Here is a 54,425-nt window from a genome sequence, read left to right on the forward strand (position 1 = left end):
TGCGCGCGCTCACGGAAGCGTCGCGCGCGCTCGCGTACGTCGCGGCGTCGCACTGCGATTTCGCGCACCGCCATCCCGACGACGCGAAGCGTGCCGAACACCAGGCGATCTACGAATACCTGGTGCCGATCGTGAAGGGCTGGAGCACGGAGCTGTCGATCGACGTGGCGAGCCTCGGCGTGCAGGTGCACGGCGGCATGGGCTTCATCGAGGAAACGGGCGCGGCGCAGTACTACCGCGACGCGCGCATCCTGCCGATCTATGAGGGCACGACGGCGATCCAGGCGAACGACCTGATCGGCCGCAAGACGGTGCGCGATGGTGGTGCGGTCGCGCAAGCGCTGCTCGCCGAGATCGCGCAGACCGTCGAAGCGCTGAAGCAGCACGATGGCGCGGCGTTCGCGTCGATGCACAGGCATCTGTCGCATGGACATGATGCGTTGCAATCGGTAGTGGCCTTTGTCGTCGCAAACGTGAAGCGCGATCCGAATGCGGTGTTCGCGGGCAGCGTGCCGTATCTGAAGCTCGCGGGCATCGTATTGGGCGGCTGGCAGATGGCGCGTGCGATGCTGGTCGCGCAAGCGAAGCGTGAGGATGATCCGTCGTTCTACGGTGCGAAGATCGCCACCGCGCAGTTCTATGCGGAGCACGTGCTGCCGCAGGCGGTGGCGCTGGAAGCGTCGATCGTCAGCGCGAACGGCGCGGACGGCGTGCTGGCGCTGTCGGAAGATCAGTTCTGAGGACAGGGTACTGACAAGCCCTATCGAAGCGGGCAGCGACATCCAACGCTGCCCGTGATGTTTCACTCAATGCGTAGCGATGCGGACAAGCAACGAAACCGCAATCGCTATCCGCTCCTTCCTTCTTCACCAGCGGCCGCCACGCGGCCCTTCCATCGCGTCCCGCACCAACACATCCCGCACCAACACATCCCGCACGGCATAGCCCGTCGAGCGTCCCGACACGTGCCGCTCACCCCATCTTCCCGCTCAACCCCTTTAGCCCTTTGATCACGACGAGCAGTGCGCGGCCGTGCTCTTCCGAGCCGTCCCATGCGTCGACGATCGCATTGCGCAGCATCTCGTTGTAGCCCGCTGCCCGGCCGCTCGCGCGGCGCGGCTCCACGCCGTAGAAACTGCATAGCTTATTGAATGATGCGCTCTTGCGTACACGCTGCCCCTCCGACAGCCGAAGCCGTGACACGGTAGGCTGGCTGACTCCAGAAAGCCTCGCGATTTCGCTGGACGAACGCGTATCCGCCAGCAAGCGGCGCATCAGGTCCTGCACGGGAAAATCGCTCTTCGGGGCTTCCATTCGACGCATTATATCTATACATTAACGCTTATTGAATTGGCCGATCAATTTTGACGAATGGCCGCCTCCCGAGGAAGTGAATGACACTGAAGCACCTACCGCCCACGTTCTGCTGGACCAAGACAGGCCACGAGTCCAGTGAAGATCTGCCTGTCGTCGTCCTTCAAAAGGAATGGGAGCGCAGGCTGGGCGGCGGGCGTTTTCTGTGGGGCGTCGGGCAGTCGCTGGGCAACAGCGCGCAAGTCGCGGCGCATCGCACGGGCTCGCTGCTCGCGCTTTTTTCGCCGGCATCGAGCAAGCCCAGACCCGTCGGCCGCAAAAAGGAAGACATGCTGCTGTGGAACGCGTGGATCGACAGCACGGGGCAGGTGCGGCAGCTTCCGCCTCACGCGTTCATCGTCAGCCGCGCGACGCTGCCTTCCGGGCAGCGCAGGGAACAGCATTACGCGCTGGTGTGCTCTTCGCCGACGGAACTGAGCATGGGCACGCGTTTGCGCGTGTACCCGGAACATCTGCGCGGCATGAGCACGGGCAAAGCGCTCGGCGCCGCGCATGGCACGGCCGTGGTCGACTGCATCGCGCGCGCGGGCAATCTGATTGGCGAGACCGGCAAGACCGGCAAGAGCTATCCGATTGCGCTCGCTATCGAACTCGAAGCGCCGTATTTCGTGCGGCTCACGCAACCCGGCGTGCTCAAGGCGCGCGATTTCGCGGAGATCAACAAGGCCACCCGCGACGGCGATCTCGCAACGTTCATCGATATGGTCGGGCGTTTGCGCAGCCGGCCGCCGCAAGAGCGCGTGCGCGGCTTCACGCGCGATCTGTTCGATATGCCGCCCATCGAAGCCATGGCTGCGTTCAGCAACGTGGCACATGCGCAACCGGGTTTCGCGACATGACTGACGTGGACGGTCAGCGAGTGTTTATATTGCATGGAACCTGGGAACACTGAATTTCCAGTGCTCGCGTTAAAAAAGCGCGTGTTGTTGTATTCCCGCCCTGGCGCTCCGCCGCGAGCGGAGAGAAAATCGGCGTGTCGCGCAATGCGTTGCAACCGCTATCCGTTCAAGTCGCTGGCTCGACCTCGTAGCTATTGCTGCACCGTAAGCTTGCGCAAGTGAAGTACACGAACCTGAAACGAAACGGAGGAATGCCTATGTCGGCGATCACACATTCGCGGCAGGCTCAAGCCGCGCAGCGCTTTGTCCAGGCGACACGAAATGTCGATCTTGCGTTTCGCGCCGTGCGCGGCGATCCGGACGACGGCACATCGAATGTCGAGTATGCAGCCGCCGTCGCGCAACTGGACCGCGCGCTCGACGAGCTTGCGCGTGCTCAGGCGCTGTTCGACTCGGCGGTTCGCCATGACGCGCGGCGGCGCAATTGAGTTCGTCACGCATGGCTACGCCCGTACGAATGGATCGTTGAACCCATCACCTTTCGAATCGCGCGAGCAATGTCTACATCAATCGCAAAACTCGACGGCCAGGCCAGAGAGCGCCTGATCGCGTGGATACGGCACAAGATGACCGAGTTCGGCATCACCGTCGACGCGATCGAGCGGTCGCTTGCCGAAGACCAAAAGTCGGCGCGCGCGATACGCTATCAGGACGCGCTCGGGCATGTCTGGGACGGCCAGGGTGACTTGCCCGACTGGCTGCGCCGCGCTGTAGCATCGGGCCAAAGCATCGACTTTTTCCGCTGCGAGCAGGGCTAGACGGAACGATTCACTGATCCCGACGCGCGCAGGCTGCGCAGCGTCAGCAGAACGAGCACGCCCATCACGAGGGCCGTGAACAGATAGAGGCCGGCAGGGCCCGCGATGGCCATCATCGCGGATGCGAGCGTCGGGCCGCCGCTCGCGCCGAACGAAAAGATCAGCAGCAGGGCGGCGCTCACGGCGATCCGCTCGTCGGCGGGAATGCAGTCGTTCACATACGACGCGACGACGCCATACATCGAAAACGCGACGGCAACGTGCAGATAACCGAGTGCCTCGATCAGCACGCCGTCGCGCAGCACGAACAGCAGGACGCTCAACGTTCCGGCGCTCACGGCGAGACTGAGCAGGACCTTGCGCCGGTCGAACCGATCGGCGATACGCGCGACGGGCCATTGCGGCACGAGCGCCGCGAGCAGCGCAAAGCCCATGAAGTGCGATACGTCCGGCACGGAATAGCCGACGCGCCGCATGAACACCGGCTGCATCGTATAGAACGCGCTGTTCAGCAGCCCGGCCGCAAGACATGCGACCACGCCGAGCGGCGCCCAGCGATAGATCGTCCGCAGCCCCGACAGGCCGCGCGCGAGACGCGAGCCGTAGGGCGCGCCGTGAGCATCGTGAGCGATGGCGGGCGCGGGCGCCGTGCCCGCGAGCGCGACTGGAATCAGCGATGCCGCAAACAGGGCGCTGACGGCGCTGAAGAGTTCGAAGCCCGCCGGGTCGGCGAGGCCGATCAGAAACTGGCCCGTGCCGACGCCGAGATAGTTCGTGATCAGATACGCGGAGAACACACGTCCGCGCTGCGCGTTGCTCGCAACCTGATGCAGCCAGCTTTCTATCACCGTGAAGATGCCGACCAGACAGAAGCCCGTGATGAAGCGCAGCGCGGCCCAGGTCGCGGCGCTGCTCCACACGGCATAGCCGAGCGCGCAGCACGCCGATGCCGCGGCGAACGTGACGAACGCGCGATGATGGCCGACGCGCCCGATCAGCGAGCCGCCATACACGGCGCCCAGCATGAAGCCGACGTAGTACGCGGACTGCACGACACCGACGACGATCGACGGTGCCTGTTGCTGGATGAGCCGCAGCGAGATCAGCGTGCCGAGCAGGCCATTGCCTGTGATCAGGATCGCGTAGCCGAGCAGCAGGATCGCGGTGGAGCGCAGGCTGCTGACGGGAGGCAGCGGCGCGGGGACGGGTGCAGGAATCGGTTCGTGCGCGGGCTCATGCGCGGGCTCATGAACGGGCGCAACCCGCGCGTTCGACGAAGGACCGCTTTCGATGAAATCGGCGCGCGGCTGCGCATCCGGCAGAGAGAATGCGCCGCACGGCTGGCTGGCCGCCGATTCGTGTGCCTGTTTCATCGTGCTCAATCTCGTTCGTCTTTCGCGGCACCCGGATCGCGACGTTTTACGGGCTTTTTACGGCTTTCTCTCGTCGAATGTAGCGGGCGCGTGCGTCGCCGGCATGGCACGAATCCGACATCGGTTTGCGGTAAAACGACTTCTCTTTCGCGTTGGTCTTTCACGAGGCGCATGCGTGCGGCCGTCAGCGCATTTCGCGCGGCGGCGCTACCATGAACGCTCGCTGCGTTGTCGCCGTCAGCGCTTGATGCGGAGCCGCCGATCATGCTGAAGCACGTGAACACCGAACTGCTGGACATCGCCTATGAAGAAACGGGCGATTCGCAAGGCTGGCCTGTCGTGCTGTCGCACGGTTTCCCGTACGACATCTGTGCGTACGACGAGGTCGCGCCGCTGCTGGCCGCGCAGGGCGCGCGCGTGATCGTGCCGTATCTGCGAGGCTACGGGCCCACGCGCTTTCTTTCCGCCGACACGCCGCGCTCCGGCCAGCAGGCCGCGCTCGCCGCCGATCTGCTCGCACTGCTCGACGCGCTGCATATCGAGCGCGCGCTGCTCGGCGGCTACGACTGGGGCGGCCGCGCCGGCTGCATCGTCGCGGCGCTGTATCCGCAGCGCGTGCAGGGGCTCGTGACCGTCAACGGCTACAACATCCAGGACATCGCGGCGTCGGGCAAGCCCGCGCCGCCCGAGAACGAGCAGCGCCACTGGTATCAATACTACTTTCACGGCGAGCGCGGCCGCGCGGGGCTCGCCGAAAACCGGCGCGCGCTGTGCCGCCTGCTGTGGACGCTCTGGTCGCCCACATGGCGTTTCGACGATGCATGCTACGAACGCACGGCTGCATCGTTCGATCACGCCGATTTCGTCGATGTCGTGATTCATTCGTACCGCCATCGCTATGCGCTCGTCGAAGGCGACCCGCGTTACGACGACATCGAGCGGCGGCTCGCCGCGCAACCGCCCATCAGCGTGCCGTCGATTTCACTCGACGGCAGCGTCGACGGCGTGATGCCCATCGGCGGCACCGCGCATCATGCGCCGCATTTCACGGGGCCTTACGAATATCGCGTGATCGGGAATGCCGGACACAACTTGCCGCAGGAAGCGCCCGCCGCATTCGCCGACGCGCTGCTCGACGTACGCACGCGCACCTGATTAGAAGCGTCTTTGCATGTTCGACGACGATCCGTCCTTGCACGCCATGTGGTAACTTTTGACGGTTCAAATCCATTCAAAAGAGCGTTGCTTATGAAAGTTGCGGTAATGGGCGCGGGCGCAGTGGGCTGCTATTACGGCGGGATGCTGGCGCGCGCGGGACATGAAGTGGTATTGATCGGACGCCCTCAGCATGTCGACGCGATTGCGCGTCGCGGCCTTCGGCTCGAAACGCAGGCATTCGACGAGCACATCCCTCTCGCCGCCAGTACGAACGCGAGTGCCGTGCAGGGCGCGAAGCTCGTGCTGTTCTGCGTGAAGTCCACCGACACCCATAGCGCCGCTGTCGCAATCAAGCCCTTTCTCGCGCCCGATACGCTGGTTCTCTCGCTGCAAAACGGCGTCGAGAATGCCGACGAAGTGCGCAGCGTCGTGCCGCAGGAAGTGGCCGCGGCTGTCGTCTATGTCGCGACTGAAATGGCGGGACCGGGGCATGCCCGTCATCATGGGCGCGGCGAGCTGGTGATCGAGCCGTCGCAGGCAGGCGCGGAAGTCGTGCAGGCGCTGATCGCGGCGGGCGTGCCGACGGAGATCTCCGACAACGTGCGCGGCGCGCTATGGGCAAAGCTGATTCTGAACTGCGCGTACAACGCGCTGTCGGCGATCACGCAGTTGCCTTATGGCCAGCTCGTGCAGGGCGAGGGCGTGAAGGCCGTGATGCGCGACATCGTCGACGAATGTCTTGCCGTTGCGAAGGCGGACGGTATCACCGTTCCCGGTGACGTCGACGCGGCCGTGCGCATGATCGCGGAGACGATGCCAAGGCAATATTCGTCGACGGCGCAGGACCTGTCGCGCGGCAAGCGCAGCGAGATCGACCATCTGAACGGGCTGATCGTGCGGCGCGGCGAAGCGCTCGGCGTGGCCACGCCGTCGAACCGGCTGTTGCATACGCTCGTCAAGCTGATCGAGAGCAAGTAGCGTGGCGTTCAGCGTTCACGATGCCTGCGCGCGTGGGGGCGTTCATGTGTTAGCGATGCGCAAGAATGTTCACGAGCTTGCCGAACGGATCGCGCACATAAAAGCGCCGCACGCCCCAAGGCTCGTCGACGGGACCGTATTCGATTGCGAAGCCTGCTGCCTTCATCGCGCTGAATGCCGCGTCCACGTCATCGACTTCGATTGAAATATCGGGCACGGGCGTGCCCGAACCGCCTTCCTGCGCGAAGCTGATTTGCACGGTCATCGACTGGTCCGAACCGTAGGTGCGAATCCAGCCGAGATCCATCAGCAAGTCGAGGCCGAGAATGTCGTGATAGAAGCGCTGCGCCTGGGCCGTGTTCTTGACCTCGACGTTCGAGACGATCCGGTTGACTTTCATCGCTCAAGCCTCACGTGGCCCGCTATTGCTGGGCCTGTTCTTCACGAAACAACGCCATCTCTTCCGATAGCGCTCTCGCTACGTGCGGGCGCGAGACGATGCGCTGGAAATACGCATCGACAGCCGGCCATTGCGCGAGATCGACGCCGCAATACTTCGCCCAGTTCAGTACGGTCGTCAGATACGCATCGGCGACGCTGAAACGATCGACCAGGTACTCGTGTGCCGCGAGATGCGTCTGCAACAGATCGAAACGCCGCTCGAGCTTCTGCCGCGCGTATTCCGCTGCTTCAGGCGGCGCGGCGGGATCGAGCACCGGCACGAAGACACCCTTGTGCAATTCCGTGCTGATAAAGCCGAGCCATTGCTGCAGTTGCGCGCGCTCGGGTGTGCCAGGTGAAGGTGCGAGCCCTGCGGCGGGATACCGGTCGGCGACGTAGGGCAGGATAGCCGTGTTTTCCGTCAACAGCCAGCCTTCGTCGGTGCGCAATACGGGCACCTGGCCGAGTGCATTGATCGCATAGAAATCGGAACCGTCGCGCAGCTTCTTCTTTTTCGTGTCGACCTGAATGAACCCGGCTGGTGCGCCGGCTTCGTAAAACGTGATGCGCGTAGCCATCGAGCACGCGAGCGGAGAAAAATACAGATCCATGGCGACGTCTCCTGATCGTTGGATTGTTTTTGTACTATAGTGAACAAAAATCGACGGTGTCAAATATTTCTATGCGAGACAGTACAAAAAACGAAAAACGCACGCGCGGCCGGCCACGCGCTTACGACGCAGACGAAGCGCTGAGCAATGCCACGGACGCGTTCTGGCTGAACGGCTATTCGGGCACGTCGCTCGACGCGCTGAGCGAGGCGACGGGCATGAACCGCCCGAGCCTTTATGGTGCGTTCGGGGACAAGCATGCGCTCTACCTGAGCACGCTGGACCGCTATGTCGAAGCGGGTGTGCAGGCAATGGAAGCTGCATTGAGCGACGACATTCCGTTGGCGCGAGCATTGCTACGCGTCTATGACGGAGCGCTCGCGCTTTACTTGCCAGCGGGCGGCGCGCCGCGTGGCTGCTTTCTGATCGGCACGGCGGTTGTCGAATCGAAAGTCGATGAAGAAGTGCGCACCCGATTGACGCAAGGACTCAAATCGTTTGATCGTGCATTCGAAAAGCGCATACGGCGCGCGCAAGCTGACGGAGAACTTTCTGCCAATGCGGATGCGGTCGTTTTGGCGCGCGTCGCGTCAGCGATCATGCATAGCCTCGCGTTGCGTTCGCGCGCTGGCGATTCGCGGGCCTCGCTGCGCGCAACGGCGGCAGAAGGAGTCGCGTTGATTTGCGGCGCGTGTAACGAGAGCACGCCGAAATCTTCCAAAGGCGTATCTGTTACGCGCACGGTAAAGTCCGCAAGGAAATAGACGATGCGCGTCGATTAGCGCGTTTCATGCTCCTTTCATCGCGTCCAACTGGTACAGGGTTTGCGCAACAACACTTGTACTAGCTACGCGATGGAGGGAGTCATGAAACTCGTCAAGCATGTCGCTATTCTTGCAGCCGTGACAGGTATTTCCGCTGCGGCTTACGCGCAAACAGCCGTCCAGCAGAATCAGCCGCTTACTCGCGGCGAAGTGAAACAGGACCTGAGAGACGTCGAAAGCGAGGGCTATCGTCCGGGCGATGGCGACCGCACCGACTATCCGCAAAACGCGCAGGCAGCCGAACGCCGTCTGTCGAAACAGCAGGGCCAGACGGAAGGCTATGGCGGCGTGATGAATGGCACGACAGCGTCGGGCATGGCGCTGCAGCTGATGGACCACCGTAACAACGACGGTACGAAGGGCGTCTATTTCGGCCAGTAAGGGCAACGTTGGTTGAGCAACTAAAGAAAGACCATTGCGCATCAGCAAGAACGGCCCGCGTGAAAATGCAACTCCGCTCTTCTGTATTGCCGCTTTGGCGTATGCATCAGTTCGCGGGAATCGTCACGATGGGCGCCTTGCTGCTCGTTTCCGCTTCGGCGAGCGCCATCAGGTTCTGGACGACCGTGAACGCGTATTTCGAATCGAAATCAGAGCGGTCGACCCAATACGTCGACGGGCCGTAGCGCACGACGGCGTATGCATCGGCGGGCGGCTTGTCGCCGTTCTGCACGATGATCGTCGGCCGCGTTTCGCCGCCGACTAGCGTGACAGTGGGCTTTGTCGAACCATCTTCGATCTTCTGATCGGGCACGTGTACCTGCGCGCCGAGATCGGTCAGGATGCCGAGCACCGAGCGCGTCAGCATTGCAATCTGATTGCCGCCGCGCGACGACTGCCCGTAAACGATTTCATAGTCGCCCGTTTTCGCATTGAGATGCAGGAGCTTGCGCACCAGTTGCAGATCGGGCGCGGCTCTTTGGGCGTCCGTCGTCGTTGCCGTGCCCAGTATCAGGTAGACGTGCTGCTCGTTCTTCACGGTACGCGACTCGACATTCAGTTCGCCTGCCATTTGCAGGCGGCGCAATGCCTGGATCAATTGAAAGAACTGCGGCGACCCTGCACTGTTTTCTCCACCGAGCGCACTACCGTTTTGCAGACCGCCGATCGATTGCGCCGAAACGCGCAGCAACAGATCGATCGGTATGCCGCCTTCGGCGAGCGGAAGGACGAGCGTCGGCGCGAGCGGGCGGATATACGCCTGCGCATAGGCTTCGCCTGTCGTCGGCGTGAATGTGAATGTCGGGTGGTTCGAGTACGACACCGTTCCCGTCACGGACGCATAGTTCGGTACGGCGCCCGAACCGGCATTGAGCGTGGACGAAGCGGATGCGTCGACGTTATAGGCCGCGATGATCTGGCTGACGGTCAGAAACGAGGGCGCGTCGGCGAAGCGCAAAGCGATGATGGCCGCGAGTATTTCCCGCTTCTTTGCTTCACCGAGTGCGCGCGAATAGTCGACCTGATCGGCCTTTAGCTGCGTCGGGCCGACGCTGCTGCATGCCGCGAGCAGGCTGGCTGCGCAGCAGACGAGTAGACCTGGAAGTCTTTTCATCGGTGTAGAAATATTTGCGTGGGTGGCATGGGCGGACGGCATGTGCCGGTAAAAGACGTCCGTGGCGAGATAGCACGTCGCGTGCCTCGCTCTCGATATGCATGATCAGCGGGAGATGTACAGCGGGGGATGTGCGACTGCGGGACGAAAAAAAGCCCGCTTGAAAGCGGGCCGCAAAATGCGCCTGACGCGGGGAATCGCGCCCGGTTTCCTACTCCATTTTGCCGCGAGCCTCTCTATTCAGGCCGCGTGCGAGATGTTTTTCGCGCTGCGCGTCACCACGTTCAGATTGCTCTCCGCGGTTTCGACCGCCTGCCGCGCCGTCTTCCAGATGCTCTCGTAAAACTCGTTCGCCGCCGCAATGGCGGTGTTCATCGCCGTCATGGCGACCTCGGCGCCCGCCGGCGCGCGCTGCGCGGCGTCGTCCAGATCGGCCTTGACCACGCCGATCTGCGATTCGTACTGCGCGGTCGCATGCTTCATGATGGCCGCCTGCGTACCCGCGATGATGTCGTACACCCGCTGGTTGTAGAGCGCGGTGCGCTCGACGACGGACAGATCGCCGGCCTTGATTGCGCTGGCGCCGGGCATCTCGCCGTTCGCCAGCGCATTCATCGCGCGCTGCGTGCCGTCGCGCAATACCTGGAAATTCAATCGAACGAGCTTCTCAAAGCCATTCACCGCTTCATTCGCGATGTCGTAGAACGTCTGAACCCGGGCTTTCTGTGCGGCAGTCACTTCGTCGATGGAGATGAACATCGCAGGGCCTCGCAAGGTTGAATGCGCGAAAGATTCACTGGCACCGATCGCTGGACGATCGATGCCAACCGGTTGCATGGGATTTGCCGTAACTCGTTATCCGTACGGCGACGGCGCGTATTCGCGTCGCGTGACGTCATGGCTGCGCAGCGCCGAGCCGCGCGAGCAGCGCATGTCCGCGGTCAGTGACGCACGGAACAATGCAGGGCGCGTCAGGCAGGCCGATGATGATCAGATCGCGATCGGCCAGCGCGATCAGGTCAGCATGATCGAGGTCCGACTGATGTTTCGCGTCCTTGATAAGCATGAGCGTCGCAAATTCGTGTGGGCTGAGCACGTGTGTCTCCTGAAAGGCGCATCGCGCCCGCTCGCATGCATAAGTGACCTTTGAATGCATTTGCGAGCGGTAAATATTGATTCGATGTTTTCCGTCCGAAGATGCTGCAACATCGACGGGGTACTCATACTAATGCGGCAATTGTCAAATTTCAATCGGAATTAGCGGTATATTTGCGACCGGTTTTGTCGCGGGAATGCGCGGCAATTATTGCCTGCGCAAACCGCAATTAACAGGAAAATGTACCGGTGTCTTTTCTGTTAACTGGCAATCGTTTGCCTGCGTCTCGCGCCTGAGATCCTGCGCGCCTCACAAGCATTATGTGGAACATGACATCAAATAGTCACACTTTTAAGTATCGATACGCGATCCAAACATCTCTGTTTGCGGGGATTAACTCGCAATCATTTTTGCGGATTTGCTTAAAACTGGCGGTGCTGGATTTGAATCATAGATAAAGCGTCGCTTTAAGAGTGAATATTCACTTTTCCGTGGGAAGGAAATTATATTAGTCATAATCGGGCTATGGTCCGATGCGCGAGGGCTTAAAAATCGGCGCTATTTTTAAGGCCGTTTAAAACCGGCTGTGAGCGATTCACCGTTCGCGGCTAAAGCCCCGTTGTTCGCGCCCCTTCTCGCGCATGGCGATTTTCTCCATGTTATTTTTGCGTCAGCCAGGCTGCGTGCAAAACGCAGACGGGCAGCCGGACCGACGGCACGTCGAACCCTCCGACATGGCAGAACTCGCCACGCCGGATGTTTTCGCCGCCAAACAATGACAGGGCACAGGAAATGGACCGCTTCGAGGCAATGGAGATCTTCACGCGCGTGGTAGATGCGAACAGCTTTTCAAAGGTATCTGAAATGCTCGATTTGCCGCGCGCAAAAGTGAGCAGAACGATTCAGGCGCTGGAAGAGCACGTAGGCGTGCGTCTGCTGAATCGTTCGACGCGTCAGGTCAGCGTCACGGAAGACGGCGCGCTGTTTTACGAGCGATGCGTGCGCATTCTCGCCGAAGTGGCGGACGCCGAATCGTCGTTGTCGAACAAGCGCGAGAGTCCGACGGGCACGGTACGCGTCGATACATCGGGCACGCTTGCGCGCGCGTTGCTACTGCCTTCGCTGGAAGACTTCTATCAACGCTATCCGCAAATCGACGTGCGCCTGGGTCTCGCCGACCGCAATATCGATCTGATCCAGGACGGCGTGGATTGCGTGATCCGCATGGGCATGCTCGAAGAGTCGAGTCTCGTTGCGAAGCGCATCGGCAATGCACGCATCGTCACGTGCGCGTCGCCTGCCTATCTGGAACGGCATGGCACGCCGAAGACCCTCGAAGAACTCAGCCATCATCAGGCGGTGAATTACGTGTCGGCGCGCTCGGGAAGAACCTTTCCATTCGAGTACAGCGTCGGCGGAGAAGTGGTGAGGGTGCAGATGAAGAGCGTGCTGGCCGTCAATGACGGCTCGGTCTATATCAATGCGGGTGCGTTGGGGCACGGCATCATCCAGCCGTCGCGCTTCATGGTTGCCGATCTCATCAGGCAGGGCGCGCTGCGGGAAATTCTGAGCGAATACAACATTCCGTCGACGCCGCTTTCGGTTGTCTATCCACATCGCCGCAATCTCAGTTCGCGACTGCGCGCGTTTGTCGATTGGGTATCGGAAATCGCGCAGAAGAACCCCGATCTGCGCATCACGCAAGAGTGACGCTCGCGCTTGCCTGCTGCGCAATCCGACGCAACGCAAAATGCAACGCAACGCAATGCTACGCAGCAGGCAACGCCGCTCAGACGTAGTTCAAGGGCTCGGCGGGATGCGGCGCATTTTCATATGCGCCCCACACCGTCTGATCGAAGTTGACGATCGAGCCCGTCATCAAGCCCGATTCGTCGCTTGCGAGAAACGCGACGGCGCGCGCGGCCTCCGCTGGATCGATCAGTCTGCCGAACGGCTGTGCGGCGGACGCCTGTTGCAGCCAGTCGTCGGTTGCGCCGTGAAACTCGCGTTGAATGCGGTCTTCGCCGGCTGAAGCCATCCACCCCAGGTTCAGCCCGTTCACGCGAATACGATTGCGCAATAGCGCATACGCGGTGTTCTGCGTGAGCGTCGCGAGCGCGCCCTTGGATGCGCAATACGCGGAAATAAACGGCTGCCCCGCCTTCGCGGACATCGAGCCGATATTCACGATCGTCCCTTCGATACGCTCGCGCAGCATCACGCGAATCGTGTCCTGCATCAGAAAGAACGGCGCGCGTACATTGGTCGCGAAGATGCGGTCGAAGAGCGCGGGATCGGTATCGAGGATCGTGCCGCGATCGGTCAGTGCCGCCGCATTCACCAGTACGTCGATGCGCCCGAATTGTTGATCCGCAGTGGCGACGACGTTATTGCAGTCATCCACATTCGCGAGGTCGGCCTGCACGAACACGACCTTTGCGCCACGCGCTTCGCCGAGCTGGCTCAGTTCGCGTGCTTTCGCTTCGCCTTTCTCTTTCGCGCGGCCGCAAATGACGATGCCGCGCGCGCCGCGTTCGACGAATAGCGCGGCAATGGCGGCGCCTAGCCCTTGCGATCCGCCCGTAACAATGGCGATCTTCGAATCGAATTGGCTCATGTGTTGTCTCCTGTCATTCGTTCAATGGTGAGAGCAAGGTACTGCTATGAATAGCGGAATAACGCGGCTTGCTGCGCGCGCGGCGTCGATGCGATCATTGTGCTATTCCGATCACAACGAATCCGATCATGACCGAGTCCCGCCGCCGCAAAACGAGCATGAGTGACATCGCGCGCGCGGCGGGTGTCAGCGAGGCGACAGTCGATCGGGTATTGAACGGGCGCGGCGGCGTATCGCGCGACAAGGAAACGCGCGTGCTCGAATGGGCGCGCAAGCTGAAAATCGATCGCGCGCTGGAATCCGTGTCGGTGCGCTGGCTGCGCATCGCGATCCTGTTGCAGCAGCCCGTCGCGCAGTACTACGTGCATCTGAAGCAGGGTTTCGAGCTCGCGCAAAAGACGTTCGAAACGCAGCGCGTGATTTGCGCGGTCACGTACTTCGACAGCCTCGAACCGCATGCCGTCGTCGAAGCAATTGAGCGGGCGACGCGCAAGGCCGATGCACTCGTGATCGTCGCGTATGAGCATCCGGATATCACGGCGGCACTGCGCCATGTGAGCCACCGAATGCCCGTCGTCACGCTTGCAAGCGATCTGCCGGGCACGGGCCGGCTCGCGTATGTGGGCATCGACAACCGTTGCGCGGGGCGCGTCGCCGGCGAGCTGATGGGCCGTTTTCTCGGCGATGCGGGCGGCAAGGTGCTCGTGATGACAGGCATGCATGATTTTCTCGGCCATGAAGAGCGCGAAAGCGGTTTTCGGTCCGTGCTGCGGCGACGCTTTCCAGCTTGCGACATCGTCGAGACAGTCGAGAGCCGCGAGCAGTCGTCGATCACCGAAAGCCTGACGCGCGACGCGTTTCGCCGCTATCCGGACCTGCGCGGCATCTACAACATCTCGGTCGGCGACGAAGGCATCGGCAACGCGTTGCGCGCAATCGACTGCGTGCACAAGACCGTGCTGATCGGACACGAACTCAACGACACATCGCGACGCCTTCTGATCGAAGGCGTGCTCGATGCCGTGCTCGATCAAAACCCGATCGGAGAAGCGCTGCATTCGATTGAAATCATCCTGCGTCACTATCATCGCGATCCGGGCGTCACGTTGGCGCAGCAGATTCCCGTGTCGGTGTTGTTGCGCGAGAACCTGCCGCTTACCGATTGATCGCGAGCGCGGGCGCTTCGTCCCGCTTCGCTTCGTCCCGCGTCACGTCATTCCAAAGATCGCGTATCCAGTCGCGCATCAGCAGCGATTCGGCCCAGCGGTCGGTCGTATCGTTGCCGTCGCGCCCGATGATCGCGTAGGGCTTCGGTCCGAGTTCGCAGGTGAACACGAGCGTGTCGTCCGGGCCTGCGCGTTTGCGCCATGAAACGAAACCGTCGCGCCACCAGCGCAGAAACAGATCGACCCACATCCGGTGAGGCTCGAATGAAATCTCGATCTGCACCTGCTCGCGGCTCGCGACGCGCCCATGAAACGCCCACGAATGATCGATGATCCGTTGCATCGCCGCTTCGTTTTCTTCGTTCACGGGCCACGCGAATTCGCGGCCGACGAGGTAATGCGAAAGATCGCCGAGCAGACGCAGATCCGGCCTTTCATCGAGCAGATCGAGCGTGAAGTGCAGATCGGTCGTCATGCGGTCGCGATGCGTTTCGATGTAGACGGGAATGTCCACCTGTTCCGCGAGCCGCTGCCAGCCGTCGATCAGAGCGAGCGCATCGGCGAGGCGACGCGGCCTCACATCCGGTTGCAGGTCGATATGATGCGCGCCGAACGCGACAGCGTGTTCGAGGATCGGGCAGAGGTCGTCGACCGTGCGCGGAAAGCATTGCGCTTCCGCTTGCAGTCCGTATGGCGCGAGGACTTGCGCGAGGCGCCGCACATCGTCGCGCGATCCATACGACGTACTCACGCCTTCGAAGCCCGCTTGCGCGATCATCGCGACGTTTTCTTCGAGCGAGCGCTCGAAGCCATCCGTATGACGGCGCTCCATGGCCCACAGCGATTGATAGACGGCAAGCCGTTGCGTCATACCGCCTCCGCGGCGACGAGCCCCTTCAGCTTGACGGCGGGATCTTCGAGCTTTGCAGGCTCGATGCGTGCACGTTGTGCGATCAGCGCTTGCGCAACGCGCACATCGCGCGCGATCTCGGCGAGCTTGCCGACGCCGCTTGCGCCGACCAGCACGCCGTCGCGATCGAGCGCGAAGAAAATGCGCGACGTCGCGCCCGTTTCGCGCACGACGGTTTGCACGCCGAATGCGGGCATGCCGGCAATCTGGATCGCCATGTCGTATTGATTCGACCAGAACCACGGCACTTCCGAATACGTTTCGCCACGCTCCAGCATGTTGCGCGCGACGATGCGCGCGTGGTCCTCGGCGTTTTTCCAGCATTCGAGCCGCATGCGCCGCCTGAACAGACGATGCGGAAATGAACACACGTCGCCTGCTGCGAAGATATGCGGGTCGTTCGTGCGCAACGTATCGTCGACGGCGATGCCATCCGCGACGTCGATGCCCGCGGCTTCCGCCAATTCCGTGCGCGGCTTCACGCCAATGCCGACGACCACGCAATCGCACGCGATCTGCGTGCCGTCCTTGAGCTTGACGCCCGTCACGCTCGTCGTGCCCATCAGCCGTTCGATCTGCGCGGCGAAATGAATCTTCACGCCCATCTCGCGATGCCTGTCGATCAGATAGCCCGCGACGACTTCCGGCACCGCGCGCATCAGCGCCCGCGCGCCCGCTTCGATGACGACCACTTCGCAGCCGCGCGCAACGGCCGACGCCGCGACTTCGAGGCCGATGAAGCCCGCGCCGACAATCGCGATGCGCCGCGAAGGCTGCAATGCTTCGGCGAGCGCATTGGCGTCGTCTGCCGTGCGCAGCAGATACACGCCTTCGAGATTCGCGCCCGGTAATTCGAGCCGCCTCGGCTCGGCACCCGTCGCGATCAGCAGGCGCTGATAGTCGATGCTGCGTCCATCCTTCAGGATGACCTTGCGCGCGCCGCGATCGATCTGCTGCACGCATGCATCGACACGCAGATCGATGCGTTGATCGCGATAGAACGCTTCGTCGTAGAACGCGCATTGCGCTGTGCTTCGCTCGCCGAGCAGCACGGCTTTCGACAGCGGCGGCCGGTCGTAAGGGGCCGTGCATTCGTTGCCGAGCAGCGTGATCTCGCCATCCCAGCCGTTTTCACGCAGCGCATGAGCGGTGCGCGCGCCGCATTGGCCTGCGCCGATGATCACCATCGCGGGACGTGTACTCATGACGCCTCCTGCGCGGGAAGGCCAAGTAGTACTTTGCCGTTTTCGACACGCACGGGGTACGTCTTCAGATGCACGCACACGGGCGCGCTCATCGCCTTGCCGCTGGGAATGTCGAAACGACCCTGGTGCAGCGGACATTCGATTTCGCCATTTACGACGAAGCCATCGGCGAGATGCGCCTGCTCATGCGTGCACCAGCCGTCCGACGCATAAAAGCCGTCCGCGATCCGATAGACCGCGTAGCTCGCACCATCGTGATCGAAGCGCATGACGTCTTCTTCGTCGATATTGTCGGGCGCGCACGCCGCAATCCAGTGGATCTTTGCATTCGTTTCGACGCTCATGGTGCTCTCCTTTCCTCCAGAGTTCTTCTACGTCAGGCAGCGGGAAGATTTCGTTCGATCACATGCGTGGGGTCCGTGCGCTGCTTCCACAACGCGGGCACCATTTCGCGGTACGCCGCATACACACTCGGATACGCGGGCGGCAACTGGTCCTTGATCGCTTCGTGAAGACGCGGCAGCGCATGGAACGGCACCATCGGCAGCAGATGATGCTCGAGGTGATAGTTCATGTTCAGATAAAGAAAGCGGAACACGAAGTTGGTATGCACGGTACGCGTATTCAGCCGATGATCTTTCACGTTGACGGCAAGCCCCGCATGCTGCGTGAGGCCCAGCAGTTGATGCAGCCAGCCGCCATAAAAGCGCGGCGTCCACACGAACATCAGCGGGAGAAAGCTGCGCATTGCAATCGCCAGTGCGATCGTGCCGATGACGATGGCCAGATAAGTGCGGCACGACCATATCATCTTGGGTTTTTCGCTTGCGGGCAGAAAGGCGTCGGTGGCGGCGTCGACGCGGCCAAATGCGTGGCGCACGATCTTCTTGATTTCGAGCGAGCTGCCGACCAGTCCGACGAAATCGAGGATGATCGGCAGTACTTTCGTTGGTCGCGTGACCTGAATTTCCGGGTCGCGCGTCTGGAAGTACGTATGCGTGTGATGGCGCGCATGACTCCAGCGCCACCAGTAGCCTTCGCGGATCGTCATGAACGACGACAGGTGGTAGAGCGCGTCGTTGATCCAGCGTGTCTTGAACGGCGTGCCATGCGACAGCTCATGCCAGCGCGCGTCGCTCGACGAATAGATCGTGCCGTAGACGAAGAACGCGGGCACCGCCCACCACGTGCCCCACGCAAAGGCCGCCACCGCGCCCGACGCGACGAGCAGCGCGAGCCACGGAATAAAATTGCGCAGGCCCGCGGCATCGTCGCGCTTCATCAGCTCCTTGAGTACCGCGCGCGGAATGCGCGGCTGATACCACTGCTGCGCAATGCGCGCGTCGAAGGACGAGTCGTCTGTCTGGGGCGCCGTCGCGCGGCCATCGACGGCTGAAGTCGAGGACATGAGTTGTCTCCTTACTCTGGTCCCATGCAAGTTTGTTGTTGCATGCTTTGCGTTTGCGGGTTTTCCGTCAGCGGGCGGCTTCAGGACTTATTCCGTTTGCACAAAGATAGTAGAAGGAGAGCTTGGCCTCACGCCGAAAAATGATGGATTTCCATCATGTCGCGCGGACGACTTATGGATGGCGCAGTAAAGCGGGGCATGGGAGGCTCAGGGGCGCAACAGATCGAATCCGCCGAACACGATCACACCGCTCAATACGATGAGCGAAACCGAGTGCTGGCCGAAATAGAGGAGTGCTGCGGCGGACCACGTCGTCAGGCAAAAGGCGGCAATGCGCTTCATGCGGGTACTGCTCGAACAGAGCAACTGCGAATTAAGGGTTTTCCCTGTATATCATAGTTCTTCCCGGCAGGTGTTTTTGCGCGGCTGAAATGAAAAGCGGGCGACATGGCCTTTCGAAAACCATGACGCCCGCTTTCCAAGCTCGCGCGCGTTACCGAACGCGCGTGACTGCCATCATCAGAAGATGTTGCGGATGCCGATCGAGACGCCCGTCTGGTTCGATGTGCCGGGAAGTTCGACCGTCGCTGCGCCTGTGACCTTGTTGAAGTCGACAGTGCCATACACTTCCGTGCGCCTGGACAGCGCGTATTCCGCCACGGCCACGCCTGTGTAGCGGTTGCCGCTGCCGAGCGCGCCGCCGCCGATTGCCGCGTTCTTCATGTGGTCATAGTAGAACGCGCCCGTCAGCAGTAGAGCGGGTGTTGCTTGCCACGTCACGCCTGCGAACGGACCGTCGTCCTTGCGGCCGGAGCCCTTCAGGATGTCGACGCCGAGCGTCAGATCTCGCTGCGAAAGTGTGCTGTCGACGAAGCCCGTGTCATCCTTCGAATGCAGATAGCCGACATAGATCTTCGCGGTGCTGAACGCATAGACGGCATTCGCGTTGAAGATCGTCTGCTTGTGATTCGAGTTGTCGCTGTTCTGTTGCACGCCTGCTGCGACGCTCAGCGAGCCGAGCGTATACGACGCCGTGAAACCGTACATGTTGCCCGCGCCGAGGTGGCCCGGAATCTGGCCGGAGAAGCCATTTGCACCCGTCGACGTCGAGTCCGTGCCGAACGAGTACATCGCCTTGACGTTCAGACCGCCGAACTTGCCGTCGTATTTCACTGCGTTGTCCGCGTAGAGGCCGGCGCCCAATGCAACGGGCAGCCACGCGTTTTCGAAGTAGTTGCCGACGGTGAGAGGATCGTACGTATCGCCGAGCAGATCGAACAGCGGCGTCTTTTGACGGCCAAGCGTCAGCGTGCCGTAGTTGCTCGACAGGCCGACATAGGCCGCGCGATTGAAGAGGCGCTTGCTATCCGACTGCGCGCCGCTTTGCAGATCGATGCCGCTCTCCAGCTGGAAGATCGCCTTCAGGCCGTTGCCCAGATCTTCGGAACCCTTCAGGCCGAAACGGCTGTTCGTAATCGCGCCGTTGGTCATGAAGAGGCGCCCGTCGTTGTTCGCGTTGGAGTGCGTCAGATAGCGAATGCCGACGTCCGCGACGCCATACAGCGTGACCGAGCTTTGCGCGAATGCGGACTGGCAGGCGAGGGCGATCGCCGATGCGCCCAATGCCGCGGCGGCTCGTTTGAGTTGTTTGTTCATGGTTGTCTTTTCATCTGTTGAGAACCCTGCGTGAGCTTTTTGTTTTACGCGCGACGAGTGAGCCGATCTGCATTTGCGTCGCCAATGCGTGAGTTGCGAATCGCGCATTGCAAACCGTCAGGCTGATTGCGAGAGTCTCCCGGCCCGTACGCGCCTCGCTCGATGCAGGCAGGCGGACTTTTATCACAACAATTTCGGCGACGCCGCGAGCGTGACAATAGTGTTGCGCCGATGCCTCAATTGCGGCGAGTTGCTCTCCGTTGCGAGTCCAGTAACGAAAAAGGGCGGCCAGTGGCCGCCCTGCTTGACAACTCGCAAAGTGTACTTAGACGCGATCGATCGAGTACTTGCCCGGACCCGTCACGAACAACAGCAGCAGTCCGCCGATGATGCTGATGTTCTTGTAGAAGTTGATCATATTGACGAAATGCTCCATGCCCGTTTGCGTCCAGAAGTGGTGGCCGATAAACGCAGTGGCAAGCGTATAGACGGCAAGCAGCAGCGCGAGCGGGCGCGTCTTGAAGCCGATGGCAATCACGATGCCGACCGCCAGTTCCATCACGACGGCAATGATGGCGGCCACGGCGGGCACGGGCGCACCCGTTGCCGCCATGTACTGCTCGGTGCCCGAGAAGCCGGTGAGCTTGCTCCAGCCAAACAGCACGAAAAGCACGACCAAAAGCACACGTCCGATGAGCAGTAGTGCGTCCTTGCGTTGTTCGATAAAAGCGTTCATGTTCAATGCCTCTTTCAAGTTAATTGTGCCGCCAGCGTCTGCCGCTTACGACCACAGTTCCGATACTTCGTTATTGCGCAGGTCGAATACGAGTACTTCCGCGTCCTGCCCATCCGTCACTTCGAGTCGGCGTTCGTTGCGAATGCGCGCGCCGTCGCCTTCTTTCAGTTCGACGCCGTTCACCTTCACGCTGCCGCGTGCGACATGCACATACGCGTAGCGGTCAGCGGCGATATCGACGCCCGCCGTTTCGCTGCCGTCGAGGAGACCGGCATACACGCGCGCGTCCTGGCGCAATTCGAGCGACCCGTTCTCGCCATCGGGCGACAGCACGAGGCGCAGCGTGCCGCGCTTGTCCTGCGCAGAAAAATTCTGCTGCTGATAGCGCGGCGTCGCGCCCTTCACCGACGGCGCGATCCAGATCTGCAGGAAGTGCACCGGTTCGCTTGCCGAATGGTTGAACTCGCTATGCGCGACACCCGTACCCGCGCTCATCAACTGCACGTCGCCGGGGACGATCACCGATCCCGTGCCCATCGAGTCCTTGTGTTCGAGCGCGCCTTCCAGCACGTACGAGAAGATCTCCATGTCGCGATGCGGGTGCTTGCCGAAGCCGCGGGCCGGAGCCACGCGGTCGTCGTTGATCACGAGCAGGTCGGAGAAGCCGATCTGCTTCGGGTCGTAGTAGTTCGCGAACGAGAAGGTATGGCGCGAACTGAGCCAGCCGTGTTCAGCGCGCCCGCGGTCATTTGCGTGTCTGATGTCGATCATTTCCCACCTCCGTTTATCGATTGCCTTTGCTTCTCATGACAGTGACGGTGTCGTTGTCTGAAGCGGTGAAAGAAGTGTAGGTCAATCTGGATGACTGTAATCGACGTAAAATGGGAATCACTGTCGCGTTTTTGTGGACAAAAGAGGCGTAACCCAATGCAGCTAGACGATCTGAGAATCTTCGTCGCCACCGTCGACGCGCGCAATTTCACGGCCGCCGCGAGCCGCCTGCAGCTGTCGAAGCAGTTCGTCAGCCGGCGCGTGATGGCGCTCGAAGCGAGCCTCGGCGTGCGCCTGCTCGTGCGCAACACGCGCAAGCTCGCCGTGACCGATCTGGGTTACGAGTTCTATCAGCGCGCGACACGCATCCTCGCGGACGTGGAAGACGCCGAGCAGGCGATGTCGTCGGGGCGCTCGGACCCGCGCGGGCTGCTGCGGGTCAGCGCGCCGATGTCGTTCGGCATGATTCATCTGTCGCCGCTCGTGGCCGCATTCCTGCGCGCGAACCCCGATGTGCGCATCGACATGGATCTGAGCGACCGCGTCGTCGACGTGGTGGGCGAGGGCTTCGACATGGCGCTGCGTATCGGCACGCTGGCCGACTCGACCCTGATCGCGCAGAAGCTCGCGGAAATGCGCATGGTGTCGTGCTGCAGTCCCGCTTATCGCAAGGCGCGCCGCCCGCCCGCGACGCCCGACGATCTCGCGCGCCACGCGTGCCTGCTATATGGGCAGGAAGGGCGCACCGGCTGGGAGTACATCGTCGATGGCGCGAGCAAGACGATCGAAGTGCACGGTCCGCTGCGCGTGAACAATGGCGAAGTGATCCGCGACGCAGCGATCGCAGGGCTGGGCATTGCGCGCCTGCCGGAATTCATCGTGGCCGATGCACTGGCAAGCGGCAGGCTCGTCGAAGTGCTCGACACATTCGTCTCGCCGCCGTTGACGCTCTATGCCGTGTACCCGCAGCACAGGCAGGCTTCCGTAACGATCCGCGCGTTCACGCAGTTCCTGCGCGACCGTTTTGCCAAGGCATTGCGCAAATAACCTGCAACCCATTTGCACGCAGTGAGGCCGGTCAATCTTCCGAGAGACCCTAGGACCGGTAGCCCCGCCAGCACTTTTGAAAGTTTTCGCAGATAATGCGCGTACCTTTGCGGGCGCCGGCCGAAATATGCACATGCGCGCATATTGACGTGGCGCTCCAGCAAGGCTGAATCAATCAGATAGACCAAAGAGGGACAATCGTGGAACCTACCGAACCGGCCGGCCGCTCGTGGCTATGGCTTATCTTGCTGATCCCCTATATCGCGTTGTTGTGGCTGCCGTTTTATAACGACACGCGCCCTTCGTTCGCGGGCTTTCCTTTCTTCTACTGGTATCAGTTCCTGTGGGTTCCGCTCACGTCGATGCTGATCTACGTTGTTTACCGGGGTATTAAATGAGCGAACTCAACCCCGTGAACCCGGTTGCGATGGCCGTATTCATCGCATTCTTTCTTCTCGTTACGGTACTCGGCTTCATTGCCGCGCGATGGAAGGCAGGTGACCTCACGCAATTGCACGAGTGGGGCCTCGGCGGACGCCAGTTCGGTACGATCATTTCGTGGTTCCTCGTCGGCGGCGATTTCTATACGGCCTATACGGTGATCGCCGTGCCCGCGCTGGTCTATTCGGTCGGCGCGTATGGCTTTTTTGCGCTGCCTTATACGATCATCGTTTATCCGTTCGTGTTTGCGGTAATGCCGAAACTGTGGAAGATCGCGCATGCGAAGAACCACATCACGGCTGCCGACTACGTGCACGGCGAGTACGGCGGCAAATGGTTTCCCGCTGCCGTCGCGCTGACGGGCATCGTCGCGACGATGCCGTATATCGCGCTGCAACTGGTCGGCATGCAGGTCGTGATCAAGGGGCTCGGCGTGACGGGCGAGGCGCCTCTCGTCATCGCGTTCGTGATCCTCGCGCTCTATACGTACACGAGCGGCCTGCGCGCACCGGCGATGATCGCGTTCGTCAAGGACATCATGATCTATATCGTCGTGATCGCGGCGGTGTGGCTGATTCCGGTGAAGCTCGGCGGCTATGGTCATGTGTTCGATGCGGCGGACCAGTACTTCCAGGCGAAGGGCGGCGCGACGGGCATCGTCCTCAAGCCTTCGCAGTTCACCGCGTTTGCATCGCTGGCGCTCGGCTCGGCGCTCGCGGCCTTCATGTATCCGCATACGATGACAGCCGTGCTGTCGTCCTCGTCGATGCAGACGGTGCGCAAGAACGCGATCTTCCTGCCTGCGTACACGCTGCTGCTCGGCCTGATCGCGTTGCTCGGCTATATGGCGATTGCGGCCGGCGTGCACGTGAAGTCGCCGTCCGACGTCGTGCCGACGCTCATTGGCACGCTGTTCCCCTCGTGGTTCGTGGGCTTCGCGGCGGCGGCGATTGCGATCAGCGCGCTGGTGCCCGCCGCGATCATGTCGATCGGCGCGGCGAATCTGTTCACGCGCAACCTGTGGCGTCCCATCGTGTCGCCGAACATGGGGTCGGCCGAGGAAGCCTCCACCGCGAAGATCGTGTCGCTTGTCGTGAAGTTCGGCGCGCTGCTCTTCATCGTGTTCCTGCCGACGCAATACGCGATCGACCTGCAACTGCTCGGCGGCGTGTGGATTCTGCAGATCTTCCCGGCCATTGTGTTCACACTGTACACGCGCCGCCTGAATACACCGGGGCTGTTTCTCGGCTGGCTGGTCGGCATCGTCGTCGGCACGGGGCTCGCGATTTCGCAAGGTCTCAAACCCGTGTTCGCGCTGCATATCGGCGATTCGACATGGCCGATCTATATCGGTCTGATCGCGCTCGTCGTGAATATCGTCGTGACGTTCGTCGTTTCGATGATCACGCCAAAGCGCGCGCACGCCTGATAACGCTTTAGCACTGTGCTCCGGCCGAACCCGTCTGCGAAAGCGGCGCGGGTTCGGCCGTTGTCTTTTAGCGCATTGCATCGGCGGGTCGACGATTCTTGCAAAACGGCTGTACTTTCCCGCTCTTTTGGTAGGATGCACGCTTTTCTGCCGATTGGTGCGTTAGCGTGGGACGGTCGATACTGTCGTTTCTCCAGGAAATCTTCTTCAGGGCGTGGGCTCATCTGAAGCCGTACGTAATGAGCGCGTTGCAACGTTTGCGCCATCCGACATGGCGCGGCGTGGCGTTGTCGATTGCGGCCATTCCTGCGCTCGTGCTGCTTTACGTGCTGATCCTGATTCCGTTTACTCCGGGTATCGGGGACATTCGCAAGGCGAAGATCGAGCAGCCCGCGCAAATCTATTCGGCCGACGGCAAGCTGCTCGCCGAATTCAAGCCGACCAACCGCGTGTGGGTAAAGCTTTCCGATATTTCCCCGCACGTCATAGAAGCATTGATTTCGACGGAAGATCACCGCTTCTACGAGCATCACGGCATCGACTTTCGCCGCACGGCGGGCGCCGCGCTGCACACGTTTTCGGGCGACCGCCAGGGCGGATCGACGATCACACAGCAGCTTGCGCGCAATCTCTATCCCGACGACATCGGCCGCGCGCCGACGCTCACGCGCAAGCTCAAGGAAGCGATCACGGCATTCAAGATCGAAGCCGTCTATACGAAGAGCGAGATTCTCGAAACCTATCTGAACACGGTGCCGTTTCTCTATAACGCGTACGGCATCGAAATGGCGGCGCGCACCTATTTCGACAAGTCCGCCCACGATCTCACCGTGCTCGAAAGCGCGACGCTGATCGGCATGCTGAAGGGCAACAGCTACTACAACCCGGTGATCAATCCCGAGCGCGCGCTGGACAGACGCAATATCGTGCTCGGACAGATGGTGAAATACAGCCGTCTTTCGGTGGTGCAATTCAATTCGCTCAAGGGCAGACCGCTGCGTGTCGATTTCGAACGGCAAACCGAGCCGCCCGGTCCCGCGCCGCATTTCGCACAACAGTTGAAAAAATGGCTGATCGCATGGGCCGATGCGAACGACTACAACATCTATTCGGATGGCCTCGTCGTGCGCACGACGATCGACGCGCGTCTTCAGACGATGGCGACGCAGGCGCTGACATGGCAAGGCAATCAGCTGCAATCGATTGCGAATGCGGCCTGGAATGCACACGGCGCATGCTCCGGCCATCAGGATCTGTTCGACGCGTTCATTCGCGAGACGCCCGAATATCGCGGCGCCAAAGACTCGGGCACGAGCGATGAAGATGCGCTCAAGCATCTGTCGGCCGATCGCGCGTTCATGAAGTCGCTGTGCGAAAGCAAGACGCGCGTGCAGGCCGCATTCATCGCAATGGATCCGCGTGACGGGCAGATCAAGGCGTGGGTGGGCAGCCGAGACTTCACGCAGGATCAGTACGATCACGTTTCGCAGGCGCGGCGTCAGCCGGGTTCGACGTTCAAGCCTTTCGTGTACGGCGCGGCCTTCGAGCAGGGCGCGAAACCCGACGATACGTTCCCCGATCAGGCCGTCGAAATTCCGCTCGCGGGCGGCGAGGTCTGGCGGCCGAGCGACGAAGACGCGCCGAGCGGCCGTCCGATCACGTTGCGCGACGGCCTTGCGTATTCGCGCAATCGCATCACCGCGCAACTGATGGAGACGGTCGGCCCTGCAAAGGTCGCGCGGCTTGCGCGTGCGATGGGCGTGCGTGAAAGCCCGCTCGAAGCGGTGCCTTCGCTGGCTCTCGGCACGAGCCCTGTGACGCTGAAGGAGATGGTGTCGTCGTACAGCACGATTGCGAATGAAGGCGCGTGGCTCGCGCCGATGATCGTCACGCGTATCGAAGACCGCAAGGGCGAAGTGCTCGCCGAATTTCAGCCGTCGCGCGCCGATCAGGTGATGCCTGTCGAGAGCGCACTGACCTTGATCGACACGATGCGCGCGGTCGTCAACAAGGGAACGGGCTCGGCGATTCGCACGCGCTTCGGCATTCGCGCCGATGTCGCGGGCAAGACGGGAACGACGCAGGACAACGCGGACGGCTGGTTCATCCTGATGCATCCGCAGCTCGTTGCGGGCGCATGGGTCGGCTTCAACGACAGCCGTGTCACGTTGCGCAGCGATTACTGGGGGCAGGGCGCGCATAGCGCGTTGCCGATCGTCGGCGACTTCTTCCAGCGGGCGCTGCGCTCGCGTCTGGTCGATTCGCACGTGAAGTTTGAACAAGAGCCGCCGCCGGGCATGTTCGAGACGTTCCGCGAGAAGTTACGCGCGTGGATGCAGCATCTGTTCCCATCGTCGGGCAAGAGCGAAACGCCTGCGCCCGCTCCGCGCGCGAAGCCGCGTCCGGTTCCTGCCGCGCCTGCAGCGCCCGTCGTGGAGAATGCGCAGCCTGCTTCAGAAGCGTCCGCGCCGACGGATGTCGAGCCGCCGCAGATCATCTCGCCTGCCGCATCGCAGCCGCCGATTCTCCCAACGCCTGGCCAGGCGAGCGCGACGGCATCGGCGAGCGCGGTCGCTGCGGGCGCTGGCGAATCACAGGCGCCCGTGCTCGCGCCGACGCCTGCTCCGCCGTCCGACAGTGCACCCGCTTCACAGCCCTGATCTGGCGCTCATCGCTTCGCCTTGCGCTTAGGCACAGGCGACGACGAAGGCGCATCGGGCGCCGATGGCTCGACGATCGGATACGTATGCGGCGTGAAGTATCGGCCTATCGGTTCTCTGCCGTTGAATTTCTCGAAGTACTCGTGCCAGTAGTTAGCAGCGGCCCAGATCGCTTCGGGGCATGACGCTCTCGATTCGAGCCCGGGCGTCAGGTCGAAATTGGCGGCCGCGCAGACCGTTTCGATCATGCACGTCGACGGCAAGCCATAGTTGTCATGCAGCGGATTCGGCGTGCGCGCGGCGCCCCACGCATACGCGAGCCAGCGCAACACGTGTTCCAGCGCATCGAGCGTCGCGCGCGACTGCTGAAAGCTCTGCACCTTGCCGACCACTTTCTCTTGCTCGACGGGCAATGCAATGACGGCGATGTTCGGAAAGCGCTGTGTGTCGTCGAAATCCGTGAGCGGACGCGCGACGACGCCATTCACGCGCGCCGCAAACGCAGGTCCTTCGGGCTGATGCAAAGGCACATGCAGCGCTTGAGCGTTGGCGAGCGACGCGTCGGCGAGCTTGACGAGTATCGATTCGGACCAGAACGACGGCAACATGTCGTGCCGCAAATGCGATTGCGCGACGCGCACGCGAAACGCCAGCGTATCGCTGCCGCCGAGCAGTACCACATAGGTCCACTCGTCGGGACCGCCCGCTTTCATGTCGAGCACGGCGCGCTCGCCCCATGCCGTATTGCTCTCGCCATCCTTGCGGTCGAATGAAACGAACTGCGGATTCGATTGCGTCGTGGTCGATCGTACGATCTTGAGCATGGCCTCGCCTCATTTCCTGTTAGCGCGCGCGCAGTTCGAAGCGCGTCGTGGATACCGATTGGGAAATCGCCTTATCGCTGGAAATGCCGTAGTACATGACCTGCATATCGACGCCGCTGCCGACGCGCGTGAACGACACGATCGCCACCTGATCGCCGCGCTGCCCGTATTCCTGCTTGAGCGCGAAGCGATGATTGAGGCCGAAGCGGTCGGGCACCGGCTCGGGATCGGAATGGCGCGGCCACGGAGCTTTCGCGCCAAAAATGCCTTTGATCGAATTGGCGGCTTCTTTTGCCGTGTCGAGAAACGGCACGCGAATGAGCCGCGACGGCGATGCAATCACTTCGTACAGCGCCGTGTTCGTCGGCAGATCGTGGCCCGATGCAACGCGCCCCCAGTGCACGTCGCCCGTCATGTAGACGACGGGAATGCCGTTATCCGCAAGCCGGCCGAGCGTCGATTGCAATTTGCTGAACTGCTGGTAATTCGGCATTTCCGCATCGAAGGTTTTCATGCTCCAGTCGCTTTGCGGCGGATCGATAAAGAGCGCCTGGCCCGACGCGAGCAGACCGACGACGGGCTTGCCCTCTGCATGCGCATCGATCAGATCTTTTTCCCACGCATTCATTGCGGCGACGGCCGTGGGGCCCATCAGCGACGTGAGCGTACTGTCGCGATCGCAGCGCATATCGACGAAGAGCATCTTCAGCGGCTCGACGTCGAGCCGTATTGCGCCGCCCGCGCTACCTGGCGGCCCGCCGATCTGGTAGTCCTCGTATAGCGCGCGCGCCGTATCGCCGAGCAGTTGACGCGACGCATCCGTCCACGTGTCGGGCAATTGCTTTTGCGCGAACGGGTAGTTGTTCCAGAACTCGTGATCGTCGGGAATGCACACGACGGGTGCACGCTCCAATACCGATTGCAGGCCCGGCACGCGCAGCGCGCCGGAGAGCCAGTTGAGGTAGTACTTGTTGGCAAGCAGATGCGCGCGGTCCGGGTTCTGATCGGGCACATGCTGCGTGAGCGGCAGATCGAGATACACCTGATCGCCCGCGAGCACCGTCAGATGCGGTTGCACCTTGATCTGCGAGACGATCGTGCCGAGCAGTCCATCGAGATCTTCCGGCTGCGAGTAGCACGACGACAGCAGGATATTGAAGCTGCCGTTCATCAGCGTCGGCACTGCTTGAGGCAGCGAAGTACTCGCGAATTCAAACGATTCGCCGTCGGCGTCGATTCGAATCTGGCGCGGTCTCGATTCGTCGGACACCTTGAAGCGCATCACGCATTGGTGATTGATCGGCTGGCCGGCGTCGTCGGTGCTGAAATCGCGGATCGGAAAGAACTGTGCAGGCGCGAGTGGAACGGCCGCCTGCCGGTCGATGAAAACCTGTGGCGCGGGCGGCACGGCCACGCCGAATATGCCGACCCATAGTTGCAGCATGCCCGGCTCGCTGGCCTGTACATAGCCGGTCAATAGCATCGATACACCCAGGCGTCGTTATTCATGAGCATCGCGCTTTGCCTTATTCGTCTTATGAAAGCTGTTTGTAATTGCTTTGAATAAGACGAGGCTAGTCGATGCAGACTGAATTGCAACCGCGAAAGTAGTGCAACGAATGTCACGCGCGAATGCGCGGCTCGCCAAAGACTATTCAGTGGTAATGCAATGGGTTACGCGAAGCGCTCTTGCTGAAGGATGCGAATCATCGAATGTGCATTGCGCTGCGCGGAGTCTTCAAAGCAGTTGTTGAAAACCACATGCGTGCGTCCCGCGCTTTTGGCAATCTCGCGCACGGGCAGCGCGATCTCCTCCAGTTCGCGCTCGGAGTAGTCATAGTTGAAGCGGCCGGATGCCGTCGTGCTGCCGCTCCACGTTTCTGCATTGCGGCCATGCATGCGCACGATCACCAGTTCCGGCGACGTCGCTTCCCACACGGTATGCGCGCGATTCGTGACGCTCTCGGGTGCATCCATCACGACATGCACGAGGCCACGCTCGCGTTCGAAGGCGAGCGTCGATTCCCGGTGCCGCTCGTCGAACCAGCTTGCGTTGCGAAACTCGAAGGCCGTCAGATAGTGTTCCATTCGGTCCGCGCAGTGCGTGACGTGCGCCTTGTCGCGCGGCGCGGTGGAGAGCCACGGCGCGAACTGGAACAGGATCGCGCCGAGCTTGCCTGCTGCGCGCAAGGGTTCGAGCGCCTCGAAGAAACGACGCCACATCTCGTCGATGATGTCGGGTGGCGCGTCGCGGTAATAGAGGTTCCGCTTGTCGTTCTGCGGCAGCAGCGGCTGGATGTCCGGCGGAAAGAACTTGCGCTCCGTCTGGTGTCCCGTGAAAAGCCGGAATGCCTTGACGTTGAACGTGAAGTGCTCGGGCGTGCGCTCGGCCCATTGCGCGCTGTTCGCCGCGCTGGGCATCGCGTAGTACGACGCGTCGACTTCGACCATCGGAAACTGGCTCGAATAGAAACGCAGGCGCGCTTCCGCGCTCGTGCAGCCCTTCGGATAGAAGCGGCCGGATTTGATCAGCGTGGCGTCGGTCCACGACGCCGTCCCGACTTCGATCGACATGGCAGACCTTGTGTGCGGTCAGTGTGGCCATCGTACTGCATGTTGCATCGATGCATGCCGGGACGATCTTCTGCGCCGTATTGGGGCAAACCCGGGTTCAATCCGATTTGCGCACGACCGTTATACAAATTGGAAGCCATTCGAAGCAGCAGTCAATTCCGTGCACAGCGGCTGTCACGCGGCGGTCGGCGTCGCAGAGTACATCCGGACAATGGCCGTGCAGGGAAGTGCTCGCCTTCGAATGGGTCCATCGGTATGCGGCCCGCGGGCCGCGTCCGTCTTCTCCCCGTCTTCTTCTCTACCACCGCGCATCGCGCGAGTGCTTTCGCGTCACTTCTGCGCCGCTCCAAAAGTACCGACTACGCCGGTTCGCTTCGTCTAACCAGACATAAGTGCTACGATCTCTCCAGACGACGATGGAGGTGGAAATGGCAACCTATGCTATCGATGCCGTACGCATTAACCCTATGACGGACCGCGTCACCCACGTCCGGTGGGCCCTCGTCAATCCAAAAACGAATGAATGGCTCTCGCCGCATGAAATTGTCGAAGTCTCGGACGTCGTGACGGCGATTCATTCCGGCAATGCCGTCTGGTCCCTCTTCACGCTCGGCGGCATGAACCTGTTGGGCCCCAAGATCAAAACGGTTTCGCACGCCGACGGCATCGACGGGATCGACACCGACGTGCCGGACGGCCACGTCGAGAAGTTCATCGACGATCTGCCACGTGTCTGATTGCGCGTTTAGTGCGCGTTTGAGCCGGTGATTTAATAAAAGGTATTGCGCGGTATTGCGTTTCTCGCGTGCGACGCGCGCATGATTCGCACGCCGCGCGTTGGCTTCACGCGATTTCGCTTTGCGCGGTCCGTCACGTTCCGGCACCAGATGCTTTTGCGACGCTTCTACCCGGTAATCGGCGCTGGTCATTACAGCGCTGGTCGGTGGTCATTAAGCACGCGCGATGGTATGTCGATTCGACGTGCTTTTCGGCTGCTGCATGCATCGGGCGCCGCTGCCATGCTCCGCATAACGACTTCACGTGATTGACGGAGCCGCACGCTCCGCAGGAGACACAGCCATGACGCACATGTTCGACGCGGGCCTCGAGCGCCGCGAGGCCAACTATGTTCCGCTGACGCCGATCGACTTCATCGCGCGAGCCGCCGACGTCTATGGCGACCGTCTCGCCGTCGTGCATGGCCACATGCGCCGCACGTGGCGTGAGACGTACGAGCGCGCGCGTCGACTCGCGAGCGCGCTGCAACGCGCGGGCGTCGGCCGTCGCGATACCGTCGCGGCGCTGCTGCCCAATATTCCGCCGATGATCGAAGCGCATTTCGGCGTGCCGATGGCGGGCGCCGTGCTGAACACGCTCAACACGCGGCTCGATATTCCGTCGATCCTTTACATGCTGCGTCATGGCGAAGCGAAAGTGCTGATCGTCGATACGGAATTCGGCGAGCTTGCGCAGCGCGCCGCGCAGGAGTGCGCGCAATTGCGCATCATCAGCGTGAGCGACGCGATGCCCGCGCGCGCACAACACTTCGCGGGCGCGACCGACTACGAAGCGTTCCTGCAAGACGGCGATCCGCAATTCGCGTGGACACCGCCCGCCGACGAATGGGACGCCATCGCGCTCAACTACACATCGGGCACGACGGGCGAGCCGAAGGGCGTTGTCTATCACCATCGCGGCGCTTATCTGAACGCGCTCAGCAACATCCTCGAATGGGACATGCCGAAGCACGCGGTGTATCTGTGGACGCTTCCGCTCTTCCACTGCAACGGCTGGTGTTTTCCGTGGACGGTCGCGGCGCGCGCGGGCGTCAACGTCTGTCTGCGAAGGTTCGATCCGAAGCTCGTGTTCGAACTGATCCGGCGCGAGCGCGTCACGCACTATTGCGGCGCGCCCATCGTGCAAAGCGCGCTCGCGAATGCGCCCGCAGAATGGCGCGAGGGCATCGCGCATCGCGTATCGACGATGGTCGCGGGCGCGGCGCCGTCGCCTGCCGTGATCGCGCGCATGAAGGCGATCGGTTTCGATCTGACGCACGTGTACGGCCTCACGGAAGTGTATGGGCCGGCCTCCGTGTGCGCGAAGCAGGACGCGTGGGAAGCGCTCGCCGACGACGAGCGCGCGCGGCTCAATGCGCGTCAGGGCGTGCGTTACCACCGGCAGGCGGCGATCGACGTGCGCTATCCAGATACGCTCGAGCCCGTGCCGCGCGACGGCGAGACGATCGGCGAGCTGATGTTTCGCGGCAATATCTGCATGAAGGGCTATCTGAAGAACGAGAGCGCGACGGATGCCGCCTTTCGCGGCGGCTGGTTCCATACGGGCGATCTTGGCGTGATCACGGAAGACGGCTACGCGCGCATCAAGGACCGCAGCAAGGACATCATCATTTCGGGCGGCGAGAACATTTCCAGCATCGAGATCGAAGATGCGCTGTACCGGCATCCCGCCGTATCGGTTGCCGCCGTCGTCGCGATGCCGGACCCGAAATGGGGCGAAGTACCGTGCGCATTCGTCGAACTGAAAGAGGGCATGGACGCAAGCGCCGAAGAAATCATCGCGCACTGCCGGCAATTCCTTGCAGGGTTCAAATTGCCGAAAGCCGTAGTGTTTGGCGAATTACCGAAAACGTCTACCGGCAAGATTCAAAAGTTCGAATTGCGCGCGCGCGTGAAGTCGTCGAGTGCAATCGACCAGACGCGCGGGGATGCCTAGCACGCCATTCGCGCAACGTCCGGAAAGCGAGAGCCCGCGCCGCTTTTCGCGGCGCGCGTATCATGGGGAAAGCGGCGCGAACGCGGGAATGAATGCTAGAATTGGGTTCTATTCAGGGAACCGGCCTTGGCTCTTCAAGGTCCGTCGATGAGATCCGGTACTCACCGTGCGGGTTTTCACGACCATTCAATCGGCCGGAAATCAGTTAGCCAGGGCCGATTATCTGCGGGCCGCAAATATTGGCAGAGTCGTATTAAGGCTTCGCTGCAAGCGCGAGGCCTTTAATCTATTTGACGCGAGCTTATAGGCCGCGTCGTTCTAAACGTAATCGGCACGTTATGAAAGAGCGAGAGGAACAACGGACGCTCGACCTCGACGGTCAAGCGCGTGAACGGTTGATCTTGTGGATTCGGCGCCGCATGGACGAATTCGGCATTACGCTCGAAGCGCTCGAAGCGGCACTGATCGCAGATGCCGCCATACCCAAATACCGTGATGCTTTTGGACACGAATGGGACGGCACGGGCGAGCGCCCCGATTGGCTCACGCGCGCGATCAACGCAGGGCAGGACATCGAGCACTTCCGCGTCTGAGCGTGGCCCGTCACACTGTGGAGCCGAAACGAGCCAAAACGAAAAAAAGCCCGCAATGCAGCGGGCTTCGAAAATACTGCTCGGAGTTTCGTTGCGCGATTTGACTCGCGCAACGCATCCTAACGCTCATTTGTGAATACGCGATGAACCTTGCATGGAATGCATGCAAGGCTCGCGTGATGTCGATTCGGCGTGCGCCGCATTACAGGTCACAGGTCGAAGAACACCGTTTCGTTCGGGCCTTGCATGTGAATGTCGAAGCGATACACGACCTTGCCGCCGCGCTCTTCGCGCTTTGCGATCAGCGTCGCGCGGCGCTCTGCGGGAACGCTCGCGAGCACAGGGTCCTTGTCGTTCGCCGCGGCTTCGTCGTCGAAATAGACGCGCGTGAACGTGTGCAGCAGCATGCCGCGCATCGTCAGGATCACGCTCAGCTGCGGCGCGTCTTCGGGCGATGCGCGACCGGGCTTCACCGTCTCGATGATGAAGCGCTTGTGCGGGTCCGTGCCCGTGCCGAAGCGCGCAAAGCCACGAAAGCCTGTCTTTGCTACTTCCTCGCGCGATTGCGGGTAGCGTCCTTCGCTGTCCACTTGCGACACCTCGAGCATCGCATCGCCGATCACCTCGCCGTTACCGTCGAATATCTGGCCGACGAGCGTGATGTGCTCGCCCGCTGCTTCGCGCTCGGCCAACGTTCCCGTGAAGAGGCTCTTCAGATCGAAATTGTATTGCTGCGGGCACAGGCCGTATGCGAAGTACGGTCCGACCGTTTGCGAAGGGGTTTCTTTAAGCGTCGTCATGATTTAGCGCTCCATCGGGGTTTCGTTCGGGCCGCGCAGCACGATGTCGAATTCGTAGCCGAGCGCGAAGCCTTCCTGCGTCACGTCGAGCGTGAAGCGCGAGATCAACCGGTCGCGGGCCTGTTCCGGCGTGCCCTGGAAGATCGGGTCGTACGCGAGCAGCGGATCGCCGGGGAAGTACATCTGCGTGACGAGTCGCGAGCCGAAGTAGTCGCCGAACAGCGAGAAGTGGATGTGATTCGGGCGCCATGCGTTCGGGTGATTGCCCCACGGATACGCACCGGGCTTGATCGTCAGGAAGCGGTAGCGGCCTTCGTTATCGGTCAGGCAGCGGCCCGCGCCGAGGAAGTTCGGATCGAGCGGCGCATCGTGCTGGTCGTTCTTGTGCACGTAACGGCCGGCGGCATTCGCTTGCCACACTTCGACGAGCGTATTGCGCACGGGACGGCCGCCTTCGTCGAGCACGCGTCCCGTCACGATGATGCGCTCGCCGAGCGGCTCGCCGTTCTTCATCGCATTGCGCGTGAGGTCGTGATCGAGCGCGCCGAGATCTTCCGCGCCATAGACGGGCACGCGCTGGTCGCGCAACCGCTCCTTCAGCGGAATCAGCGGACGCGTCGGGCCGCGTTTGACTGACGAACCATACGATGAATGGACATAGGCGGGATGCGAAGCGAAGTCGCGCGGACTCAGACTGGAATCGTCCATCAGATGTCTCCTTGGGGATTCGATTATGGGTAGTGGATGACGTGACTTTATAGGAGCGAAGAAGTTATGCAAAATGACGTTTTTTCCCGTCTCGTATAACGATCCGTTATGCAACGCAGCCTCGCCGATAGCCGCGTCAAGTTCCGTCATCTGCAGTGCTTTCTGGCCGTCGCGCAGTTCGGCGGTGTGCAGAAGGCGGCCGAGAGCCTGTCGATCACACAGCCTGCCGTATCGAAGACGGTCGCCGAACTCGAAGACATTCTCGGCGTGCGCCTTTTCGAGCGCGGCCGCCACGGCGCCGTGCCGACGCGCGAAGGGCTGCTTTTCATGCCGCACGCGAGCGCCTGTGTGAGCGCGCTGCGCCAGGGCGTCGATCTGCTCGCGCGCGCGGAAGGCGAGGCGGCCGCGACGCTCGACATCGGCGTGCTGCCGACCGTGGCCACGTCGCTCGTGCCGCCCGTGATGCGGCTTTTCGCGGAGCAGTGGCCCAATGCGATCGTGCGGCTCAAGACGGCTTCGAACACCGAGCTGCTCGAGCGTCTGAAGGCGGGCACGATCGAGTTCGCTGTCGGCAGGCTCGCCGATCCGGAGCGGATGGTGGGCCTCACGTTCGAGCAGCTGTTTAGCGAACCGCTCGTCGCCGTCGTGCGCGCGGGGCATGCGATGGCTTCGGGCGCCGCATCGCCGGCGACGCAATTGCATCGCTATCCTGTCGTCGTGCCGCCGTATGGCACGCTGATCCGGCAGTCGGCGGAAAGCCTGCTGCGCGCGTGGGCCGTGCCGCCGCTGTCGTCGTTCGTCGAGGTGCTGTCGGTGTCGGTGGGGCGCGCGCTAGCGCTAGAGAACGATGCCGTGTGGTTCGTGCCCCGCAGCGCGATCGAATACGAACTGGCGCATGGTTTGCTCGTTCCGTTGCCGTTGCCCGTTGCGGGCACGGAGGAACCCGTCGGGCTGATCCTGCGCTCGGACACGCAGCCCACGCCCGTAGGCCGCGCGCTGATCGACGCGGTGCGCAAGGTCGCGCGCGAGCGTCTCGCGCGTAATCGCAATGCGGGCAATGCGGGCACTGCGCGCTCGCAGGAGCGGCTCGGCAAGGCGGCGAGGAAGAGCGCGAAGCCGCAGCGCAGCGCAAAGAATGCAAAAGCGCCGCGCTAGAGATGCATCTTTGAACCAATTAGTACAAAATCGAGCTTGCGGGAGGGATGGCGCGCGGTGTAAAACACGGGGCGCGGCAACCTGATCCGTTTGTCTGTCGAGTTGAACCAGCACGAGCCATGGAGACGCACATGCCCAGCGACCTGCCGACCCCCACCGACGCGCTCAAGGCCGTCGCGGACCCGGAGCACAATCCGCTCGGCACGGCCGGTATCGAGTTTGTCGAATTCGCCGCGCGCCATCCGCAGGTGCTGGCCGATACTTTCGTGAAGCTCGGCTTCAAGCCGATCGCGCGTCACATCAGCAAGGACGTGACGCTGTTCCGCCAGGCCGACATGAATTTCCTGCTGAACGCCGAGCCGGATTCGTTCGCCGAACGCTATGCAGAGGAATACGGCGTGGGCATTTGCGCAATCGGCATTCGCGTCGCCGATGCGCAGCGCGCTTACGATCGTGCGATCGAACTGGGCGCGTGGGCATTCGAAGGCGAGCGGGTCGGCAAGGGCGAGCTCGTCATCCCGGCCATTCAGGGCATCGGCAATTCGCACATTTATTTCGTCGATCGCTGGCGCGGACGTGGCGGGCAGAAGGGCGGCCTCGGCGACATCTCGATCTTCGACATCGATTTTCGTCCGATCGAAGTCGCCACTGCCCAAGCCGATCTGAGCCACGCGGGCACGGGCCTCGTCGCCGTCGATCATCTGACGCAAACCGTCGGCGCGGGCCGCATGCAGGAATGGCTCGACTTCTATCGCGATCTGCTCAACTTCCGCGAGATTCACGAACTGCACGCGAACTGGCATGTGTCGGCGGAATCGCGCGTGATGGTGTCGCCGTGCGGCGCGATCCGCATTCCGCTCTACGAGGAAGGCACGCCGCGCACGAGCCTGATGCACGAGTATCTGCCCGATCATCCGGGCGAAGGTGTGCAGCACATCGCGCTCGCCACCGACGATATCTTCGCGTGCGTCGACCGGCTGCTCGCGAAGGGCATTGAACTGGTCGAGCCGCCGCCGCGCTACTACGATCAGATCGATGCACGCTTGCCGGGGCATGGGCTCGACATCGAACGGCTCAAGCGAGGCCGGATTCTCGTCGATGGCGAGATCGGCGTGGATGGCGTGCCGCAACTGTTCTTCCAGACTTTCGTGCTGCGGCGCGAAGGGGAAATCTTCTTCGAAATCGTGCAGCGCAAAGGCCATCACGGTTTCGGCGAGGGCAATCTCAGCGCGCTTGCGCAGGCGCGCGCCGCTTCATGAGCGGCCTGTTTCCGGCGATTGCCGCGCGTTACTTCTTCGACGTATTGCCTTTGCCCGCATGCGGCAGATCGGCGTTCGTCGCCATCCACAGCACTTCGGCGTCTTCTTCGCTCGTCGAGACGGCCGCGTGGCCCGTGCGGCTGTCGAAATAGAGGCTGTCGCCCGCGTTCAGATGCGTCGGCGCGTACAGCTCCGAATACAGGCATACGCTACCGCTGATCACGTACAGAAACTCCTCGCCTTCGTGGCGGCCCCAGTCGTCGAAGGCGTCGAGCGTGTGTGCCGTAATGCGGATGCGAAACGGCAGCATCGCCTTGTGCGCCAGGTCCGTCGCCAGCAGCTCCATCTGATAGCCGCGATACGCGTGACGCTGGCCCGCGTCCTTGCGCGTGAGCGCGCGCCGGCCGCTCGCGTTGACCTTCGGCGTCGAGCCGAACAGTTCGCCGAGATCGATCTTCAGGCCCACGACGATTTTTTGCAGCACGTCGAATGTGGGCGACATCAGGCCGTTTTCGATTTTCGACAACGTCGATCGCGACACGCCGCATAAGCGGCTGGCCGTTTCGAGCGTCAGGTCGTGTGCGAGCCGCGCGGCACGCACACGACGGCCGAGGTCCGATGTCGAGGTTTCGGGCGACTTGGTAAGTGAGGTGTCCATGAGCGTGAATGACAATGCGGCGTGGCGCTTTCGGGGCATTTCGGGGCTGTTTCCGATCATAACATCCGCGTGCCCGCATACCCTCGCGCGGGCGGCCGCGACTGTCATAGCACAGATGAATTTCCGATCTGAAACGAACCCGGACAGTGTGCACGAGTGCCGTTCATGCTGAGAAGCACCCGGCGCAAAAAGCCGGGAAAACCCTCATATTTCGCTTGTTTTTCGAACGAACGGAATCTCGCAAGAACGTGTCGCAACGCCGCTTGCCGCCAGAAATCGCGGCGTGTATAGTTTCCGAACCTACTTTTGTTTCGTATCGGAAATCAAAGGAATCCAGATGAACGCATCGAGCATCCTTGCCGATCTCGGCATTGCAAACGCAGCGCAAGCAGGCGATATCGCCGTCCATTCCCCCATCACGGGCGAACTCATCGGCCGCGTGGCGAGCCGCACAGCGGCGGAAGTCGATACGGTGCTGGCCAACGCGAAGCAGGCATTCGAGCAGTGGCGCAACGTTCCCGCGCCCCGCCGCGGCGAGCTCGTGCGCATCCTCGGCCAGAAGCTGCGCGAGAAGAAGCAGGCGCTCGGCAGCATCATCACGCTGGAGACGGGCAAGATCCTCCAGGAAGGGCTCGGCGAAGCGCAGGAGATGATCGACATCTGCGACTTCGCCGTCGGCCTGTCGCGCCAGCTGTACGGCCTCACGATCGCTTCGGAGCGCCCCGGTCACCGGATGGCCGAAACGTGGCATCCGATGGGCACTTGCGTCGTCATTTCGGCGTTCAATTTCCCGGCGGCCGTGTGGTCGTGGAATGCGGCGCTCGCGCTCGTGTGCGGCAACGCCGTGGTCTGGAAGCCGTCGGAGAAGACGCCGCTGACGGCGCTCGCCGTCAACCACATCCTCGACGAAGCGCTGAAGGAGTTCGGCGATGCGCCCGCGGGCCTCACGACCGTCGTCATTGGCGGGCGCGATGTAGGCACGAAGCTGGTGGCTGACCCGCGCGCGTCGATCGTCAGTGCGACGGGCAGCACGGAAATGGGCCGCACGGTCGGCGTCGAAGTGGCGAAACGCTTCGGCCGCTCGCTGCTCGAACTCGGCGGCAACAATGCGGGCATCGTCACGCAGACGGCGGATCAGGAACTCGCGCTGCGCGGCATCTTGTTCTCGGCGGTCGGCACGGCGGGCCAGCGCTGCACGTCGCTGCGGCGCCTGTTCGTGCACGAGAGCGTGTATGAGCAAACCGTCGAGCGGCTGAAGCAGCTCTATGCGAAGGTGCCGATCGGCAATCCGCTCGAAAAGGGCACGCTGATGGGGCCGCTGATCGACAAGCAGGCGTTCGCGCGCATGCAGGAAGCGCTGCAACAGGCGGCGGCCGAGGGCGGCAAGGTGTTCGGCGGCGAGCGCGTCGAAGTGAAAGGCTATGAGGGCGGCTATTACGTGCGTCCCGCGCTCGTCGAAATGCCGTCGCAAACCGCCGTCGTGCTCAAGGAGACTTTCGCGCCGATTCTCTACGTGCTGCGCTACAAGGACTTCGACGATGCGATCGCGGCGAACAATGCGGCGCATCACGGGCTGTCGTCGTGTGTGTTCACGACCGACTTGCGCGAAGCCGAGCGCTTCACGTCGGACTCGGGCAGCGATTGCGGCATTGCGAACGTGAACATCGGACCGAGCGGCGCTGAAATCGGCGGCGCGTTCGGCGGCGAGAAGGAGACGGGCGGCGGACGCGAATCGGGCTCGGATGCGTGGAAGGCCTACATGCGGCGCGCGACGAACACCGTCAACTATTCATCGGCACTGCCGCTTGCTCAAGGCATCGATTTCAATCTCGGCTGATCGTGAAGGGCGGCGCGCGTTTTTCATACTGCGCGCCGCTTTCTCATCCCTAAATCGCTGCCTCGCATTCTTCAATCTGTCGCGGACTTGCGCATTCGATGTCCGCTGACCCGCTTCGTCTGGAGTGGCATGTGAGTTCGAAAGTCGTCATTGTCGGTGGAGGTGTGATCGGCAGTTCGATCGCGTATTTCTTGCGGTTGTCGGACCCGACGGTCAGCGTCACGGTGATCGAGCGCGATCCCGCTTATACGCGGGCGTCGTCGGCGCTGTCGGCGGCATCGATCCGGCAGCAGTTCTCGACCCCGCTGTCGATCCAGATGTCGCTGTACGGCATCGAGTTCCTGCGATCGATCGGAGAGCGGCTGGAGGTCGACGGCGCGCAGCCATCGATCGATTTGCACGAAGGCGGCTATCTGTTTCTCGCGACGCCCTCAGGCGAGGCGACGTTGCGTGAGAACCATGCGTTGCAAAAGAGCCTCGGCGCCGATATCACGCTGCTCGACAAGCCTTCGCTCGGCGCGCGCTTTCCGTGGCTCAACACGGATGATCTGAGCGCGGGTGCATTCGGCGAAACGGGCGAGGGCTGGTTCGACGGCTACGGTCTCGTCCAGGCGCTGCGCAAGAAGGCGCAAGCGCTCGGCGCGCGCTACATCGCCGACGATGTGACCGCATTGAATCGCGAAGGCCGCCGCATCACGGGCGTCGTGACTTCACGCGGCGAGACGTATGCGTGCGATGTTGTCGTGAACGCAGCGGGCGCGTGGGCGCGGCGCGTGGCATCAATGGCGGGCATCGACATTCCTGTGTTCGCGCGGCGCCGCAGTATCTTCAACGTGAGTTCGCCGGCGAAGCTCGAACGCTGTCCGCTGCTGATCGACCCGACGGGCGTGTACTTTCGTCCCGAGGGGACGACGTTCATTTGTGGGACTTCACCTTCGCCCGACAACGACCCCGATGATCTGCCGCTCGATGAAGTCGATCACGCGCTATTCGACGACGTGATCTGGCCGACGCTCGCGCATCGTGTGCCGCAGTTCGAAGCGTTGCGCGTCGAGCACTGCTGGTCCGGGTACTACGAGTACAACGTGTTCGATCAGAACGCGATCATCGGACATCATCCCGATGTCGACAATTGCATCTTTGCCAATGGGTTCAGTGGGCACGGATTGCAGCAGGGACCGGCTACGGGACGCGGCATCAGCGAGCTCATTTTGCGCGGGCGCTATGTGACGCTCGATCTGTCGGCGCTTGGCTTTGATCGTGTGCTGGAGAACCGGCCGATCGTGGAGAAGAATGTCGTTTGACGGTAGTGTTGGTGATGATGGTGGTGTCCGCGGTAGCAGGCTAGAACAGATGCTTTAGCAAGCCCAACGGCCCACCGCCTTGCACCCATACACGAGACACCACGAACCAGGCCCCTGCCCAGGACGCGGCGACAACAATCAGATCGCAATGCCCGCTATTCCACAGATTCAGCGAATGACGCCTGAGAAGCCAGGGCACGCCCAGAGGATTCGGCCAGTCAGCTAGCAGATGCATCACGCCGCCGCAAGCAAATCCAAACGCGACGGCAGCAGCAGGATGATGTGGCATCGCATGCCACGAAAAGAAGAGCATCGCGATCCAGCCGATACCCCAATGCGTCGCCGTGCGATGCGTGATCCACAGACGCCGCTTGCGTGACCACCACGCCACTTCGAGCCAGTCGGGCGCCGTCGCGCCGGCGAGACCCGCTGCAAACGCCAGCCAGATCCACACGTGAAAAGGGCCACGGTATCCGTAGCGCGCAGCCAGTGCAGCGGATATCGCTCCAGCCGCCCAACCGGTCGCGTGATGTGCGTTGCTCGATGCCATTGATGTCGCGCGCCGATGCACGACGCGGTAAAACACGGGCGGCCATCTTCGCAGAAGCATGCGCAAAAAAATAGCCCGCGACTTTCGCGGGCTCATGCGTGGGGCTTGCTGTTACGAAGACTTACACATCACGTCGTGCAGCGCGCGATTGCAAAGCGCAGTTCTTCTTCAGGCGGATCGTCGCCCGTGCCGCGCACGACCTTGATGACCGAGCCGTGACCCGAAGGCGTCAATGAAATGAAATACGAACTGTTCGACGAAGAGCCGATGGTCAGATCGGTCACGCCATTGTTCTTCGAAACATGCACGCGCGACAGGCGGCTGTCGAGGCACCGCGCGATTTCGGATGCGGGCCGCGCCGACGACGCATACACCATCGGTTCGGCTGAAGCGCTGGATTCAGGGCCGCGCGACGATCCGCATGCAGCGAGAACGGCCAGGGGTGCGAGAAGAATAAGTCGTTTCATGATGGTGCCGTCGGCGTCTCCATGCTACGTGATCGTAGGGCGCAAGCGGGATGCAATGCGTCGCGACGAGACCGCCTGCGTCGTCACAACATTCATTCAACGTCCATTCATCGAACGATCCTTCGACGATTGCAAACGGCTCACGTCGGAGTATAGCCACGCGAGCCGCGTGCAATTGCCACATCGTGTTAGAAATTGAATCGAAGCGCAACGTCGCCCACCGTCTAGAAGCGATTGAAGTACGCAACGCCAACCATCGTGCCGCCCGCATTGCGGCTGTAGGTGATCGCCCAGTTGCCCAGCAGCGCGCCCGTCAATGCGCCCAGTGCATCCGCCGTCAGGTCCTTGTATGAAAAGCCGGAGGTGCGGCACGTGCCGTCGACGATCTCTTTCAGCAAGCCCGGCGCCGTGCCGATCAAACTTCCGTAGACAACCGGGTGCTGCGTGTCGCGCGCGAGGTACGCGCCCAGTGCGCCAAACGGCGCCGATACCGCGAAGTGCGCGAGTTTGTCCGAACCCGTCCAGCTATCCGATGTTTGCACACGCCAGCCGCCGTGTGAGCCGCTGCAATCGAAACCCGCCTCGGCCGCCGAACTGGCGGCCAGCATCAGGGCAAGCGCGGTTGCCCGCTTCAATGTCGTCGTCATACGCTCTCCGATGTTGTTTTGAGTCGCGCGGGTCTTCTGTCAGAGATTTCCTGCGCTTGTACGCATTTAACGACAATCGAAGGGGATTTATTAGCAAGCCGAAGGAAATGTGTTAAACAATGTGTCGATCAGCGGCGAGTATGGGCGAAAGGTGCCGCGTAAAAGATAAAACGCGCGCGTCGGACTGCACGCGCGCGTTTGTCGTCGAGGACGGAGCCGGTACATCTTTGCGCCTCTGTCCTCGCGAATGCCTGCTTAGAAGCGGTGACGCAGACCCACTGCCACGGCGGTCTGGTTTTGCGTCGACGACGGCGTCAGCGTGTTGATCGCTGCGACGTTCTCGCCGAAGTTGCCGAGGTTGCCCGAAGCGTGCTGGTAGACGCCTTCCAGGTACACGTCGGTGCGCTTGCTCAGCGAGTAGTCGCCTTGCAGCGAAACCGTGTGCCACTTCGGCGAACCCGAGCCGTTCGAACCCGACACCTTGCCGTCCGTGAACGTGTACGCAGCGGCGAGCGCGAGAGCCGGCGTCAGTTCGTAGCGGCCGTTCAGTTCGTAGTTGTCCATGTGCAGGTTCGTGCCCGCCAGACCGTTGATAAACGTGCCGCCGACGTTCGCGCTCTGCAGGTTGTCCAATTGCGTGTGCGTCCACAGCAGGCCCACGGTTGCGGGACCATACGTGTAGTTCGCGCCGACGCCATACGAGCGCTGCGTCTGTGCTGCCAGTTGCGCTGCGCCGCCCTGGCCTGCCGAGATCGCGCCGTTGGTATTGTTGCTGCCCGCATTGTTCAGTTGCAGGTAAGCAGCCGCGATGTTCAAGGGACCGTTCTTGTACGAAGCGCCTGCGCTCCATGCCCGGTTGTCCGCGAAGCCGTTGGCTTCGTTCGAGAAGCCATACAGGCCGCCGAATTGCAGGCCAGCGTAGTTCGCGCTCGTGTACTTGACTGCGTTCTTGATCGAGAACGAGTTGTCGAGGTTGTCGTTGTCGAACGGGTGGCCGGCCAGGTTGTTGCCGAAGCCCGACCCTGCTGCCGACAGCGGCGCCAGGTAGTCGACCATCGAGTCGTACTGGCGGCCGAGGGTCAGCGTGCCGAACTGGTTGCTCTGCAGGCCGACGTAAGCCTGACGGTTGAACAGTGTGTTGTTTTCCTTCAGGCCGCCGTTGTTCAGGTTGAAGCCGTTCTCCAACGTGAAGATTGCATGCAGGCCGTTACCCAGGTCTTCGCTGCCGCGCAGGCCGAAGTACGTATCCGAGACCGTGCCGCTGCCTTGCTGCCAGTTGCTGTGGCCAGCCTGGTTGTTCGTGTAGACGAGGCCGGCGTCCAGCGTGCCGTACAGCGTCACGCTGCTTTGCGCGTTGGCCGTTGCTGCAAATGCGCCGAGAATGCCCGCGACGATAAGGGTTTTTTTCATGCTTTATTACTCCGAGACTTTGCGTGGAGATCGCAATGCAGAACACGTGCTGCGATGCGTGCTGTCGATCCGGAGCGAAGTGTATTACCGATATGCATGCGCTTATTTCCATCCTGCGCAACAATACTTTCCAGAATCGGGAATAGACGAATTAATGCCGCTAAGTATTTTTATTTAAAAGAATTTTTTGAAGTCGATGAGCATCGGACTGGGTGTTGTCAATCGATCGATTGTTGCGCTGGCGCGACGACGAAGGTTAGATCTGCTCGGGTTAACCCAGTTGTAAACCGTTTTCAGCGACATCTGCAAGCATCGATTCATGCGATTTCCGGAAAGGTACTGTTCCAGCGAATGGGCTCGAACCGGCGAGGCGCAGCTTATAGAATTCGTTTTACCCCTTCGACCAAGGGTTGTCTTTTTCATCTGTTTTTATGCGGCCTTCGGGCCGCTTTTTTTTGCACGATTCAAATAGGAGCTATGGTCATTTGAACAAACGGGAATAGACTATTTCGCAAATCGATAGCAAGTTCGATTGAACTTTTTGCGCCGCGAATCAGGTGTCGTTTTCTTGTCCTGTCGTTATAGGCATGGCCCTTGGCCGGATTTGCGACGGCACGCGCGGGTAGAATGCGTGCTTTCGCGCCGAAATCCCTCGATGGCGCCCGACGAAACGCGAGCATCCCCGTAATGACCGATACGCTTCTTCCCGAATCCGACGCTGGCAACACATCCGAAGCCGTGCACGAAGACCGTCTGTGGTGCGACAACGGCTGGACCGCGCGCGTCATCAAGAACGAAGACGACGACGGCTGGGCCGTCGAGATGATCAAGGACGGCGAGGCGGAGCCTGCGCTGGTGGGCCCATGGACGATGGGCCGCGACAAGAAGAATCCCAAGCCACTCGACGTCGGCGCTTTCAATACGCTGGTGAAGACGGCATCGGAAGTGCTGCGCCGGCACGAACAGCAACTGCACGCGCAATTGCACAAGCGGCTGACGGTGGAGTCGGGCGACGGGAGCGTCGAAGTCACGCTCGACATCGTCCCCGACGAGGACGACCCTTATGCACTGCTCACCGCGTTCGACGCACTCGGCGAGCAGATGGCGCAGGTCAAAGTCGCGCCGAACTTCAAGCTCAGCAGGGCGAGTGCGGCGTCGTGGGTCGAGAACGAATTTCGCCGACCGGGCTGACGCCGCTTTATATCGTTGCGAGTTGCGCTCAGACGGACGCGCTCTTGCACAGCTCCGTTCTGATGCGCTCGGCAAGCGCGCGCAATTCATCGAGGTCGGCGCGTTCGGCTGCGTGAATCTTGAGCGGGATGCCGTCATGGCGCGGAATCACGTGGAAGTGCACATGAGGCACGGTCTGTCCGGAAGCGGCGCCGTTCAGTTGCGCGATCATCATGCCAGGCGGATTGAGCGCGGCCTTCAAGGCGATGGCCACCTTGCGCGTGGTGCGGATCGCGGCGGCGGTTGCGTCCTCGGACAGTTCGAAGAGCTCGGCGGCAGGCTCTTTCGGCAGAACCAGTACGTGACCTTCGGCCTGCGGCATGATGTCCATGAACGCGACGGTGTGTTCGTCTTCATAGATGCGGATCGACGGCAGTTCATCGCGCAGGATGCGGGCAAACGGGTTCTGTTGATCGTAGGGCATGAGAGTCTCCGGTAGTCGGGCGCATCGGCTGTGGGTCGAAGGCCGTGCATGAATGGTCCCGGGATTTTAGCCGACGAGATCGGGCGTATCGTATCCCGTGGCGCATCGCATCCCGTGGCGCATCGACCCGTTGCATCGATCCGCAACGCGCATCGATTTCTCTTTCGCGCCCGGTACTTGCGCGGCGTGTGCTCAGGTTGTCCACATCGTTACCCACGATTTCTGTGGACAACGCATGTGCTACGGTTCGGCACGAGCGAGGGTTTATCAAAGATGTGGCGGCGCGTGCATCGTGCACAATTCGAGTCGCATCAATGACTTGCCTGGGTCTTGCGCAGGTTACTCACAGCCTTTTGAACAGAAAGTGTGGACAACCTCACTGCCGATACACGCTGCGCCGCCCCGTCGATACATGACTAAAGCGCAAACGCATGCAGTCCACACATTCCGAGCCGCATCAACGACTTGCCGCGTTCGTGCGCAGGATATTCACAGCCTTACCCACGAAAAGTGTTGATAACCGGTGTGTTCTGCATGAACGAAGAAAACGGAACCGCAAGCGCCTCAACTTAACTTAACTTAACTTAACTGCGCTTGCAGAAAATCGCCGTCACGTGCGGCGCAACATGATGGACGATCGCCGTGCTGCCCGCTGCGGTGACGGCAGCGGGCACTTTCTCGTCGCTGCCCCAGACGACGGCGCCATAAGCCGACTTCGCCAGCGGCTCGCCGCTGCCGACGCGAAAGATCGGATCGTCCTGTTCATATCCGACGACGGCGAACACACTGAAGCCATACGCGTCCAGGTTTGCGCCGCGCACGGGACTAAACGCGTTGATCGAGTTGCTCTCGACGCGCATCGGCTTTGGATCGATCAACTGCTGGGCGGCGAGGTCGGCGATGAACTTGTGCGCTGATTCGTTGCAAGCGAGCGCGGCATCGAGCGACGCGGCGCGCGCGGCGAACGGCAGCGCCGACAACATTAGCGCAAACAGAACAGGGCGGACAGAAAAGCGTTTCATGGTATCGACAAAACGTCGGCGCAACGGCTCGCGCGCGGACAACTTCAAATGAAAGAGCAACGGGAAAATCAACGGCGATTCACGCCAGGCGAATCAAAGTAACGGGTACATAAGGGGCAAAAGCGCGGGCAAGCACACGAGCAAACACGCGAACAAGCAGCGGGCAAAAACACGAGCAAAAGCGCGCTACGCGGTAAAACCCGGTAACTACTGCGCGACAGACGCGCACTCTACCTGCGTTCGATAATTCGTGCTGTCAGGTCAACCACGGGTAGGTCATTGAAAAGCAACATGATTGTGAGTGACCGAGGCAAGAAATCGCGATCCCGTATATATTTCCGGGTTATGACTTCGCAATCCAATCCTCCTCGGCATGTCCCGCCGCCCAAAATGTGGGATGCCCGGCTCGCCCGGCGGCTCATCATGCCGCTCGTCGATACACCCGTTACGCCCAACCATCTGACGACCGTACGCCTGCTGATCGGTCTCGCAGGCGGCCTTGCATTGGCGCGCGGCGGTTTTGCGTGGACCAACGTCGGCGCGTTTCTGATCGTGCTGTCCAACTTCGTCGATCATACGGACGGCGAACTTGCGCGCGTCAGCGGCAAGTCGAGCCGCATCGGTCATTTTTACGACCTCGCCTGCGATGCGCTCGTCACCGTGCTGCTGTTCGCCGGCATGGGGTACGGGATGACGTCTTCGCAAGTCGGCGATCTGATCGGCCTTGCCGTGCCGCCGTTTCTGCTCGGCACCATCGCGGGCATCGCGGTTGCGCTGATCTTTTTCCTGCGCATGCGCATCGAAGAGATGGCGGGCAAGGCGGGCACGAAGCAGGCATCCGTCGGCGGCTTCGAGACGGAAGACATTCTGTATCTGCTGCCCCTCGTCACGCTGATGAGCGGCGTCGCGCCGTTTCTCGTGGCCGCGTCGATCGGCGCGCCGCTCTTTGCTGTGTATGTCGTGATCGACCACCGTCGCGTCGTGCGCCGATCGCGCTCGGCGCAAGAAACCAGTCAGGCATGGGTGAGCCGATGAGCACGCCCGCAGAAGAACACGTGACCACATCCAACTCGTTGAACAATGCCGGCCTCGCGCCGGCTTCTGCTGTTTCCGGGGCTGCATCCTCGTCCTCTTCCGCGAATGCCGCGCCCGATGCAGATCGCGCCGTCGCGAGCCGCGTCCGCACGTTCGATAACGCGCAACTGCGCAAGGATTTCGACGACCAGAGCGCGTTTCTGTACCTCGAAGATTTCCTCTCGCCGGAAGTGACGGCGCAACTGATCGCAGCGGCGCGCGCGCTCCTGCCCGAAGTGAACCGTAACTATCTGCCGGGGCACAAGCAGGGCGGCAGCGTCAGCCGCCATACGATCGACCGTCTCGCGCCGTTCATCGCGCAGCTTTATCGCTCGAAGGAGCTGATCGGCTGGCTCGAGCATCTGACGGGCGACAAGCTGCTGCTGTCGCCGCCCGACGATCCGCACGCGTACGCGCTCTACTACTACACGAAGCCTGGCGACCATATCGGCTGGCACTACGACACGTCGTACTACGACGGCCGCCGCTATACGCTGCTGCTCGGCGTGATCGACGAATCGTCGTGCCGTCTCGACTACGAGCTGCACACACGCAACCCTGACAAAGCCGATGTGCCCGGCTCGGTGCAGATTCCGCCGGGCGGTCTCGTGTTCTTCGATGGCGACAAGCTGCGTCACCGCATCACGCCCGCGCTCGACAACGAAATGCGCGTATCGCTGACGTTCGAATACGTGACCGACCCGAACATGCGCCCGTGGCGCCGCGTGATTTCGAATCTGAAGGACGCAATCGCATACTTCGGCTTCCGCCAGGTGTTCAGCCAGCTGTCGCGTCGCAACGCCAGGGGAGAAGGCGTGTGACGCGCGCAGCGATGATCCTGCTGACGATCGGTGGTGCGCTGTTCGTCGCATTGCTCGCGTGGCAGGGTTTCGGCCCCGTCGTGTCGACGCTGATGGCGGCCGGTTGGGGCCTCGCGCTCGTCGCCGCGTTCCATCTGCTGCCGCTCGTGCTCGACGCGGGCGCGATTTCCGTGATGTTCGACAGGCACGCAAAGCACGTCACCGGGCGCGACGCGGTGTTTGCGCGCTGGATCGGTGAATCGGTGAACAGCCTGTTGCCCGCCGGTCAGATCGGCGGCCCGGTGATGATGGTGCGCCAACTGTCGCAGCGCGGCCTGCGCATGCGCGACGCCGCCGCGGCGATCACCGTCAGCACGACATTGCAGGCGCTCGCGCAGATCGTCTTCGCGATGCTCGGCTTGCTGCTGTTCGGCGAATCGGCGGCGCACGGCGCGATGCACGACCTGCAGACGGCCGCGCTGATCGCAACGGGCGTGCTCGGCGCGCTGATCGCCGGCTTCTATATGGCGCAGCGGCGCGGCCTGTTCGGCAAGGCGCTGCGCGTACTGTCGAAGGTGTTCGGCAAGCGCGACTGGTCATCGCTGACGACGCGCGCCGATGCCGTCGATGTCGCCGTGCGCGAACTTTACGGCCGGCGCGGCACGGTCGCCGCGAGCTTTGCATTCAGTCTCGCGGGCTGGATCGTCGGCACGGCGGAAGTGTGGCTTGCGCTGCGCTTTCTCGGCCATCCCGTCGGCTGGGTCGACGCGCTGCTGCTCGAAAGCCTCGGCCAGGCGATCCGCGGCGCGGCCTTCGCGATTCCCGGCTCGCTCGGCATCCAGGAAGGCGGCTATCTGCTGCTCGCGCCGCTCGTCGGCCTGCCGCCCGAAGCGGCGCTGGCGCTGTCGCTGGTGAAGCGCGCGCGCGAGTTGCTGCTCGGCTTGCCAGGCCTGCTCTATCTGCATTTCAGCGAACGTAGCTGGCAGCGGCGGCGCGCAACGCGTCTGCCCGCTGTCGATTGATATCTTTGGAAAGGACCGCGAATGCGCGCCATCATTCTTGCTGCAGGTCTTGGCCTGCGTCTCCAGCAACCCGCCGGAGAACAGTTTCCCAAATGCCTGCTGCGTTTCGACGGCGTGACCCTGCTCGAGCGCCATCTGCAGATGCTCGACGCGGCGGGCGTCGATGAAGTCGTGCTCGCGCTCGGCTTCCAGCCGGAACTGGTCGAAGCCGAATTGAAGCGGATCGAATGGCCTCACAAGGTCGAGATCAAGCTGAACCCGCGCTTCGATCTCGGCAGCGTGCTCACGGTGCACACCGTCGCCGATGCGCTGACGCGGGGCGGCGACGTGCTGCTGATGGACGCCGACGTGCTGTACGACGAGCGCATCCTGAGCGCGCTGGTGGCGGGCCAGCACACGAACCGCCTGCTCATCGACCGCGATTTCGAAACGGGCGACGAACCCGTCAAGCTGTGCCTGAAAAACGGCGTGCCCGTCGAGCTGCGCAAGCAACTGGCCGTTGGTCTCGACTACGACACGATCGGCGAATCGGTCGGCTTCTTCCGTCTGCGCGAAGAAACGGCGAAGCGCTTTGCCGAGATCGTCGCGGGCTATGTCGACAGCGGCCGCGCGAACATGCCTCACGAAGAAGCCGTGCGCGATCTGCTGCTGGAACGCAGTCATGTGTTCGACACGGCGGACGTGACGGGCGCGCCGTGGATCGAAATCGACTTCCAGAACGATGTCGAGCGTGCAGCGGCGGAGATTTTGCCGATGCTGCAACCGCTGGTCGGAGCGGCGCGCTAGGCCTGCATCATAGACAACGCTGTAAAAAATCGCGTGCACGGGCAAGCGGCACGCGATTTCTTTTGCTGCAAGCGTCGCAACATCGTTCGTTGAGCCGATGCGATAATTGCGGCTTTACGCTGACGGTCGCCCCGCTGTCGCCTCCTCAACCATGCCCCTGGCAATAGGCGCATTCATCGTTCCGTTGATCGTCGCATGCGCGATGTTCATGGAAAACGTCGATTCGACGGTACTCGTCACATCCCTGCCGGTTCTCGCCCGCGATCTCGGGCACGATCCCATCACACTGAAGCTCGCGATCACCAGCTACGTGATCGGCCTGGGCGTCTTCATTCCCGTATGCGGCTGGGTCGCCGACCGCTACGGCCCGCGTTCCGTGTTTCGCACGGCGATCGGCATCTTCATGGCGGGCTCGCTGATGGCAGCCGCCTCGACAAACTTGCCGCTCTTCGTCGCCGCGCGTTTCGTGCAAGGCATCGGCGGCGCGATGATGGTGCCCGTCGGACGCATCATCATCTTCCGTTCCGTGCCGAAGTCGGACTTCATCCGCGCGGTCAACTATCTGACCGTGCCGGCGCTGCTCGGGCCCGTGATCGGACCGCCGCTCGGCGGCTTTATCACGACGTATCTGCACTGGCGGCTGATCTTCATCGTCAACATTCCGATCGGCCTCTTCGGCATCTGGCTCGCGAACCGGCACATCGCGAACATGCGCGAAGCGCATCCCGGGCCCCTCGACTGGACGGGCTTTTCCTTGTCGGCGAGCGGCGCGTCGCTCTTCATGCTGGGGCTGTCGCTGGTGGGCGGAGAACTGGTGTCGAACAGCGTATCCGTGACGATGTGCTTGCTCGGCGCCGCATTGTTGTTGATTTATTGGCGCTATGCGAGCCGCGTCGAGCGGCCCGTGCTCGATCTGAAGCTGCTGCGCATTCCGAGCTTTCATGCAAGCGTGGTCGGCGGCTCGCTCTTTCGCATCGGTCTTGGCGCCGTGCCGTTTCTGCTGCCGCTGAAGTTGCAGGAAGGGCTCGGCATGACGCCGTTCGTCGCGGGGACGATCACGTGCGCGTCGGCGTTCGGCTCGATCTTCATGAAGACGATTGCTTCGTCGGTGCTCGCGCGCTTCGGCTTTCGACGCGTGCTGATGTTCAACGCGCTGCTCGCCGGCTGCGCGATCGCAAGCTATGCACTGTTCACGCCGGATACGCCGCACATGCTGATCTGGTGTGTCGTGCTGTTCGGCGGCGTGTTTCCTTCGTTGCAGTTCACGTCGCTGAACTCGCTCGCGTATGCGGACATTCCGAGCAGCGACGTGGGACGCGCGACGAGTGTCGCGAGCGTCGTCCAGCAGATTTCGCTGGGCCTCGGCGTGACGATTGCGGGGATCGTGCTGCAGATATCGCACGAACTGCAAGGCCATCCGACTATCGTGTGGACCGACTTCTGGCCCGCGTTTCTCGCGATCGGCCTGTTCTCGCTTGCGTCGATCCCCGTAACGGCGAAGCTGCCGCATAACAGCGGCGAAGAACTCGCGCGCGGCGGCAGAGGGCAGGCTTGACGCGCGCGCTCTGCTTGAGCCTTCATGAACGCCGCGTCGAAGCCTGCGATCGAGGCATCAAACGGCCTCACGCACCGCACGCAGGAACTGCTGCGTGCGTTCATGCTGCGGCGACGTGAAGAACTGCTGCGGCGGCCCTTGCTCGATGATCTTGCCTTGCGAGAAGAAGCACACGCGGTCTGCGAATTCACGTGCGAAGCCCATCTGGTGCGTGACCATCAGCATCGTCAGATTGTGTTCTTCGCCGAGCCGGCGAATCACGTTGAGCACTTCGCCGCATAGCTCGGGGTCGAGCGCGGACGTCACTTCGTCGAACAGCATCACTTTCGGACGCATCGCGAGCGCCCGCGCAATCGCGACGCGCTGCTGCTGACCGCCCGACAGTTGCGACGGATAGTGATTGCACTTGTCCTCGAGCCCGACCATCGACAGCAGTTCGCGCGATCGGTCCGTCGCTTCCTTGCGCGACAGCCCGAGCACCTGCATCGGCGCTTCGATCGTGTTCGCGAGCGCGGTCATATGCGGGAACAGGTTGAAGCTCTGAAACACCATGCCGATCTTGCTGCGCACGCGCCGCAGATGCGCGGGCGATGCGGGCACGAGCCCGCCGTTCTTGCGCATGTGGGTCAACGGCTCGCCGTCTACTTCGATCATGCCGCCCGTCAACGGATCGAGCGTCATCAGCACGCGCAGCAGCGTCGACTTGCCCGAGCCGCTCGGCCCGATGATGGCGACTTTCTCGTTGGGTGCAATGTCCAGATCGAGTTCGTCGAGCACGGTGAGCGCGCCGTAGCGCTTCGTCACGCCGGCGAACCGCACCATCGGCTGCTGGCCGTTGGCGTTCGGCGCATCCTTGAGCGCGGAAACGGGGTCTCGCTTCATCTTTTTCTCCATCACGGGGGACTCGGAGTGCAAGTGGGTATCGATGTCGGTGCGCGACTTCATGGCAGCCTCAAACGGAATTCGAGCCGCCGCACGAGTTGTGCGAACGTAATGCTGATGACGAGAAAGAACAGGCCTGCAAGCGTGATCGGCTCCAGATAGCGGAACGTTTCCGAGCCGACGTTCTTCGCCTGCTGCATCAGTTCGACCACGGTGATGGCCGACAGCACGGGCGTGTCCTTGAACATTGCGACGAGGTAGTTGCCGAGCGCGGGAATGACGGGCCGCACCGCTTGCGGCAGAATCACGCCGGCATACGTGCGCCACGGCGACAGCGACAACGCGCACGCCGCTTCCCACTGTCCGCGCGCGACGCCGTTCAGGCCCGCGCGATACACCTCGGACGTGTAGCACGCATAGTGCAGGGCAATGCCGATCGTGCCTGCCATCAGCGCGGACATCGTGATGCCGTAGAGCGGCAGCACATAGTAGAGCACGTACACCTGGATCAGCAGCGGCGTGCTGCGGATGAACTCGACGATGAACGCCACCGTGCGCGACACGGACTTGATGTGGCTGCGCCGCAGGATCGCGAGCACGAGGCCAAGCACGAGCGCAATCGCGAAGCCGACGAGCGTGATCAGTATCGTGTACACCGACGCGCGCGCAAGTTGAGGCAGGATGTGCGCGGCGTACTGCAAATCGAAGAATTGATTCATGACGCCGCCTTTGGCACGGTGGTTCGAACGATGATGCCGTGGCTTACGCGCCGCTCGAAGTAGCGCATCAGCGTGGCCAGCAATTGCGCGAGCACGAAGTAGATGACGAGCGTGAGGCAGAAGATCTCGGCCGTCTTGAACGTCGCTTCGTCGAGCTGGCGCGCGCGGAACGTGAGGTCGGACAGCGTGATCAGCGACACGAGCGATGTGCCCTTGAGCAATTCGATCATCAGATTGGTTGCGGGCGGCAGCGCGTTGATCATCGCTTGCGGCAGGATG

Annotated in this window: 58 protein-coding genes (1 of these 58 running past the window's edge); 28 read left to right on the top strand and 30 right to left on the bottom strand. The window is 61.9% G+C overall.

Annotated features, from left to right (window positions below):
• Positions 1-740: acyl-CoA dehydrogenase (locus tag GCT13_RS32395; protein ID WP_193727808.1), on the top strand; the 740-nt coding region annotated here is incomplete at its 5' end.
• A gap of 232 nt (positions 741-972) precedes the next feature.
• Here GCT13_RS32395 and GCT13_RS32400 read toward each other — a convergent pair.
• On the bottom strand, positions 973-1,314 hold the full coding sequence (locus GCT13_RS32400) for a helix-turn-helix domain-containing protein (protein WP_152765165.1): 342 nt from the start codon (positions 1,312-1,314) through the stop codon (positions 973-975).
• 80 nt (positions 1,315-1,394) lie between these two features.
• Between GCT13_RS32400 and GCT13_RS32405 the strand changes: the two genes are divergently transcribed.
• The 3 genes from GCT13_RS32405 to GCT13_RS32415 all read left to right on the top strand — a co-directional run bounded on the left by GCT13_RS32405 (position 1,395) and on the right by GCT13_RS32415 (position 3,031).
• Positions 1,395-2,213 carry a hypothetical protein gene (locus GCT13_RS32405; RefSeq protein WP_152765167.1) on the top strand — a complete coding sequence of 273 codons (819 nt, stop codon included), beginning with the start codon at positions 1,395-1,397 and terminating at the stop codon, positions 2,211-2,213.
• A 257-nt stretch (positions 2,214-2,470) separates the two neighbouring features.
• The gene (locus GCT13_RS32410; RefSeq protein WP_152765169.1) at positions 2,471-2,701 is read left to right on the top strand and encodes a hypothetical protein; all 231 of its coding nucleotides are present in this window, start codon (positions 2,471-2,473) and stop codon (positions 2,699-2,701) included.
• 69 nt (positions 2,702-2,770) lie between these two features.
• Positions 2,771-3,031: an H-NS family nucleoid-associated regulatory protein gene (locus tag GCT13_RS32415; protein ID WP_152765171.1), complete on the top strand. Its 261-nt coding sequence runs from the start codon at positions 2,771-2,773 to the stop codon at positions 3,029-3,031.
• On the opposite strand, the gene GCT13_RS32420 is transcribed toward GCT13_RS32415, so the two are convergent.
• The gene (locus GCT13_RS32420) at positions 3,028-4,404 is read right to left on the bottom strand and encodes an MFS transporter (RefSeq protein ID WP_152765173.1); all 1,377 of its coding nucleotides are present in this window, start codon (positions 4,402-4,404) and stop codon (positions 3,028-3,030) included. The genes GCT13_RS32415 and GCT13_RS32420 overlap by 4 nt on opposite strands.
• A gap of 264 nt (positions 4,405-4,668) precedes the next feature.
• Here GCT13_RS32420 and GCT13_RS32425 point away from each other — a divergent pair, with 264 nt between their 5' ends.
• On the top strand, positions 4,669-5,559 hold the full coding sequence (locus tag GCT13_RS32425; RefSeq protein WP_152765175.1) for an alpha/beta fold hydrolase: 891 nt from the start codon (positions 4,669-4,671) through the stop codon (positions 5,557-5,559).
• Positions 5,560-5,652: 93 nt separating this feature from the next.
• Complete coding sequence (locus tag GCT13_RS32430) at positions 5,653-6,540, top strand: ketopantoate reductase family protein (RefSeq protein ID WP_152765177.1); 888 nt, start codon at positions 5,653-5,655, stop codon at positions 6,538-6,540.
• Positions 6,541-6,589: 49 nt separating this feature from the next.
• On the opposite strand, the gene GCT13_RS32435 is transcribed toward GCT13_RS32430, so the two are convergent.
• Complete coding sequence (locus GCT13_RS32435) at positions 6,590-6,940, bottom strand: VOC family protein (protein WP_152765179.1); 351 nt, start codon at positions 6,938-6,940, stop codon at positions 6,590-6,592.
• Positions 6,941-6,962: 22 nt separating this feature from the next.
• Positions 6,963-7,592: a glutathione binding-like protein gene (locus GCT13_RS32440; RefSeq protein WP_152765181.1), complete on the bottom strand. Its 630-nt coding sequence runs from the start codon at positions 7,590-7,592 to the stop codon at positions 6,963-6,965.
• 71 nt (positions 7,593-7,663) lie between these two features.
• Between GCT13_RS32440 and GCT13_RS32445 the strand changes: the two genes are divergently transcribed.
• Entirely contained in the window at positions 7,664-8,356 is a 693-nt protein-coding gene (locus GCT13_RS32445; RefSeq protein ID WP_152765183.1) for a TetR/AcrR family transcriptional regulator, read from the top strand.
• A 102-nt stretch (positions 8,357-8,458) separates the two neighbouring features.
• Complete coding sequence (locus GCT13_RS32450; protein WP_193727809.1) at positions 8,459-8,797, top strand: DUF4148 domain-containing protein; 339 nt, start codon at positions 8,459-8,461, stop codon at positions 8,795-8,797.
• A 106-nt stretch (positions 8,798-8,903) separates the two neighbouring features.
• On the opposite strand, the gene GCT13_RS32455 is transcribed toward GCT13_RS32450, so the two are convergent.
• Both GCT13_RS32455 and GCT13_RS51350 read right to left on the bottom strand, forming a co-directional pair.
• On the bottom strand, positions 8,904-9,971 hold the full coding sequence (locus GCT13_RS32455; RefSeq protein WP_152765187.1) for a hypothetical protein: 1,068 nt from the start codon (positions 9,969-9,971) through the stop codon (positions 8,904-8,906).
• A 240-nt stretch (positions 9,972-10,211) separates the two neighbouring features.
• The gene (locus tag GCT13_RS51350) at positions 10,212-10,586 is read right to left on the bottom strand and encodes a phasin family protein (RefSeq protein WP_407670893.1); all 375 of its coding nucleotides are present in this window, start codon (positions 10,584-10,586) and stop codon (positions 10,212-10,214) included.
• A gap of 130 nt (positions 10,587-10,716) precedes the next feature.
• On the opposite strand from GCT13_RS51350, the gene GCT13_RS51355 reads away from it, so the two are divergent.
• Both GCT13_RS51355 and GCT13_RS32470 read left to right on the top strand, forming a co-directional pair.
• On the top strand, positions 10,717-11,121 hold the full coding sequence (locus GCT13_RS51355; protein WP_193727811.1) for a hypothetical protein: 405 nt from the start codon (positions 10,717-10,719) through the stop codon (positions 11,119-11,121).
• Positions 11,122-11,859: 738 nt separating this feature from the next.
• Complete coding sequence (locus tag GCT13_RS32470) at positions 11,860-12,777, top strand: LysR family transcriptional regulator (protein WP_152765193.1); 918 nt, start codon at positions 11,860-11,862, stop codon at positions 12,775-12,777.
• A gap of 79 nt (positions 12,778-12,856) precedes the next feature.
• On the opposite strand, the gene GCT13_RS32475 is transcribed toward GCT13_RS32470, so the two are convergent.
• Entirely contained in the window at positions 12,857-13,684 is an 828-nt protein-coding gene (locus GCT13_RS32475) for an SDR family oxidoreductase (protein WP_152765196.1), read from the bottom strand.
• 128 nt (positions 13,685-13,812) lie between these two features.
• Here GCT13_RS32475 and GCT13_RS32480 point away from each other — a divergent pair, with 128 nt between their 5' ends.
• On the top strand, positions 13,813-14,850 hold the full coding sequence (locus tag GCT13_RS32480; protein WP_152765198.1) for a LacI family DNA-binding transcriptional regulator: 1,038 nt from the start codon (positions 13,813-13,815) through the stop codon (positions 14,848-14,850).
• Here the strand turns inward: GCT13_RS32480 and GCT13_RS32485 are convergent.
• The 8 genes from GCT13_RS32485 to GCT13_RS32515 form a co-directional block, all read right to left on the bottom strand.
• On the bottom strand, positions 14,840-15,721 hold the full coding sequence (locus GCT13_RS32485) for a sugar phosphate isomerase/epimerase family protein (RefSeq protein ID WP_152765200.1): 882 nt from the start codon (positions 15,719-15,721) through the stop codon (positions 14,840-14,842). The genes GCT13_RS32480 and GCT13_RS32485 overlap by 11 nt on opposite strands.
• Positions 15,718-16,965, bottom strand: coding sequence for an NAD(P)/FAD-dependent oxidoreductase (locus tag GCT13_RS32490; RefSeq protein ID WP_152765202.1), 1,248 nt, complete (start codon positions 16,963-16,965; stop codon positions 15,718-15,720). Before GCT13_RS32490 ends, GCT13_RS32485 begins: the two co-directional genes overlap by 4 nt.
• Complete coding sequence (locus tag GCT13_RS32495; RefSeq protein WP_152765204.1) at positions 16,962-17,309, bottom strand: non-heme iron oxygenase ferredoxin subunit; 348 nt, start codon at positions 17,307-17,309, stop codon at positions 16,962-16,964. Before GCT13_RS32495 ends, GCT13_RS32490 begins: the two co-directional genes overlap by 4 nt.
• A gap of 32 nt (positions 17,310-17,341) precedes the next feature.
• Positions 17,342-18,373 carry a fatty acid desaturase gene (locus tag GCT13_RS32500; RefSeq protein WP_152765206.1) on the bottom strand — a complete coding sequence of 344 codons (1,032 nt, stop codon included), beginning with the start codon at positions 18,371-18,373 and terminating at the stop codon, positions 17,342-17,344.
• A 207-nt stretch (positions 18,374-18,580) separates the two neighbouring features.
• Positions 18,581-18,715, bottom strand: a complete 135-nt coding sequence (locus GCT13_RS50620; RefSeq protein ID WP_265335314.1) for a hypothetical protein — start codon at positions 18,713-18,715, stop codon at positions 18,581-18,583.
• A 177-nt stretch (positions 18,716-18,892) separates the two neighbouring features.
• On the bottom strand, positions 18,893-20,029 hold the full coding sequence (locus tag GCT13_RS32505; protein ID WP_152765208.1) for a porin: 1,137 nt from the start codon (positions 20,027-20,029) through the stop codon (positions 18,893-18,895).
• Between the two features lie 325 nt (positions 20,030-20,354).
• Positions 20,355-20,765: a DoxX family protein gene (locus tag GCT13_RS32510; protein ID WP_152765210.1), complete on the bottom strand. Its 411-nt coding sequence runs from the start codon at positions 20,763-20,765 to the stop codon at positions 20,355-20,357.
• A 45-nt stretch (positions 20,766-20,810) separates the two neighbouring features.
• Complete coding sequence (locus tag GCT13_RS32515) at positions 20,811-21,536, bottom strand: pirin family protein (protein ID WP_152765212.1); 726 nt, start codon at positions 21,534-21,536, stop codon at positions 20,811-20,813.
• Between the two features lie 156 nt (positions 21,537-21,692).
• Here GCT13_RS32515 and GCT13_RS32520 point away from each other — a divergent pair, with 156 nt between their 5' ends.
• The 4 genes from GCT13_RS32520 to GCT13_RS32535 all read left to right on the top strand — a co-directional run bounded on the left by GCT13_RS32520 (position 21,693) and on the right by GCT13_RS32535 (position 27,113).
• Positions 21,693-22,583, top strand: coding sequence for a LysR family transcriptional regulator (locus GCT13_RS32520; protein ID WP_152765214.1), 891 nt, complete (start codon positions 21,693-21,695; stop codon positions 22,581-22,583).
• A gap of 200 nt (positions 22,584-22,783) precedes the next feature.
• The gene (locus GCT13_RS32525; RefSeq protein WP_321574772.1) at positions 22,784-22,981 is read left to right on the top strand and encodes a DUF3311 domain-containing protein; all 198 of its coding nucleotides are present in this window, start codon (positions 22,784-22,786) and stop codon (positions 22,979-22,981) included.
• Positions 22,978-24,453, top strand: a complete 1,476-nt coding sequence (gene mctP, locus GCT13_RS32530; protein ID WP_152765216.1) for a monocarboxylate uptake permease MctP — start codon at positions 22,978-22,980, stop codon at positions 24,451-24,453. Before GCT13_RS32525 ends, mctP begins: the two co-directional genes overlap by 4 nt.
• A gap of 167 nt (positions 24,454-24,620) precedes the next feature.
• The gene (locus GCT13_RS32535) at positions 24,621-27,113 is read left to right on the top strand and encodes a penicillin-binding protein 1A (RefSeq protein WP_407670894.1); all 2,493 of its coding nucleotides are present in this window, start codon (positions 24,621-24,623) and stop codon (positions 27,111-27,113) included.
• Between the two features lie 8 nt (positions 27,114-27,121).
• On the opposite strand, the gene GCT13_RS32540 is transcribed toward GCT13_RS32535, so the two are convergent.
• The 3 genes from GCT13_RS32540 to GCT13_RS32550 form a co-directional block, all read right to left on the bottom strand.
• Positions 27,122-27,937, bottom strand: coding sequence for a hypothetical protein (locus tag GCT13_RS32540; RefSeq protein WP_152765218.1), 816 nt, complete (start codon positions 27,935-27,937; stop codon positions 27,122-27,124).
• Positions 27,938-27,956: 19 nt separating this feature from the next.
• Positions 27,957-29,420, bottom strand: a complete 1,464-nt coding sequence (locus GCT13_RS32545; RefSeq protein WP_152765220.1) for a metallophosphoesterase family protein — start codon at positions 29,418-29,420, stop codon at positions 27,957-27,959.
• A gap of 191 nt (positions 29,421-29,611) precedes the next feature.
• Positions 29,612-30,511, bottom strand: coding sequence for a DUF72 domain-containing protein (locus GCT13_RS32550; RefSeq protein WP_152765222.1), 900 nt, complete (start codon positions 30,509-30,511; stop codon positions 29,612-29,614).
• A gap of 428 nt (positions 30,512-30,939) precedes the next feature.
• Here GCT13_RS32550 and GCT13_RS32555 point away from each other — a divergent pair, with 428 nt between their 5' ends.
• The 3 genes from GCT13_RS32555 (at position 30,940) to GCT13_RS32565 (ending at position 33,837) form a co-directional block, all read left to right on the top strand.
• The gene (locus GCT13_RS32555; RefSeq protein WP_152765281.1) at positions 30,940-31,248 is read left to right on the top strand and encodes a hypothetical protein; all 309 of its coding nucleotides are present in this window, start codon (positions 30,940-30,942) and stop codon (positions 31,246-31,248) included.
• A 343-nt stretch (positions 31,249-31,591) separates the two neighbouring features.
• A complete protein-coding gene (locus GCT13_RS32560; RefSeq protein WP_152765224.1) occupies positions 31,592-33,244 on the top strand; it encodes an acyl-CoA synthetase in 1,653 nt (550 codons plus the stop codon).
• Between the two features lie 338 nt (positions 33,245-33,582).
• On the top strand, positions 33,583-33,837 hold the full coding sequence (locus GCT13_RS32565; protein ID WP_090866832.1) for an H-NS family nucleoid-associated regulatory protein: 255 nt from the start codon (positions 33,583-33,585) through the stop codon (positions 33,835-33,837).
• Positions 33,838-34,046: 209 nt separating this feature from the next.
• Here GCT13_RS32565 and pcaG read toward each other — a convergent pair whose 3' ends face one another.
• Complete coding sequence (gene pcaG / locus GCT13_RS32570) at positions 34,047-34,637, bottom strand: protocatechuate 3,4-dioxygenase subunit alpha (RefSeq protein WP_152765226.1); 591 nt, start codon at positions 34,635-34,637, stop codon at positions 34,047-34,049.
• A gap of 3 nt (positions 34,638-34,640) precedes the next feature.
• Positions 34,641-35,345 (bottom strand): protocatechuate 3,4-dioxygenase subunit beta, encoded by a 705-nt coding sequence (gene pcaH / locus GCT13_RS32575; protein WP_152765228.1) that lies wholly within the window; start codon positions 35,343-35,345, stop codon positions 34,641-34,643.
• Between the two features lie 108 nt (positions 35,346-35,453).
• On the opposite strand from pcaH, the gene pcaQ reads away from it, so the two are divergent.
• The gene (gene pcaQ, locus GCT13_RS32580; RefSeq protein ID WP_152765230.1) at positions 35,454-36,500 is read left to right on the top strand and encodes a pca operon transcription factor PcaQ; all 1,047 of its coding nucleotides are present in this window, start codon (positions 35,454-35,456) and stop codon (positions 36,498-36,500) included.
• A gap of 131 nt (positions 36,501-36,631) precedes the next feature.
• Positions 36,632-37,759, top strand: coding sequence for a 4-hydroxyphenylpyruvate dioxygenase family protein (locus GCT13_RS32585; RefSeq protein ID WP_152765232.1), 1,128 nt, complete (start codon positions 36,632-36,634; stop codon positions 37,757-37,759).
• Between the two features lie 28 nt (positions 37,760-37,787).
• On the opposite strand, the gene GCT13_RS32590 is transcribed toward GCT13_RS32585, so the two are convergent.
• The gene (locus tag GCT13_RS32590; protein ID WP_152765234.1) at positions 37,788-38,417 is read right to left on the bottom strand and encodes a helix-turn-helix domain-containing protein; all 630 of its coding nucleotides are present in this window, start codon (positions 38,415-38,417) and stop codon (positions 37,788-37,790) included.
• A 337-nt stretch (positions 38,418-38,754) separates the two neighbouring features.
• Here GCT13_RS32590 and amaB point away from each other — a divergent pair, with 337 nt between their 5' ends.
• Positions 38,755-40,254, top strand: coding sequence for an L-piperidine-6-carboxylate dehydrogenase (gene amaB / locus GCT13_RS32595; RefSeq protein ID WP_152765236.1), 1,500 nt, complete (start codon positions 38,755-38,757; stop codon positions 40,252-40,254).
• A 131-nt stretch (positions 40,255-40,385) separates the two neighbouring features.
• Positions 40,386-41,558 (top strand): NAD(P)/FAD-dependent oxidoreductase, encoded by a 1,173-nt coding sequence (locus GCT13_RS32600; RefSeq protein ID WP_321574773.1) that lies wholly within the window; start codon positions 40,386-40,388, stop codon positions 41,556-41,558.
• Positions 41,559-41,598: 40 nt separating this feature from the next.
• On the opposite strand, the gene GCT13_RS32605 is transcribed toward GCT13_RS32600, so the two are convergent.
• From GCT13_RS32605 to GCT13_RS32620, 4 genes are all read right to left on the bottom strand, one after another.
• Positions 41,599-42,108 (bottom strand): metal-dependent hydrolase, encoded by a 510-nt coding sequence (locus GCT13_RS32605; RefSeq protein ID WP_152765241.1) that lies wholly within the window; start codon positions 42,106-42,108, stop codon positions 41,599-41,601.
• A gap of 128 nt (positions 42,109-42,236) precedes the next feature.
• On the bottom strand, positions 42,237-42,575 hold the full coding sequence (locus GCT13_RS32610; RefSeq protein ID WP_152765243.1) for a sugar ABC transporter ATPase: 339 nt from the start codon (positions 42,573-42,575) through the stop codon (positions 42,237-42,239).
• Positions 42,576-42,799: 224 nt separating this feature from the next.
• Positions 42,800-43,222, bottom strand: a complete 423-nt coding sequence (locus GCT13_RS32615) for a DUF2279 domain-containing protein (protein WP_152765245.1) — start codon at positions 43,220-43,222, stop codon at positions 42,800-42,802.
• Between the two features lie 255 nt (positions 43,223-43,477).
• The gene (locus tag GCT13_RS32620) at positions 43,478-44,632 is read right to left on the bottom strand and encodes a porin (protein ID WP_152765246.1); all 1,155 of its coding nucleotides are present in this window, start codon (positions 44,630-44,632) and stop codon (positions 43,478-43,480) included.
• Between the two features lie 687 nt (positions 44,633-45,319).
• Here GCT13_RS32620 and GCT13_RS32625 point away from each other — a divergent pair.
• Positions 45,320-45,823: a hypothetical protein gene (locus tag GCT13_RS32625; protein ID WP_152765248.1), complete on the top strand. Its 504-nt coding sequence runs from the start codon at positions 45,320-45,322 to the stop codon at positions 45,821-45,823.
• Between the two features lie 28 nt (positions 45,824-45,851).
• Here the strand turns inward: GCT13_RS32625 and GCT13_RS32630 are convergent, their stop codons facing one another.
• Both GCT13_RS32630 and GCT13_RS32635 read right to left on the bottom strand, forming a co-directional pair.
• A complete protein-coding gene (locus GCT13_RS32630; RefSeq protein ID WP_152765249.1) occupies positions 45,852-46,286 on the bottom strand; it encodes an HIT family protein in 435 nt (144 codons plus the stop codon).
• Positions 46,287-46,870: 584 nt separating this feature from the next.
• Entirely contained in the window at positions 46,871-47,308 is a 438-nt protein-coding gene (locus tag GCT13_RS32635) for a hypothetical protein (RefSeq protein ID WP_152765251.1), read from the bottom strand.
• A gap of 345 nt (positions 47,309-47,653) precedes the next feature.
• On the opposite strand from GCT13_RS32635, the gene GCT13_RS32640 reads away from it, so the two are divergent.
• The 5 genes from GCT13_RS32640 (at position 47,654) to GCT13_RS32660 (ending at position 52,545) form a co-directional block, all read left to right on the top strand.
• Complete coding sequence (locus tag GCT13_RS32640) at positions 47,654-48,343, top strand: CDP-alcohol phosphatidyltransferase family protein (protein ID WP_152765254.1); 690 nt, start codon at positions 47,654-47,656, stop codon at positions 48,341-48,343.
• Entirely contained in the window at positions 48,340-49,203 is an 864-nt protein-coding gene (locus GCT13_RS32645) for a HalD/BesD family halogenase (RefSeq protein WP_152765256.1), read from the top strand. Before GCT13_RS32640 ends, GCT13_RS32645 begins: the two co-directional genes overlap by 4 nt.
• On the top strand, positions 49,200-50,204 hold the full coding sequence (locus GCT13_RS32650; RefSeq protein WP_321574775.1) for a flippase-like domain-containing protein: 1,005 nt from the start codon (positions 49,200-49,202) through the stop codon (positions 50,202-50,204). Before GCT13_RS32645 ends, GCT13_RS32650 begins: the two co-directional genes overlap by 4 nt.
• 21 nt (positions 50,205-50,225) lie before the next feature.
• Positions 50,226-50,990 carry a phosphocholine cytidylyltransferase family protein gene (locus tag GCT13_RS32655; protein WP_152765258.1) on the top strand — a complete coding sequence of 255 codons (765 nt, stop codon included), beginning with the start codon at positions 50,226-50,228 and terminating at the stop codon, positions 50,988-50,990.
• 106 nt (positions 50,991-51,096) lie between these two features.
• On the top strand, positions 51,097-52,545 hold the full coding sequence (locus GCT13_RS32660; RefSeq protein ID WP_227747119.1) for an MFS transporter: 1,449 nt from the start codon (positions 51,097-51,099) through the stop codon (positions 52,543-52,545).
• A gap of 57 nt (positions 52,546-52,602) precedes the next feature.
• Here the strand turns inward: GCT13_RS32660 and ehuA are convergent, their stop codons facing one another.
• The 3 genes in view from ehuA to ehuC are tightly spaced (at most 59 nt apart) and all read right to left on the bottom strand, a layout consistent with a single transcriptional unit that may run on beyond the window.
• Positions 52,603-53,427, bottom strand: a complete 825-nt coding sequence (gene ehuA, locus GCT13_RS32665) for an ectoine/hydroxyectoine ABC transporter ATP-binding protein EhuA (protein ID WP_152765262.1) — start codon at positions 53,425-53,427, stop codon at positions 52,603-52,605.
• A 59-nt stretch (positions 53,428-53,486) separates the two neighbouring features.
• Complete coding sequence (gene ehuD / locus GCT13_RS32670; protein ID WP_152765264.1) at positions 53,487-54,146, bottom strand: ectoine/hydroxyectoine ABC transporter permease subunit EhuD; 660 nt, start codon at positions 54,144-54,146, stop codon at positions 53,487-53,489.
• On the bottom strand, positions 54,143-54,425 hold the final stretch of the coding sequence (gene ehuC / locus GCT13_RS32675) for an ectoine/hydroxyectoine ABC transporter permease subunit EhuC (protein WP_193727810.1). 392 nt of this gene lie beyond the right edge of the window; 283 of the gene's 675 nt are visible here — the last part of the coding sequence; its start codon lies off the right edge, out of view; the stop codon is at positions 54,143-54,145. Before ehuC ends, ehuD begins: the two co-directional genes overlap by 4 nt.

The sequence above is a fragment of the Paraburkholderia franconis genome, from assembly GCF_009362735.1.
In the GTDB taxonomy this organism is placed as follows: domain Bacteria; phylum Pseudomonadota; class Gammaproteobacteria; order Burkholderiales; family Burkholderiaceae; genus Paraburkholderia; species Paraburkholderia franconis.

What these genes read in the sequence shown, in the direction of transcription:
- GCT13_RS32400 (WP_152765165.1), bottom strand. Translation starts at nt 1,314, where the DNA reads ATGGAAGCCCCGAAGAGCGATTTTCCCGTGCAGGACCTGATGCGCCGC.
- GCT13_RS32405 (WP_152765167.1), top strand. Translation starts at nt 1,395, where the DNA reads ATGACACTGAAGCACCTACCGCCCACGTTCTGCTGGACCAAGACAGGC.
- GCT13_RS32410 (WP_152765169.1), top strand. Translation starts at nt 2,471, where the DNA reads ATGTCGGCGATCACACATTCGCGGCAGGCTCAAGCCGCGCAGCGCTTT.
- GCT13_RS32415 (WP_152765171.1), top strand. Translation starts at nt 2,771, where the DNA reads ATGTCTACATCAATCGCAAAACTCGACGGCCAGGCCAGAGAGCGCCTG.
- GCT13_RS32420 (WP_152765173.1), bottom strand. Translation starts at nt 4,404, where the DNA reads ATGAAACAGGCACACGAATCGGCGGCCAGCCAGCCGTGCGGCGCATTC.
- GCT13_RS32425 (WP_152765175.1), top strand. Translation starts at nt 4,669, where the DNA reads ATGCTGAAGCACGTGAACACCGAACTGCTGGACATCGCCTATGAAGAA.
- GCT13_RS32430 (WP_152765177.1), top strand. Translation starts at nt 5,653, where the DNA reads ATGAAAGTTGCGGTAATGGGCGCGGGCGCAGTGGGCTGCTATTACGGC.
- GCT13_RS32435 (WP_152765179.1), bottom strand. Translation starts at nt 6,940, where the DNA reads ATGAAAGTCAACCGGATCGTCTCGAACGTCGAGGTCAAGAACACGGCC.
- GCT13_RS32440 (WP_152765181.1), bottom strand. Translation starts at nt 7,592, where the DNA reads ATGGATCTGTATTTTTCTCCGCTCGCGTGCTCGATGGCTACGCGCATC.
- GCT13_RS32445 (WP_152765183.1), top strand. Translation starts at nt 7,664, where the DNA reads ATGCGAGACAGTACAAAAAACGAAAAACGCACGCGCGGCCGGCCACGC.
- GCT13_RS32450 (WP_193727809.1), top strand. Translation starts at nt 8,459, where the DNA reads ATGAAACTCGTCAAGCATGTCGCTATTCTTGCAGCCGTGACAGGTATT.
- GCT13_RS32455 (WP_152765187.1), bottom strand. Translation starts at nt 9,971, where the DNA reads ATGAAAAGACTTCCAGGTCTACTCGTCTGCTGCGCAGCCAGCCTGCTC.
- GCT13_RS51350 (WP_407670893.1), bottom strand. Translation starts at nt 10,586, where the DNA reads ATGAATGCGCTGGCGAACGGCGAGATGCCCGGCGCCAGCGCAATCAAG.
- GCT13_RS51355 (WP_193727811.1), top strand. Translation starts at nt 10,717, where the DNA reads ATGGAGATGAACATCGCAGGGCCTCGCAAGGTTGAATGCGCGAAAGAT.
- GCT13_RS32470 (WP_152765193.1), top strand. Translation starts at nt 11,860, where the DNA reads ATGGACCGCTTCGAGGCAATGGAGATCTTCACGCGCGTGGTAGATGCG.
- GCT13_RS32475 (WP_152765196.1), bottom strand. Translation starts at nt 13,684, where the DNA reads ATGAGCCAATTCGATTCGAAGATCGCCATTGTTACGGGCGGATCGCAA.
- GCT13_RS32480 (WP_152765198.1), top strand. Translation starts at nt 13,813, where the DNA reads ATGACCGAGTCCCGCCGCCGCAAAACGAGCATGAGTGACATCGCGCGC.
- GCT13_RS32485 (WP_152765200.1), bottom strand. Translation starts at nt 15,721, where the DNA reads ATGACGCAACGGCTTGCCGTCTATCAATCGCTGTGGGCCATGGAGCGC.
- GCT13_RS32490 (WP_152765202.1), bottom strand. Translation starts at nt 16,965, where the DNA reads ATGAGTACACGTCCCGCGATGGTGATCATCGGCGCAGGCCAATGCGGC.
- GCT13_RS32495 (WP_152765204.1), bottom strand. Translation starts at nt 17,309, where the DNA reads ATGAGCGTCGAAACGAATGCAAAGATCCACTGGATTGCGGCGTGCGCG.
- GCT13_RS32500 (WP_152765206.1), bottom strand. Translation starts at nt 18,373, where the DNA reads ATGTCCTCGACTTCAGCCGTCGATGGCCGCGCGACGGCGCCCCAGACA.
- GCT13_RS50620 (WP_265335314.1), bottom strand. Translation starts at nt 18,715, where the DNA reads ATGAAGCGCATTGCCGCCTTTTGCCTGACGACGTGGTCCGCCGCAGCA.
- GCT13_RS32505 (WP_152765208.1), bottom strand. Translation starts at nt 20,029, where the DNA reads ATGAACAAACAACTCAAACGAGCCGCCGCGGCATTGGGCGCATCGGCG.
- GCT13_RS32510 (WP_152765210.1), bottom strand. Translation starts at nt 20,765, where the DNA reads ATGAACGCTTTTATCGAACAACGCAAGGACGCACTACTGCTCATCGGA.
- GCT13_RS32515 (WP_152765212.1), bottom strand. Translation starts at nt 21,536, where the DNA reads ATGATCGACATCAGACACGCAAATGACCGCGGGCGCGCTGAACACGGC.
- GCT13_RS32520 (WP_152765214.1), top strand. Translation starts at nt 21,693, where the DNA reads ATGCAGCTAGACGATCTGAGAATCTTCGTCGCCACCGTCGACGCGCGC.
- mctP (WP_152765216.1), top strand. Translation starts at nt 22,978, where the DNA reads ATGAGCGAACTCAACCCCGTGAACCCGGTTGCGATGGCCGTATTCATC.
- GCT13_RS32540 (WP_152765218.1), bottom strand. Translation starts at nt 27,937, where the DNA reads ATGCTCAAGATCGTACGATCGACCACGACGCAATCGAATCCGCAGTTC.
- GCT13_RS32545 (WP_152765220.1), bottom strand. Translation starts at nt 29,420, where the DNA reads ATGCTATTGACCGGCTATGTACAGGCCAGCGAGCCGGGCATGCTGCAA.
- GCT13_RS32550 (WP_152765222.1), bottom strand. Translation starts at nt 30,511, where the DNA reads ATGTCGATCGAAGTCGGGACGGCGTCGTGGACCGACGCCACGCTGATC.
- GCT13_RS32555 (WP_152765281.1), top strand. Translation starts at nt 30,940, where the DNA reads ATGGCAACCTATGCTATCGATGCCGTACGCATTAACCCTATGACGGAC.
- GCT13_RS32560 (WP_152765224.1), top strand. Translation starts at nt 31,592, where the DNA reads ATGACGCACATGTTCGACGCGGGCCTCGAGCGCCGCGAGGCCAACTAT.
- GCT13_RS32565 (WP_090866832.1), top strand. Translation starts at nt 33,583, where the DNA reads ATGAAAGAGCGAGAGGAACAACGGACGCTCGACCTCGACGGTCAAGCG.
- pcaG (WP_152765226.1), bottom strand. Translation starts at nt 34,637, where the DNA reads ATGACGACGCTTAAAGAAACCCCTTCGCAAACGGTCGGACCGTACTTC.
- pcaH (WP_152765228.1), bottom strand. Translation starts at nt 35,345, where the DNA reads ATGGACGATTCCAGTCTGAGTCCGCGCGACTTCGCTTCGCATCCCGCC.
- pcaQ (WP_152765230.1), top strand. Translation starts at nt 35,454, where the DNA reads ATGCAACGCAGCCTCGCCGATAGCCGCGTCAAGTTCCGTCATCTGCAG.
- GCT13_RS32585 (WP_152765232.1), top strand. Translation starts at nt 36,632, where the DNA reads ATGCCCAGCGACCTGCCGACCCCCACCGACGCGCTCAAGGCCGTCGCG.
- GCT13_RS32590 (WP_152765234.1), bottom strand. Translation starts at nt 38,417, where the DNA reads ATGGACACCTCACTTACCAAGTCGCCCGAAACCTCGACATCGGACCTC.
- amaB (WP_152765236.1), top strand. Translation starts at nt 38,755, where the DNA reads ATGAACGCATCGAGCATCCTTGCCGATCTCGGCATTGCAAACGCAGCG.
- GCT13_RS32605 (WP_152765241.1), bottom strand. Translation starts at nt 42,108, where the DNA reads ATGGCATCGAGCAACGCACATCACGCGACCGGTTGGGCGGCTGGAGCG.
- GCT13_RS32610 (WP_152765243.1), bottom strand. Translation starts at nt 42,575, where the DNA reads ATGAAACGACTTATTCTTCTCGCACCCCTGGCCGTTCTCGCTGCATGC.
- GCT13_RS32615 (WP_152765245.1), bottom strand. Translation starts at nt 43,222, where the DNA reads ATGACGACGACATTGAAGCGGGCAACCGCGCTTGCCCTGATGCTGGCC.
- GCT13_RS32620 (WP_152765246.1), bottom strand. Translation starts at nt 44,632, where the DNA reads ATGAAAAAAACCCTTATCGTCGCGGGCATTCTCGGCGCATTTGCAGCA.
- GCT13_RS32625 (WP_152765248.1), top strand. Translation starts at nt 45,320, where the DNA reads ATGACCGATACGCTTCTTCCCGAATCCGACGCTGGCAACACATCCGAA.
- GCT13_RS32630 (WP_152765249.1), bottom strand. Translation starts at nt 46,286, where the DNA reads ATGCCCTACGATCAACAGAACCCGTTTGCCCGCATCCTGCGCGATGAA.
- GCT13_RS32635 (WP_152765251.1), bottom strand. Translation starts at nt 47,308, where the DNA reads ATGAAACGCTTTTCTGTCCGCCCTGTTCTGTTTGCGCTAATGTTGTCG.
- GCT13_RS32640 (WP_152765254.1), top strand. Translation starts at nt 47,654, where the DNA reads ATGACTTCGCAATCCAATCCTCCTCGGCATGTCCCGCCGCCCAAAATG.
- GCT13_RS32645 (WP_152765256.1), top strand. Translation starts at nt 48,340, where the DNA reads ATGAGCACGCCCGCAGAAGAACACGTGACCACATCCAACTCGTTGAAC.
- GCT13_RS32655 (WP_152765258.1), top strand. Translation starts at nt 50,226, where the DNA reads ATGCGCGCCATCATTCTTGCTGCAGGTCTTGGCCTGCGTCTCCAGCAA.
- ehuA (WP_152765262.1), bottom strand. Translation starts at nt 53,427, where the DNA reads ATGAAGCGAGACCCCGTTTCCGCGCTCAAGGATGCGCCGAACGCCAAC.
- ehuD (WP_152765264.1), bottom strand. Translation starts at nt 54,146, where the DNA reads ATGAATCAATTCTTCGATTTGCAGTACGCCGCGCACATCCTGCCTCAA.